The organism is Arcticibacterium sp. SM2516 (assembly GCF_057914865.1).
This window is the reverse complement of the sequence record NZ_CP195290.1, coordinates 4093695-4151365: the sequence shown is the minus strand read 5'-3', so window position 1 is coordinate 4151365 and position 57671 is coordinate 4093695. Positions and strand designations below refer to the sequence as shown.

The 57671-nt window shown below is 37.8% G+C and carries 47 protein-coding genes (2 of these 47 cut by a window edge); 16 read left to right on the top strand and 31 right to left on the bottom strand.

Annotation, left to right across the window (positions count from 1 at the left end):
• From ACSBFT_RS17085 to ACSBFT_RS17075, 3 genes are all read left to right on the top strand, one after another.
• Positions 1-438, top strand: the 3' portion of a protein-coding gene (locus tag ACSBFT_RS17085) for a DUF6702 family protein (protein WP_489601662.1). Its footprint begins 54 nt before the window's first position; only the last 438 of its 492 coding nucleotides appear in the window; its start codon lies off the left edge, out of view; the stop codon is at positions 436-438.
• Positions 439-520: 82 nt separating this feature from the next.
• Positions 521-988 carry a MarR family winged helix-turn-helix transcriptional regulator gene (locus ACSBFT_RS17080; RefSeq protein WP_463045093.1) on the top strand — a complete coding sequence of 156 codons (468 nt, stop codon included), beginning with the start codon at positions 521-523 and terminating at the stop codon, positions 986-988.
• Between the two features lie 31 nt (positions 989-1019).
• A complete protein-coding gene (locus tag ACSBFT_RS17075; protein ID WP_463045092.1) occupies positions 1020-1469 on the top strand; it encodes a hypothetical protein in 450 nt (149 codons plus the stop codon).
• 4 nt (positions 1470-1473) lie between these two features.
• Here ACSBFT_RS17075 and ACSBFT_RS17070 read toward each other — a convergent pair whose 3' ends face one another.
• The 6 genes from ACSBFT_RS17070 to ACSBFT_RS17045 all read right to left on the bottom strand — a co-directional run bounded on the left by ACSBFT_RS17070 (position 1474) and on the right by ACSBFT_RS17045 (position 6894).
• A complete protein-coding gene (locus ACSBFT_RS17070; RefSeq protein ID WP_489601660.1) occupies positions 1474-3126 on the bottom strand; it encodes a S41 family peptidase in 1653 nt (550 codons plus the stop codon).
• A 70-nt stretch (positions 3127-3196) separates the two neighbouring features.
• Positions 3197-3640 (bottom strand): hypothetical protein, encoded by a 444-nt coding sequence (locus ACSBFT_RS17065; RefSeq protein WP_489601658.1) that lies wholly within the window; start codon positions 3638-3640, stop codon positions 3197-3199.
• A gap of 3 nt (positions 3641-3643) precedes the next feature.
• Positions 3644-4612 (bottom strand): quinolinate synthase NadA, encoded by a 969-nt coding sequence (gene nadA, locus ACSBFT_RS17060; protein WP_463045089.1) that lies wholly within the window; start codon positions 4610-4612, stop codon positions 3644-3646.
• A gap of 1 nt (position 4613) precedes the next feature.
• Entirely contained in the window at positions 4614-5537 is a 924-nt protein-coding gene (locus ACSBFT_RS17055) for a hypothetical protein (RefSeq protein WP_489601657.1), read from the bottom strand.
• Between the two features lie 139 nt (positions 5538-5676).
• Positions 5677-6099 carry a DUF5606 family protein gene (locus ACSBFT_RS17050; RefSeq protein ID WP_489601656.1) on the bottom strand — a complete coding sequence of 141 codons (423 nt, stop codon included), beginning with the start codon at positions 6097-6099 and terminating at the stop codon, positions 5677-5679.
• Positions 6100-6189: 90 nt separating this feature from the next.
• Entirely contained in the window at positions 6190-6894 is a 705-nt protein-coding gene (locus tag ACSBFT_RS17045; protein ID WP_463045086.1) for an SDR family oxidoreductase, read from the bottom strand.
• Positions 6895-6976: 82 nt separating this feature from the next.
• Between ACSBFT_RS17045 and ACSBFT_RS17040 the strand changes: the two genes are divergently transcribed.
• Both ACSBFT_RS17040 and ACSBFT_RS17035 read left to right on the top strand, forming a co-directional pair.
• Positions 6977-7708, top strand: a complete 732-nt coding sequence (locus ACSBFT_RS17040) for an MlaE family ABC transporter permease (protein ID WP_463045085.1) — start codon at positions 6977-6979, stop codon at positions 7706-7708.
• A 9-nt stretch (positions 7709-7717) separates the two neighbouring features.
• Entirely contained in the window at positions 7718-8464 is a 747-nt protein-coding gene (locus ACSBFT_RS17035) for an ABC transporter ATP-binding protein (RefSeq protein WP_463045084.1), read from the top strand.
• Positions 8465-8470: 6 nt separating this feature from the next.
• Here the strand turns inward: ACSBFT_RS17035 and ACSBFT_RS17030 are convergent, their stop codons facing one another.
• Positions 8471-9865, bottom strand: coding sequence for an MBL fold metallo-hydrolase RNA specificity domain-containing protein (locus ACSBFT_RS17030; protein WP_463045083.1), 1395 nt, complete (start codon positions 9863-9865; stop codon positions 8471-8473).
• Between the two features lie 84 nt (positions 9866-9949).
• Positions 9950-11464: a bifunctional phosphoribosylaminoimidazolecarboxamide formyltransferase/IMP cyclohydrolase gene (gene purH, locus ACSBFT_RS17025; RefSeq protein ID WP_489601653.1), complete on the bottom strand. Its 1515-nt coding sequence runs from the start codon at positions 11462-11464 to the stop codon at positions 9950-9952.
• A gap of 166 nt (positions 11465-11630) precedes the next feature.
• On the opposite strand from purH, the gene ACSBFT_RS17020 reads away from it, so the two are divergent.
• From ACSBFT_RS17020 to ACSBFT_RS17010, 3 genes are all read left to right on the top strand, one after another.
• Positions 11631-12620, top strand: a complete 990-nt coding sequence (locus tag ACSBFT_RS17020) for a glycosylasparaginase (protein WP_489601652.1) — start codon at positions 11631-11633, stop codon at positions 12618-12620.
• Positions 12621-12677: 57 nt separating this feature from the next.
• Positions 12678-13952, top strand: a complete 1275-nt coding sequence (locus ACSBFT_RS17015; RefSeq protein ID WP_489601650.1) for a DEAD/DEAH box helicase — start codon at positions 12678-12680, stop codon at positions 13950-13952.
• Between the two features lie 134 nt (positions 13953-14086).
• The gene (locus tag ACSBFT_RS17010) at positions 14087-14614 is read left to right on the top strand and encodes a YceI family protein (RefSeq protein ID WP_489601648.1); all 528 of its coding nucleotides are present in this window, start codon (positions 14087-14089) and stop codon (positions 14612-14614) included.
• Between the two features lie 80 nt (positions 14615-14694).
• Here the strand turns inward: ACSBFT_RS17010 and ACSBFT_RS17005 are convergent, their stop codons facing one another.
• The 3 genes from ACSBFT_RS17005 to uxuA form a co-directional block, all read right to left on the bottom strand.
• Complete coding sequence (locus tag ACSBFT_RS17005) at positions 14695-15450, bottom strand: SDR family NAD(P)-dependent oxidoreductase (RefSeq protein ID WP_489601647.1); 756 nt, start codon at positions 15448-15450, stop codon at positions 14695-14697.
• A gap of 11 nt (positions 15451-15461) precedes the next feature.
• A complete protein-coding gene (locus ACSBFT_RS17000) occupies positions 15462-17552 on the bottom strand; it encodes an alpha-glucuronidase family glycosyl hydrolase (RefSeq protein ID WP_489601646.1) in 2091 nt (696 codons plus the stop codon).
• A gap of 173 nt (positions 17553-17725) precedes the next feature.
• On the bottom strand, positions 17726-18928 hold the full coding sequence (gene uxuA / locus ACSBFT_RS16995) for a mannonate dehydratase (RefSeq protein ID WP_463045076.1): 1203 nt from the start codon (positions 18926-18928) through the stop codon (positions 17726-17728).
• Positions 18929-19165: 237 nt separating this feature from the next.
• On the opposite strand from uxuA, the gene ACSBFT_RS16990 reads away from it, so the two are divergent.
• Positions 19166-20191 carry a LacI family DNA-binding transcriptional regulator gene (locus ACSBFT_RS16990; RefSeq protein ID WP_463045075.1) on the top strand — a complete coding sequence of 342 codons (1026 nt, stop codon included), beginning with the start codon at positions 19166-19168 and terminating at the stop codon, positions 20189-20191.
• Here ACSBFT_RS16990 and ACSBFT_RS16985 read toward each other — a convergent pair.
• Positions 20172-21389 carry an S-adenosylmethionine:tRNA ribosyltransferase-isomerase gene (locus ACSBFT_RS16985; RefSeq protein ID WP_489601644.1) on the bottom strand — a complete coding sequence of 406 codons (1218 nt, stop codon included), beginning with the start codon at positions 21387-21389 and terminating at the stop codon, positions 20172-20174. The genes ACSBFT_RS16990 and ACSBFT_RS16985 overlap by 20 nt on opposite strands.
• A complete protein-coding gene (locus ACSBFT_RS16980; protein ID WP_463045073.1) occupies positions 21386-21883 on the bottom strand; it encodes a hypothetical protein in 498 nt (165 codons plus the stop codon). The genes ACSBFT_RS16985 and ACSBFT_RS16980 overlap by 4 nt, the downstream gene beginning before the upstream one ends.
• A 76-nt stretch (positions 21884-21959) precedes the next feature.
• On the opposite strand from ACSBFT_RS16980, the gene ACSBFT_RS16975 reads away from it, so the two are divergent.
• A complete protein-coding gene (locus ACSBFT_RS16975) occupies positions 21960-22514 on the top strand; it encodes a cob(I)yrinic acid a,c-diamide adenosyltransferase (RefSeq protein ID WP_489601642.1) in 555 nt (184 codons plus the stop codon).
• On the opposite strand, the gene ACSBFT_RS16970 is transcribed toward ACSBFT_RS16975, so the two are convergent.
• The 5 genes from ACSBFT_RS16970 to ACSBFT_RS16950 all read right to left on the bottom strand — a co-directional run bounded on the left by ACSBFT_RS16970 (position 22511) and on the right by ACSBFT_RS16950 (position 29269).
• Positions 22511-24535: a ComEC/Rec2 family competence protein gene (locus tag ACSBFT_RS16970; RefSeq protein WP_489601640.1), complete on the bottom strand. Its 2025-nt coding sequence runs from the start codon at positions 24533-24535 to the stop codon at positions 22511-22513. The genes ACSBFT_RS16975 and ACSBFT_RS16970 overlap by 4 nt on opposite strands.
• A gap of 39 nt (positions 24536-24574) precedes the next feature.
• On the bottom strand, positions 24575-25393 hold the full coding sequence (gene panB, locus ACSBFT_RS16965) for a 3-methyl-2-oxobutanoate hydroxymethyltransferase (protein ID WP_463045070.1): 819 nt from the start codon (positions 25391-25393) through the stop codon (positions 24575-24577).
• A gap of 81 nt (positions 25394-25474) precedes the next feature.
• Entirely contained in the window at positions 25475-26665 is a 1191-nt protein-coding gene (locus ACSBFT_RS16960; RefSeq protein WP_463045069.1) for a murein hydrolase activator EnvC family protein, read from the bottom strand.
• A 40-nt stretch (positions 26666-26705) separates the two neighbouring features.
• Positions 26706-27524: a lipoprotein insertase outer membrane protein LolB1 gene (gene lolB1 / locus ACSBFT_RS16955; RefSeq protein WP_489601638.1), complete on the bottom strand. Its 819-nt coding sequence runs from the start codon at positions 27522-27524 to the stop codon at positions 26706-26708.
• Positions 27525-27532: 8 nt separating this feature from the next.
• Complete coding sequence (locus tag ACSBFT_RS16950; RefSeq protein WP_489601636.1) at positions 27533-29269, bottom strand: tetratricopeptide repeat protein; 1737 nt, start codon at positions 29267-29269, stop codon at positions 27533-27535.
• 172 nt (positions 29270-29441) lie between these two features.
• On the opposite strand from ACSBFT_RS16950, the gene ACSBFT_RS16945 reads away from it, so the two are divergent.
• Positions 29442-31466 carry a tetratricopeptide repeat protein gene (locus tag ACSBFT_RS16945; RefSeq protein WP_489601634.1) on the top strand — a complete coding sequence of 675 codons (2025 nt, stop codon included), beginning with the start codon at positions 29442-29444 and terminating at the stop codon, positions 31464-31466.
• A 31-nt stretch (positions 31467-31497) separates the two neighbouring features.
• Here the strand turns inward: ACSBFT_RS16945 and ACSBFT_RS16940 are convergent, their stop codons facing one another.
• Positions 31498-32910: a tetratricopeptide repeat protein gene (locus ACSBFT_RS16940; protein ID WP_463045065.1), complete on the bottom strand. Its 1413-nt coding sequence runs from the start codon at positions 32908-32910 to the stop codon at positions 31498-31500.
• A 234-nt stretch (positions 32911-33144) separates the two neighbouring features.
• Between ACSBFT_RS16940 and purU the strand changes: the two genes are divergently transcribed.
• Entirely contained in the window at positions 33145-33984 is an 840-nt protein-coding gene (gene purU, locus ACSBFT_RS16935) for a formyltetrahydrofolate deformylase (RefSeq protein ID WP_489601633.1), read from the top strand.
• Here the strand turns inward: purU and ACSBFT_RS16930 are convergent.
• From ACSBFT_RS16930 to purB, 3 genes are all read right to left on the bottom strand, one after another.
• A complete protein-coding gene (locus tag ACSBFT_RS16930; RefSeq protein WP_463045063.1) occupies positions 33981-34592 on the bottom strand; it encodes a hypothetical protein in 612 nt (203 codons plus the stop codon). The two genes, purU and ACSBFT_RS16930, sit on opposite strands and share 4 nt — an antisense overlap.
• A gap of 189 nt (positions 34593-34781) precedes the next feature.
• Complete coding sequence (gene fucP, locus ACSBFT_RS16925) at positions 34782-36050, bottom strand: L-fucose:H+ symporter permease (RefSeq protein WP_489601631.1); 1269 nt, start codon at positions 36048-36050, stop codon at positions 34782-34784.
• Between the two features lie 170 nt (positions 36051-36220).
• A complete protein-coding gene (purB, locus tag ACSBFT_RS16920) occupies positions 36221-37564 on the bottom strand; it encodes an adenylosuccinate lyase (protein WP_489601630.1) in 1344 nt (447 codons plus the stop codon).
• Positions 37565-37630: 66 nt separating this feature from the next.
• Here purB and ACSBFT_RS16915 point away from each other — a divergent pair, with 66 nt between their 5' ends.
• A complete protein-coding gene (locus tag ACSBFT_RS16915) occupies positions 37631-38344 on the top strand; it encodes an MIP/aquaporin family protein (RefSeq protein ID WP_463045060.1) in 714 nt (237 codons plus the stop codon).
• Positions 38345-38425: 81 nt separating this feature from the next.
• Positions 38426-39766, top strand: a complete 1341-nt coding sequence (xylA, locus tag ACSBFT_RS16910; RefSeq protein ID WP_489601629.1) for a xylose isomerase — start codon at positions 38426-38428, stop codon at positions 39764-39766.
• Positions 39767-39841: 75 nt separating this feature from the next.
• Here the strand turns inward: xylA and ACSBFT_RS16905 are convergent, their stop codons facing one another.
• From ACSBFT_RS16905 to recG, 4 genes are all read right to left on the bottom strand, one after another.
• Positions 39842-40204, bottom strand: coding sequence for an SxtJ family membrane protein (locus ACSBFT_RS16905; protein ID WP_489601627.1), 363 nt, complete (start codon positions 40202-40204; stop codon positions 39842-39844).
• Position 40205: 1 nt separating this feature from the next.
• A complete protein-coding gene (locus ACSBFT_RS16900) occupies positions 40206-40355 on the bottom strand; it encodes a DUF5989 family protein (protein WP_489601626.1) in 150 nt (49 codons plus the stop codon).
• A gap of 70 nt (positions 40356-40425) precedes the next feature.
• Positions 40426-42291 carry a carbamoyltransferase family protein gene (locus ACSBFT_RS16895; protein WP_489604847.1) on the bottom strand — a complete coding sequence of 622 codons (1866 nt, stop codon included), beginning with the start codon at positions 42289-42291 and terminating at the stop codon, positions 40426-40428.
• A 124-nt stretch (positions 42292-42415) separates the two neighbouring features.
• Positions 42416-44509 carry an ATP-dependent DNA helicase RecG gene (gene recG, locus ACSBFT_RS16890; RefSeq protein WP_489601625.1) on the bottom strand — a complete coding sequence of 698 codons (2094 nt, stop codon included), beginning with the start codon at positions 44507-44509 and terminating at the stop codon, positions 42416-42418.
• 52 nt (positions 44510-44561) lie between these two features.
• Here recG and ACSBFT_RS16885 point away from each other — a divergent pair, with 52 nt between their 5' ends.
• Entirely contained in the window at positions 44562-46334 is a 1773-nt protein-coding gene (locus tag ACSBFT_RS16885) for a MutS-related protein (RefSeq protein ID WP_489601623.1), read from the top strand.
• Between the two features lie 14 nt (positions 46335-46348).
• The gene (locus tag ACSBFT_RS16880; RefSeq protein ID WP_489601621.1) at positions 46349-48574 is read left to right on the top strand and encodes an FUSC family protein; all 2226 of its coding nucleotides are present in this window, start codon (positions 46349-46351) and stop codon (positions 48572-48574) included.
• Here the strand turns inward: ACSBFT_RS16880 and ACSBFT_RS16875 are convergent.
• From ACSBFT_RS16875 to ACSBFT_RS16855, 5 genes are all read right to left on the bottom strand, one after another.
• Complete coding sequence (locus ACSBFT_RS16875; protein ID WP_489601620.1) at positions 48571-50022, bottom strand: UDP-N-acetylmuramoyl-L-alanyl-D-glutamate--2,6-diaminopimelate ligase; 1452 nt, start codon at positions 50020-50022, stop codon at positions 48571-48573. The genes ACSBFT_RS16880 and ACSBFT_RS16875 overlap by 4 nt on opposite strands.
• 22 nt (positions 50023-50044) lie before the next feature.
• Positions 50045-51544, bottom strand: a complete 1500-nt coding sequence (locus ACSBFT_RS16870) for a lipopolysaccharide biosynthesis protein (RefSeq protein ID WP_489601618.1) — start codon at positions 51542-51544, stop codon at positions 50045-50047.
• 175 nt (positions 51545-51719) lie between these two features.
• On the bottom strand, positions 51720-52283 hold the full coding sequence (locus ACSBFT_RS16865; protein WP_489601616.1) for a hypothetical protein: 564 nt from the start codon (positions 52281-52283) through the stop codon (positions 51720-51722).
• Positions 52280-55558 (bottom strand): VCBS repeat-containing protein, encoded by a 3279-nt coding sequence (locus tag ACSBFT_RS16860; protein WP_489601615.1) that lies wholly within the window; start codon positions 55556-55558, stop codon positions 52280-52282. The genes ACSBFT_RS16865 and ACSBFT_RS16860 overlap by 4 nt, the downstream gene beginning before the upstream one ends.
• A protein-coding gene (locus ACSBFT_RS16855; RefSeq protein ID WP_489601614.1) for a VCBS repeat-containing protein crosses the window boundary here: on the bottom strand, positions 55551-57671 show its 3' portion. 1197 nt of this gene lie beyond the right edge of the window; the window shows 2121 of its 3318 coding nt (coding positions 1198-3318); the start codon falls outside the window, past its right edge — the gene reads right to left on this strand; the stop codon is at positions 55551-55553. The genes ACSBFT_RS16860 and ACSBFT_RS16855 overlap by 8 nt, the downstream gene beginning before the upstream one ends.

Here is a 57671-nt window from a genome sequence, read left to right as displayed (position 1 = left end):
ATCGGAAGACACGATTTTCATACGTCCCTGACGGAAATGCGACTTAACGAAGCTTCTAATTCATACGAAATTACGTTAAGGGTATTTACCGATGATTTCCAAAAGTCTGTGGAGGTAAGCAATCCAGGAGTCAAAATTGACATTTTTTCTGACAGTTCTGAACCTTTTGTGAAACAGTATATTAAAAAACATTTTGCCTTTGTCAAAGGTAAGGAGGTTAGGTTTGCCAACTATCTGGGTATGGAGGCAGAAGCAGACGCGACCTGGATATATCTAGAACTTAATAAGACTAGCGAGCTTAAAGGGTATAGTATTTTGAACAGTATTTTTATGGAAGTATTTGATGATCAAAGCAATCTTCTTAATGTTTTGAATGCTAAAGAGCGTCATACTTTGATTTTTTCTTCTGATAATAAACTGCAAAAATTTCCAATTTAAGTCATAGAACTTCTTTAAATGGTATGCTTGCATAATAATATTTCTGATCTAACTTTGTGATGTTAGTAACTTACTCTGAATCATGAAGAAAGAAGAAACAATAGATTTCCATATCAAATGGACATGGCATGCTATTTCTAGAATGTACAATGTTTATGCTGCTCAGAATGACATGACTATGTCTATTGGCTATGTTCTTCTAAACATCGACATGGATAATGGTACCCCAGCCACTAAAATAGGTCCTTCTATAGGAATGGAACCTAGAAGCCTTACCAGAATGCTTAAATCATTAGAGGAGAAGGGTTGGATCTATAGAGAGACGGATGTCAAAGATAAACGATTTGTCAATGTTTTTCTGACCAAAGAAGGCAAGGCCAAGAGGTCTTTTGCAAGAGAAGGAGTGATTGCTTTTAATAAAGCGATAGGGGATGTCATATCAGAAGATGAGTTAACCATATTTATTCAAGTATTGGACAAAATCAAGGCGACGGTAGAAAATCAAACTTCAGATCCCAAAGCAGGTCTAATGGCTTTAGAAATGATTTAATTTCTATACTTTTGAGCCATTATATTTTTCTATGCTAAAAAAAGGTGTTCTTCTTTTGTCCGTTATTTTGGCTTGTGGCTATACGGCTAATTCGCAAAGCGTGGCTTATTATCCATTTAGCTCCATTTTATCGGTATCTACCAACCCTGAGTCTAGGTTGTGGTTGGATTTAAGATTCCAAACAAACTCATTTTTCTCTTCATTGGGAACAGAGGTGGCACCAGCGATAAATTTAAATAGAAACGCTAAAGGAAGGTTTTACTTAGGTGGAGGAATGAGGTTCAATTATCTGGCTACTTTCCAAAATTCTGGAAATATATATGAAGGGTTCTTTTTTAATGCTGGCGTAAGATCAGCACCTTTTGAAAAATACCCACAGGTTCAGGTGGCGTTTGAGTTATCTCCTTATGTGGCTAGCGACTACGAGTCTGGCCTTTTAAGAACCAGACTCGGTATCGCTTATAATTTCTCCAGGAAATAAGATTTTATCTTCCTAGGTTTCGTGCTTCTTCAAAATGACCCATGGCAGCTTTTAACATTTCATCGTCTTTGCCGATGACCCTGTAAAAGGAATTACTTAAACCATTTTGGTCTTTCCATATACTCCTTGCTATAAGAGCTTTAACTTGATTTTGTACAAATCCTTTAGATTTTTTGAAATCGCTGTCTACATATTTAATGCCTATAGCTTCGCCTTTCTTTACAATTTCTTTTAACATGGCCTCAGAAACATTGAAAGACTTGATGTAAGCATCTAAAGACATCTTATTCAAGGCTTCCACATGGTCATTTGCATAGATGAGAGCATATTCCCTAACCACGTTAGTGCCATACAATTCCATTAAGTATTTACTGATATGTGTAGTATCTCTGCTTACAAACACATCTGGGGTTATTCCGCCACCACCATAAACGGTACGGCCTCCTTTAGTCTTGTATAAGTTCTTAGGATCATTTCTAATACTATCGGCATTGAAAAATTCACCGTGCTGGGCTCTTTCACCTAATTCTCCATAATAATCATTCAGATCCCCTGAAGTGTACGGTTTCTGAATACTTCTACCAGAAGGAATGTAATATCGTGAAATGGTTAATCTTAGCTCAGAACCATCCGAAAGAGAAATAGGGGCTTGAACCAAACCTTTTCCAAAAGTCCTCCTTCCTATAATTAAAGCTCTGTCGTAATCTTGAAGTGCTCCAGATACAATTTCCGAGGCAGAGGCACTGCCTTCGTCCACCAATACTACCAATGCACCCTTTTCAAAGATTCCAGCCTTTCTAGCGTACATTTTGCGGTCGTTTCGGTCATCTTTCCCATCTGTATATACCAAAACGTCATTTCCGGAAATAAACTCATCTGCTATGGCTGTGGCTCTTTCTAGATACCCTCCAGGGTTACCTCTTAAATCTAGGATAAGCTGTGTCATCCCTTGTTTCTTTAAACCCTTAAGGCCGTCCAAAAACTCGTCGTAAGTGGTTTCTGAAAATCTATTTATTTTGATATAGCCAGTTTTCTTATCATCCATGAGATAAGAGGCGTCTACAGAATAGGTAGGGATCTTGTTTCTAATAACTGTAAATTCCAAAGGCTCCTTAAAGCCTTTTCTTTTTATTTTCATCTTGACCTTGGTGCCTCTTTCGCCACGAAGTGTATTGAAAATAAGACGTGTACTGAGTTCTTCTCCGGTTAATTTGGTGCCGTTAGCCTCTAAAATAGCATCGCCACTTAAGATGCCAACTTCTTCCGAAGGGCCACCAGACAAAGGAGTAACTACGTAAACGGTGTCATTGAAAATATTGAATTCTACACCTATTCCGTCAAAACCATTTTGAAGTTCAGACATGGCCAACTCAGCTTCTTTAGCTGGAAGGTAAGCAGTATGGGGGTCTAGCTTCTCTAGCATTTTGGTAATACCATATTCCGCAAGAGAATCCGTATCTACAGGATCAACATAGCTTCTATCTATATAAGTCAGGATCTCCTTAAACTTACTAGAGGATTTAATAACATCGCCGACCATGTTTTGGTCGCTGAAGAATTTTGCTCCGATCTGTATACCCGCTGCTAAAGTAACTGCTACAATAATGGGGATTCTTATGGCGAATTTGCTATTCTTTATTTTTTTCTTCTCTTCCATTCTCTTTTCTTTTAAGCTCTATTAATAACTTCTAATGGATGTAATTTAGTTTCTCAAAGGAAAGCAATTTTTAGCTCTTTTGGTGTTTGTGCATCCTTAATATGTAAATTAGAACTATAAATACCAAAAGGCTTATGTAAAACCATAAACTGTGCATGGCTTGAAAGTCTTCCGATGATGTTTTTTTGCAAAGCAATAATGCAAGGCCTCCAATCCATAATTGAATCATGGATATAAGCTCAATGACGATAGCATGGGAATTAGCCATAGAGCCTTTTTCCTTTGGTAAGGGTGAGTTAAAAATAGAGGGGTCTGCTTTTTTTACCAGATGAAGGACAAATAAAACGAAAGCAGAAATAGATAGAAATATCAAGGGTCTGGCTTTTGCGTCATTCGTAGTATCATAAAAAAGCATTTGAGCATTTCCAGAATTCACCTCTTGATGCTGTAAATGATAATACAAAGCACTCATTAATAGGAACCAAGCCGCCCATGAAGCAATATTGCTAATCATTCATTAAAGACCGTGCTTTTCCGAAATTTCTAACATTCTGTCTATTGGAGCTCTAGCTTTTTCGAGAATTTCATCAGAAAGTAAAATCTCTGGACTTTCGTCTAATAGGCATCTGTAAAGTTTCTCCATTGTATTTAGTTTCATGTGTGGGCAGTCTGCACAAGCCACACAGGGGTGCCCGTTTTTGACTGTTGGAGCCACATGGAATATTTTATCGGGAGAGGCTTTCTTCATTTGATGAATAATACCAGATTCCGTAGCTACTATGAACTCCTTTGAAGGGCTGTTAATGGTATATTTCAATAAGCCTGTGGTAGAGCCAATGTATTCCGCGTTATCTAAAACAGGTTTTTCGCTTTCTGGGTGGGCTATAATGGTAGCCTGAGGGTGTTTCGCTTTAAGGTCGGCAATCATCTCTGCAGAGAAGGCTTCGTGAACCATGCATGCTCCATCCCAAAGAATCATGTTTCTTCCTGTTTTACGATTTAGAAAGTCCCCAAGGTTTTTATCCGGAGCGAAAATTATTTGTTTGTCCTTTGGTACGCTTTCTACTATTTTAATAGCATTGGTACTGGTACAAACAATATCCGTAAGTGTTTTGAGCTCCGCAGAGCAGTTAACGTAGGAAATTACGACAGCTTCTGGGTGTTTGGCTTTAAAAGCTGTGAATTTATCTGCGGGAGCAGATTCTTCTAAAGAGCAACCAGCGTTAATATCTGGTAGGACTACTTTCTTACTTGGAGATAATATTTTGGCAGTTTCTGCCATAAACCTCACACCTGCAAAAACAATAATATCCGCTTCTGTTTTGGCCGCTTGTTGAGAGAGACCTAGGCTGTCACCAATATAATCTGCAATATCTTGTATGTCTGAGGTTTGATAGTAATGGGCCAGAATGACAGCATTCTTTTCCTTTTTTAATCTGGCAATTTCAGCCACATAGTCAATCTTCTCTTCTACTATTGCTTCCATATCAATTAGGACAGGTGAATTCCTGAATTTTAGTTCTTAAAAGTTCGTTGTTTTTATCAAAGCGTTTTTCTTCAATCAGGTTGCCATTTGCGTCATAAGTGTTTTTTACAACGCTTAGAAGGTTGGCATTATATATAAAACGCTCTTCCGAAATTTTTCCTCGTGCATTATTGCTATAATCAATAACGTATTCCAAAATGTTATTTCTACCATACCGAGATTTTTTGGTCAAATAGCCATTGGTATAGGTATATAGCGTTTTAGCAATCAAATTATTGTTTAGAAAAGTGCTGTCTTTTCCTATCTTTCCTTCGTTATTGTAATCAGAAAAGGTCACTTCAATCATTCCACCAACTACGTCATTTCTTTTGTAGTATGTTTCTTTTGAAGAGCTGTTGTATTTATATTCTTTAGAGAGGTTTACTTCTCCCTTGGCATTATGCATTTCATATTTAACCACATCCCCCTTGTCGTTTTTTTCGGTAACTTCTTTTCCACTGATACCGTTATTAGCATCAAAGTATAGTTTAACTTCCGTGCCGTTTGAGGAGGTGAGCTTATTGATGATATTATTTAGTCCGTTAGGCTCTTTGCCTTCTGTTTCAGAAATTAGATTACCGAGCCTGTCGTAGGTTCTAAGGATTGAGGTTTTGAATTCGTCATTCACAAATTCAGAGATTTTACTTAAATACCCCTTTTCGTTATATTCAAATACCTTTTTGGTAGTATAGGAACCACCACCTTGAGAGTTGGGGATTGTTCTGGTTTCCTCAATGAGACTCCTGTTGAGGTTATATTTGTTAATGAGCTCAGATTCTTGACCCTTGGCGGTAATTGTAGCACTTCTTGTCAGTAAACAGTCGGATTGTGCCTGCACAAATTGAGCTGCCAGAAATAAAATAAACAAAATAAGAAGACGTCTCATTGGGTAGATTTTGTCGTTATGAGGTTACCAAATTACAAAGTTTTGGATTCTATTCATAAGTTGTGGTAGTCAATAAGTCCCATAATTTATTTTACATGGGTCTTATTGACTTATTAAGGATTAAAAGCAAGTGCTGCTATTACTCCTCTTCTTCGCTTTTTGCTTCCCACAACTCAGGCATTGCAGTTGAAAGAAGGTTATACCACTGAATTATTTTTTTAATATCTGAAGAGTAAACTCTGTCTTTATCGAAATCGGGCATGACTACTGCAAAAAACTTGAAAAAGTCTTCCGGTGTTGAGTTTTTTACATCAAAATCAATTTTTGCTCCGTTTTGCTCACGAATGGTTGTGAATATTTCAGACAGCGGGGTTGATTTCTCAAACTCTTCACAGTAAATAGAAATATCTTTTAAAACAGATACTTTAGCATTTACATTAACAATCTCCCTTTTTTTATTACCGTCCATGCTCTCCACTATTACACCGGAGCGTCCTGGTTTAATAATCTTAAATAATCCTGGTCTTCCAGAAATATGTGCTACATCTTGTAAAGCCTCCATTTTATTGTTTTTCTAAATTTGACTGCAAAAGTAAGAATTTTAAACTTTCGCAATTATCATGTATTCCTAAGATTTTTAAAAAGCGTCCTACTAAAGATCTCCTTCCGTCGGTCTAATGATGATTTCTTCAACGACCGCAGACGGTGAAAGATTGTAGGCAGACCATATAGATTCCGCTATATCGGTAGCTGCTATAAACCTTGATTCAGGCATATCTGAACCTTCCCAACTGCTGGTATAGGTGGCTCCAGGCATCACTGCAGTTACCTTTATCTTTTCAGGGATAAGTTCAGCCCGTAATGACTTGGTGAAGCCCAGAAGGGCAAACTTAGAAATGGTATAAGAACCAGAGCCTGGATAGGCTTGAAGGCTGGCTATAGAGCAAATATTGAAAATATGGGCGTTTTCGGTTTTTCGAATGGTGTCTATCAATCCCCTAGTGGTATGGTAGGCAGAATAGAGGTTGGTGTTTATTTGACTTTCCAAAGAACCTTCTTCTTCATCCATTAGCGTACCTTGGATAAATACGCCGGCATTATTTACGAGTATATGAATTGGTAAACCCAAGCCTTTAACATATTCCACGAAGGATGTTACCCCTTTTTTCTCACTTAAGTCGGCAGAAAAAGGGTGAACAGAAATATTATTTTCCGATTCCAACTTAATTTTGATTACTTCCAAATCCTCTTTATTTCTGGATGTGATAATAAGGTCAATGCCTTGTGAAGCGAATTTTTCAGCAATGGCTCTTCCAATTCCTTTAGAAGCACCAGTAATTACAGCAACTTTGTTCATGGTTCGGTTTTTGCACAAAACTAGTTGATATTGCATACCCAATCAATTTATTAAATTTGCGTAAGCTTAAAACATCCGCTAAATGCTTTCTATAGTTGGAAATTTTTTCCTTTTCCTCGGTAGTCTATTTATTAGACGGGAAACTTTTAAAGTTTACTGGGAGAGGTTTATTGACGAGTGTGTCAAAATTGGTATAAATTCTGTTTTTATTGTTTCTATTGTGGCCTTTTTTATAGGGGCGGTAACCTGTGTTCAGATTTATGCCAACCTTGTAAGCCCCTTTATTCCTAATTACATTGTGAGTAATGTGGTTAGAGATATGATGCTTTTAGAACTATCCTCCACCTTTATGTGTGTAGTTTTGGCAGGGAAGGTAGGATCTAATATTGCTGGTGAGCTAGGAACCATGAGGATTACTGAGCAGATAGACGCCCTTGAAGTGATGGGTATTAATGCTTCCTCTTATCTGGTACTGCCCAAAGTTTTAGCGGCTATGATTACTTTCCCTTTATTGGCCATTCTGTCGGATTTCCTTGGAATTTACGGCGGCTATTTGGCTGGTACCATGACAGGGATTTTGACACCTGAAGAATACATTTATGGTATTAGAACGTCATTTGTTCCCTATAATATTATCATTGCTTTAGTGAAATCCTTCGTTTTTGGATTTCTCATTACCACCATTTCTGCTTATAAAGGCTACCATACCAAAGGCGGTGCTTTAGAGGTGGGGCAAGCCAGCACCACCGCTGTTACAAATAGCTGTATAGCCATCTTGGTGGCAGATTATTTATTAGCAGAACTTTTAACCTGATAATTAGCCGTGATAGAAATAAAAAACATCTCTAAATCTTTTAATGGTCGTCAGATCCTTTACGGCGTAAGTGGAATCTTTGAAAAAGGAAAAACGAGTTTGGTTATAGGTGCTAGCGGAACAGGTAAAAGCGTTCTTCTTAAGTGTATGCTAGATTTAGTTAAACCGGAGGAAGGGCAAGTGCTGTATGACGGAAGAAGATTTTTGCTACAAGAAGAGGAGGATAAGAAGGATATTAGAAGAGATATGGGTGTTCTTTTTCAAGGAGGAGCCTTGTTTGACTCAAAAACCGTTTATCAGAATGTAGAATTTCCCTTAAAGATGTTAACTACAATGTCTGAGTCGGAAAAGAGGGATAGGGTAGAGTTTTGTTTGCAAAGAGTAGGATTGGAAGGTACTGGTAAATTAATGCCTTCTGAAGTTTCGGGGGGAATGAAAAAGAGGGTTGGTATAGCTAGAGCTATAGTTATGAATCCTAAATATCTTTTCTGCGATGAGCCCAATTCTGGTTTAGACCCGCTAACGGCCATAAAAATAGATGAGCTTATTAAGGAAATTACCGACGAGTATGAGATTACCACTGTGGTTATTACTCATGACATGAATTCGGTTCTTTCCATTGGTGATTATATCATGTTTCTTCACAAAGGCAAAAAACTTTGGGAAGGAAATAGCCAATCCATATTAACCACCCACATTCAAGAATTGGATGAATTTGTGTTCTCTAATCATGCTTTGAGGCAATTGAGAGGTTGATTGAGCTTAAATTTGAAAAGCTTCTTTGTGGTGAGGGATTTCAATATTCTTGAAACCTACATTTTCGAGCCTTGTTTTAAAGGCCGTTTGCTTTTCTATTTCACCATGAACAAGAAAAACCTTTTTAACTTTTGATGCATCTTGGCAGCCTAGGTAGCTTATCATTTCTTGGTAATCTGCATGAGCAGAAAATGAATCCATAACTTCCACATTGGCGTTTAGTTTAAAGGTATCGCCAAATATTCTTATCTCAGAAGCTTTAATTTTTATTTGATAGCCCAATGAGCTCGGAGAACAATATCCTACGATTAGAATGGTGTTATTAGGGTTCTCACAGTTGTTTTTGATGTGATGTTTTATCCTCCCTGCCTCTGCCATTCCAGAAGACGATATGATAATACAAGGCTCTTTAGAATTATTGATGGCGATGGAGTCTTCTACTTTGGTGATATAGTTAAGGTTTTCAAATCCAAATGCGTCTCCGTCTCTTTTTATATAATCCAAGATTTCGGGATTGAACTCCTCTTCGTGCTTACGCATTACTAGCGTAGCTTTCACAGAAAGTGGACTATCTATATAAACAGGTATTCTAGGGAGTTTCCCCTCGTTTTCTAATACATCCAATGCGTAAATCAATTCCTGTGTTCTATCTACCGAGAAAGCAGGAATAATTAGCCTCCCTTTGTTCACTACACAAGTTTCTTTCACAACCCTTAAAAGGTGAGCTCTCATGTCAGGCTCGGGTTCGTGCAATTTATCACCATAAGTAGATTCAGAGATGATGTAGTCTGCCTGGGGAAAGGCCTCTGGTTCTCTTAAGATTTTATCGTTAGGCCTTCCTATATCTCCAGTGAAGAATAAGGACTTCATACGATTATCCTCAAGGAATTCTATATATATGCCAGCACTGCCAAGGATGTGACCAGATTCATAAAAGCTAAATGTTACACCAGGTTCTATTTCAAATTTAGTATGGTAGCCCTTAGTTTCCATTAGGTCAATAGCGTCTTGGGCATCCTTTTCACTATAAAGGGATTCTAGCAGTTCGTCACCTCTTTTTCTCCGTCTTTTATTAATTCTTCTTATATCTGTTTCTTGAATTCTTGCAGAATCCATGAGCATGATTTCGCAAAGGCTTTTGGTGGCATGCGTACAATATACCGTGCCTTTAAAACCATCTTTAATTAATTTTGGTAGTAAACCCGTATGGTCAATATGTGCATGAGAAAGAATAACGAAATCTAGTTCTTCGGGATTAAATCCGAAAGAAGAGTTTAATTCTGTTGTTCCAATACCCTGAAACAGTCCACAATCTAAAAGTATCTTAGTACCTGATATTGTGGTTAAAAGGTGCTTGCTTCCCGTAACTCGTCTTGCGGCTCCAAAGAATTGAACTTTCATATTGATTAGGTTTTTTGAAGTGGAGTGTAATTATAAACTTGTAGGCAGGTAGATTTATGCTGCCCACAAGTTAGAATATAATTATCAATGCAAGAAATGTCTGACGCCAGTCATTACCATGGCTACACCGTTTTCGTTACAATAGTCTATAGACAACTGGTCGCGAATAGAGCCGCCAGGCTGAACCACTGCCGTAATTCCCGCTTTATGTCCAATTTCTACGCAGTCTGGAAAAGGGAAGAACGCTTCAGAAGCCATCACCGCTCCATTCAAGTCAAAACCAAATTGTTTCGCTTTATCAATGGCCTGATTAAGAGCGTCTACTCTAGAAGTTTGTCCTACACCACATGATAGCAATTGACCTTCTTTTGCGAGAACGACATTATTAGACTTTAAATGTTTGCAAATTTTCAATGCAAATTCTAAGGCCTTAATTTCAGCATCACTTGGTTTCTTTTCTGTAGCGGCATTGAAGTCTTTTGCCGACTCCATGGTCATGTCTTTGTCTTGCTCTAAAACACCGTTGAGTAAAGTTCTGAATTGCTTTTTAGCATTTTTAACTTCTTTTCTGATTAAAAGTCTTCTGTCTTTTTTCTTCGTCAGAATAGCTAGTGCGTCCTCATCAAATGAAGGAGCTACTAAAATCTCAAAAAACAATGGGTGCATGGATTCTGCCGTTGCTTTATCCACCGGAGCATTGGTAATGATGACACCTCCAAAAGCTGATACAGGGTCACAAGACAATGCATTCTCATAGGCTTGAAGAGCCGTAGGAGCTGTTGCCACACCACAAGCATTGTTATGCTTCATGATTACAAAGGTTAAATCTTCGAACTCGTCAATCAATCTAACCGCTGCGTCCGTATCTACTAAATTATTATACGATAATTCCTTTCCATGAATCTGGTCAAACATGGCATCTAAGTCACCATAAAAAGTAGAAGATTGGTGAGGATTTTCTCCGTATCTTAAAGTTTTGGCCTCGCCAGCTCTAAAGTTTCCTGCATCTTCCGCTCCGAAGAAATAGCCGTGGATAGCTGAGTCATAATGAGAACTAACACCAAATGCTTTCATGGCGTAAGCCTTTCTGTCTTCTAAATCTGTTCCACAACCTTTATTAGAAAGAGTATTAAAAACATCATCATATTGATTTCTGGAAGAAACGATGAGTACGTCTTGATAGTTTTTGGCTGCACCTCTTATGAGGGCAATTCCTCCAATGTCAATTTTCTCAATAATATCATCTTCTGAAGCACCAGAAGCTACCGTTTCTTCAAAAGGGTATAAATCAACTATGACTAAGTCAATGGCTGGGATTTCCATCTCTGCCGCTGTTTTTACATCGTCTTGGTTTTCTCTTCTATGAAGAATGCCGCCAAATACTTTTGGGTGTAAGGTTTTTACTCTGCCTCCAAAAATGGAAGGGTAAGAAGTAAGGTCTTCTACTGCGGTTACAGGAATTCCTAAATCTTCTATAAAACTTTGTGTTCCTCCTGTAGAGTAGATAGTGACATCGTTTTCATGCAAGAGTTTTGCAATCTTATCTAAACCGTCTTTGTAAAAAACAGAGATTAATGCCGATTGGATTTTCTTTGCCATTCTTTTAAGTAGTAAATTCTATGGGAAAATGAATTGCAAAAATAAAGGAAAAAGATAGACTATCATGTGGGTTTCTAAGAAGTTCAAGTTTTCTGACCTCAGGAAATTTTAAAATTTCAGTAATCTTACCTAAATTCCTTTTTAAATTTCCTTAAATATCTAATCAATGAAAAGAAGAAATTTTATTAAGTCTGGTGCCGCTGGTCTAACAGTAGGTGGTTTGCTGGCTTGTGAGACAGAAAAGACTGTGGTTCATAACTCGAATTCTAAGTCAGGGGTGCCCGTTTCAATTGCCACATGGGGGCCAAATGTAGACGCTGTAAATGCTGCAATGACGGCGATGGAAAATGGTGGAAGTTCATTGGATGGTGTAGAAAAAGGAGGAAATGTGCCAGAAGGAGATCCTAATGACATGAGTGTGGGATATGGTGGAAGGCCAGATAGAGACGGTAGGGTAACATTAGATGCATGTATCATGGATTACGAAATGAATGCCGGTTCGGTGGCTTTTCTTCAAGGAATAAAGCATCCGCTATCAGTTGCAAGACGTGTGATGGAAAAAACACCTCATGTGATGCTCGTTGGAGAAGGGGCTTTGAAGTTTGCGAAAGAAGAAGGCTTTGCAGAAGAAGATATTTTGACAGATGAGGCCGAGAAACAATATAAGGAATGGTTGGAGACTGCGGATTACAAACCCGTGGCTAATATTGAAAGACATGACACTATTGGCATAATGGCTTTAGATAGCAACGCCAAAATAGCGGGAGCTTGTACGACCAGTGGGATGGCTTATAAATTACATGGTAGGGTTGGAGACTCTCCAATTATAGGTGCTGGTATGTACGTGGATGATGAGATAGGCGGAGCGGTAGCCACTGGGGTAGGTGAGCTTGTGATGAAAACTTGTGGTTCCTTTTTGATTGTGGAACTCATGCGTCAGGGAAGAACTCCTCAAGAAGCCTGCGAAGAGGGCGTAAAGAGAATAGCGAATAAATTGAAAGACTTTGAACAATTCCAAGTGGGTTTTTTAGCCATAGACAAGGCAGGTCATCACGGAGCTTATGCCATTCAGAAGGGTTTTAATTATGCGATTAATCAAGGCGGAGAAACGAAGGTTTACGAAAGTGATTTTTTGGTTAAATCAGAGAATAGTTAATGTGGCTGAATTTTTGTTTAGCTTTGTTAAATCATCGTGCTTTAAAACACTAGAAATTTGACATTTAGAGAATTAGGATTAGACGAGAAACTACTGGAAGGGCTGGAAGCCATTGGCTTTGAAAATGCAACACCTATCCAAGAATTTGCCATTCCAAAAGTAATTGAGGGAAAGGATTTAATAGCTTGTGCCCAAACTGGTACAGGTAAAACAGCTGCGTTCATATTACCGGTTTTGCATAAGATAGCTCAATTGCCCGACGAGGAAAGGCATTTGAATACCTTGGTGATTACTCCTACTAGAGAATTGGCTATTCAAATAGATCAACAAGTAGAAGGTCTTTCTTATTTTACAGGAGTAAGTTCTATTCCAGTATATGGGGGAGGAGATGGAGATACATTCATTACCCAAAAGAGAGCTTTAGAGGCTGGAGCGGATTTGGTTATTGCAACACCAGGAAGGTTAATAGCCTTAATGAATTCCGACAAGGTTGATTTTGGAAAACTGCAACATTTGATTTTGGATGAGGCAGATCGTATGTTGGATATGGGTTTTTTAGGAGATATTCTTCGAATAAGTTCTCAACTACCTACGACTAGACAAACTTTGTTGTTTTCTGCAACAATGCCACCAGAGATTAGGAATTTAGCCAATAAGATTCTGAAAAAACCAGAGCAGATAAATATTGCTATCTCTAAACCTGCAAAAGGAATTAAGCAATTGGCTTATGTGGTTTACGATACTCAAAAATTGCCTTTGTTGACCCATCTTTTAAAAGATGAATCTTTCAAAAGTATTATTGTTTTCTCTTCTTCGAAAGACAATGTCAAGAATATTGAAAGGGAGTTGAATAAATTCAAGTTAGGAGCAAAAGGCTTTAGTTCTGATTTAGATCAGGCCGCTAGAGAGGATTTGATGAATCAGTTTAAAGCTGGTAAAGTCCGAGTTTTGGTGGGTACAGATATTATTTCAAGAGGTATAGATGTAACCGGAATAGATTTAGTAGTTAATTTTGATTGCCCACCAGACCCTGAGGATTATATCCATAGAATTGGTAGAACAGCAAGGGCAGGTTCGGCAGGAACAGCTGTTACTTTAATAAATCAAAAAGATCAGCGTAAGTTTTTTAGGATTGAGAGTCTTATTGGAGATGATATACCAAAGCAAGCTATCCCTGAAGAATTAGGAGCAGGTCCTGCATATGAGCCAGGGAAAAAGTCAAATGACGGTGGTTTTAAGAAAAAGAAACCTTTTAAAAAGAATTTTAAAGGGAAGTCAAATTTTAAAGATCGTGGCCCTAAAAGGGAGGGAGATTCAAAACCTCAGTCTTAGTATTCTATTCAGAACCTCTATTTTAAAGTAGAGGTTTTTTTATGCCCAATTTGTAATTTTTTGATGCGTTGAACTTTTATTCTTCTGATAAAGTTATATGCATGTAACAACATACAATGTAAAGACAATTAATTATGAATACTTGGAATATTGATAACATGCACTCAGAAGTGCAATTCAAGGTAAGGCACCTTATGATTTCTACCGTTACTGGAGATTTTAAAGATTTTAGTGCAGAAGTGAAAACGGAAGGAGATACTTTTGAGAATGCAGAGATTGGCTTTTCTGCAAAAATAGATACTATTACTACAGGAAACGAAGACAGAGATAATCACTTGAAATCTGGAGATTTTTTTGATTCAGAGCGTTTTCCGGAACTAAAATTTGCTTCTAAGTCTTTTATTAAGACAAATTCCGAAGATTCGTTTAAACTACTAGGAGATTTGACCATTAAAGACGTGACTAAATCTGTGGAGTTGGATGTGGCATATGGTGGTAAAATGTTAGATTTTTATAATATTGAAAAAGCAGGTTTTGACATTTCAGGGAAGATTAGTCGTAAAGACTTTGGCTTGAGTTGGAATGGCGTAACTGAAGCCGGTGGAGTAGTGGTAGGAGACGAAATTAAGCTCCTATTAAATATCCAGCTGGTAAAAGGATAATTAGGTTTAAATTAAATGACAAAAATCCGCTCAGACTCACAGTAGTCTGGCGGATTTCTTGGTTCTTGGGTATTGCTTTTTTAAAAGCCTTTGCTATTTCCGCCATCTACAGGTAAAGAAACGGATGTAATGTATGCACTAGCATCCGAGGCAAAGAAAACGGCAGCGTTTCCAATGTCTTCAATTTGCCCCCAACGGTTCAAATGAATTTTATCAAAAGCTTTGTCTTTTCTGGCAGGGTCTGAGTTCATGGCGGTCAGCATCATATTGGTTTCTATGAAACCTGGAGCTATGGCATTTACTCTTACATTGTCTTTCCCGAATTCCGATGAGAAAGCCATAACTAGACCCTCTACGCCGCTCTTGGAGGCGGTATATGATACCACTCGGTCTATTCCGTAATAGGCAGACATGCTCGAGATCATAATGATGGAGCCAGATTTTCTAGAAATCATTTTTTTTCCAACTTCACGTGTTAACACAAATACACCGTAAAGGTTCGTTTGTATGATACGGTCAAACTCCTCGTTCGTGACTTCTACAGCGGGTTTCTTTTGATTTACGCCTGCGTTATTGACTAAAATATCTAATGAGCCAATATTGGACTCTATGTTTTCTACTAATGTTGGCAAACTGTCTAAATCTGTGATGTCGTTGACGATGTACTTTACACTGTCTCCAAGTTTATCTGCTGTTTCTATTAGGACATCTTCTCTGCGGCCCGTTATAACCACGCGTGCACCAGCTTTTATAAAGCACTCCGTAATGGCTAAGCCTATTCCTGTACCCCCGCCCGTAACTAAAGCTAACTTTCCTTTTAATGAAAATTTATTCATGTTTTTCTCTCCTATCTTAAATGGTATACTCCTTCGATGTCTTTTACGTCTTCTAATGTTCTGTTTGGCTCTTCTAAACCCGCCGGTAATGGCTGTTGCGAAAACTGTTTGAAATACAAATAGCAGGAATCTCTCCACCAATAAGCTTCTCTCTGCTGTATGGCTAATCTACTTTTAACGTTTTCAAAAACTTCTTTATCTATCTCGTTGCTTAAGCTTTCCCATTTACGCATAAGCACTTTAACTTCTTCTGGTCCTTGGTAATACCTTAGCATTAATTCTTCCCAAACCGTATTTCCAGTACTTAATTTATAATTCCATTCTAGGTGATGAAACCACATTAAATAATTCAAATCGCAGGTTTCTGGGCTTTTCCATTTTTTCTGAACACCCTGCTGATACAGGCTTAAGGCATTACTCATTTTGCCAGTCCTGTCAAAACCAATCCCTTGTTTATCTGCTCTATGATAATAGGTAGAAGTCCAGTCTGGTCTGCCACTTTTATCTAGCCAGGGTTGGGGGCCGTAATGATGCCCTTCTCCCATCATATGGTGTAGGCCTAAGGGGTAAGTATAAGTTATGTAGATAGGTAGGGATTCCATCATGATTCCTTCTACCTCATGAATAACTTTAGGATTATTGCTTAGTGTCATGGAAGCCCATTCTTTCGCAATTTGTTCTGAGCTGAGTTCGTGGTTCCAGGCCAGTCGCCCGAATGCATACCAGTTGGCTTGATTAAAAGGATGACCCGTGAAATTGGCATCCGAGCCTGTATTGGCCACACCAGCCATAAGGGTTATTGGATGCTTATAAAGGCTTCCGTCTACTACTTTTGCTACCGTAGAACCTTCGCCTTGGGCGTAAGTATCGGAACATAGGGTCTCCTTAAACATCGGAGCCAGATAGGTTAAATGCGTAGATTGACCTAAATACTCCTGCGTAATCTGAAATTCCATAGCCAAAGGGGTCTTCGGAAAAGCACCAAACATTGGATGGAACGGCTCTCGGGGCATAAAGTCAATCGGGCCGTTTTTCACCTGAACTATGACTTTTTCGTCGAACAGTCCATCCAAAGGCTTAAACTGTTTGAAAGCTTCTTCAAATCTATCTCCGTTAATGTCGGCATTATAAACGAACGCTCTCCATATCACAATTCCGTCTCTATTTTCCAGGGCTTTGGCCAGCATATTGGCTCCATCAGCATGTGTTCGTCCGTAATCTTGTGGTCCAGGTTCTCCTTCAGAATTCGCCTTAACTAAATAGCCTCCAAAATCTGGGATATAAGAATGAATTTCATCTGTTTTCTCTTGCCACCATTCCTGAACTTTCGGGTCCAAAGGGTCTGATGTTTCTAGTCCGCCAAGTGTTTTTGGAGAACGGAAGTTTACAGAAATAAAGACTTTGATACCATAAGGACGTAAAACGTCCGCCACTCCTTTTGCTTTACGTAAATATTCTGGGGTGAGAAACTTGGAACTCGCGTTAACATTATTAATAGCGGCGGCATTTATCCCGATTGATGCGTTTGCTCGTGCATACTGAATTATTCTTGGGTCTATAACCTCTGGAAGCTCTGTCCATTTCCAAATGGAAGAGCCGGCGTAGCCTCTTTCTACGGTTCCATTGGCATTGTCCCAATGGTTAAGCATTCTAATGTTAATCTTAGGCTTTTCGGTCAAATCGAAAGTCAAAGATTCTAAAGTTTGAATTCTCCTTATTACAGCAAAGGTACCATAGAGGGCACCGAGGTCATTCTGTGCTTCCACTTTAATTCCTGAATTGTTTCCAGAAATATGAAAACCGTCTCCTAAATCTAAATTTCTATCAATAGATATGGTAATGGCGTTTTTCGAAGATTCATTTTTCCCATTAGCAATGGGTGTATCAGCTCCTAGGAGTCCTTTTAAAGCAAACTGTAATTCCTTTGCAGCCAGTTGTGTTCTTTCTGTGTCCTGGTGTAAAACTATTTTTTTATACTTTTTGAGGTAGGCTTTTCTCGCTGATGCGTCTTGAATTAAGTCGTACTTTAGCCAGAGGCGAGAGCCGTCATCGGCAAAGGAAATGTAGGAGATTAAGCAGAGTAACAGAATGAATTTTTTCATAATATGTAGGAAATGGAGCTGAATTATGATGAGATAAAGAGGCTGTTTCGGGTGTAAAATCAACCTTTATGCAGTTTTATAGGCATAGTTTATCAATTACTACCCGAGGGTAGTAATTGATGACTTTTATCTTATTTAGAAGATCGTTTTGTCTACTTTACTTTAAGTAAAGTCTATGCTTTATCGAGTTGCCTGTTAATGGCAAGCTCCATTCCTCTTAGTTCAGCGAGTCCTTTTAGCCTGCCCATATAAGAGTAACCAGGGTAGTATTTTCTATCTGAATCACTCCAAAAGTGATGTCCATGATCTGGTCGCATCGGAATTTCTGTTACTTTTTCATCCGCAGATTTTCGTCTTCTTTCCTCTTTAAGAATGGCCTCAATAACTTCATAAAAGTCAACATCACCATTTAAATGTTGTGCTTCATGAAAGTTTTTAGAACCTGCTTCTCTTTGCGTAGTTCTTAAATGAAGGAAGTGAATTCTATTACCAAATTGTTCTATGATACTCACTAGATCATTGTCTGCTCTTACGCCCAAAGAACCCGTACAGAAAGTAAGTCCATTGGCAGGATGATCATAAGCAGCCATTAACTGCTCAATATCTTTTTGACAAGAAAGAACTCGAGGTAAACCAATTAAAGGTTTTGGTGGGTCATCTGGATGAATGCATAAATTGACACCAACTTGCTCGGCAATTGGACCTACTTGCTGCATGAAATAATAAAGGTTTTCTCGTAATTCTTTATCACCAATATGCTTGTATTCGTCTAAAAGTTTTTGGAAAGACTCTACCGTAAAGGCGTCATCAGAGCCAGGAAGTCCTTGAAGAATGGCTTCTTTTAAAGTTTTGATATCCTCTGCTGACATGGCGTCAAATCTTTCTTTCGCCTGAAGCCTTGTTTCTTCGTCATAGTCTTGCTCAGCTCCTTTTCTCTTTAAAATGAAGAGATCGAATGCTGCAAAATCTACATGAACAAAACGTAAAGCATAAGAACCATCTGGCATTTGATAGGCTAACTGCGTTCTAGACCAATCTAAAACGGGCATAAAATTATAGCAAACCGTGGTAATACCGCAACTAGCCAAATTTTTAAGCGAAGCCTTATAGTTTTCTATATATTTTTCTCTGCCAGGGATACCCTTTTTGATGTCTTCATGAACAGGAAGACTTTCTACGACATCCCAAGTTAGCTTTGAAAACTTGTCATTGTCTTTCTGAATAATATCAATGCGTTCTTGGATATCTTTCTTCGTCCAAATTTCGCCTACGGCTATTTGATGTAATGAATTGACAACTCCAGTACAGCCAGCCTGTCTTAGATCCATTAAAGTGACCCCGTCGTTTGGGCCGTACCATCTCATGGTATGTTTCATTGTATTATTTTCAATTTAAATTTAGTCCCTTATATCCCTCTGCCAATCTTTCAAATGGTTTGAAAACCATTCTTCAATTATTTAAGGCTAAGAAAAAGCAAATTTATTTTAAAGGATTGAATATTTCAGCTTGAAATATACGGAATTTTATTAAATTTCAACCGATTGCATTTTCTAAATTTCCACTTTTGGGAAATATATTATCACTATTTTTGAATCTATAACAAGCATTAATATATGCAAAAAGAAGTTACTATCTACGACATCGCTGATCAATTGAACATTTCTGCTTCTACGGTGAGTAGAGCCCTGAACGATCATCCCGCTATTAACGAAAGAACCAAAAGCAAAATAAACTTAGCGGCAAAAGAAATGGGTTACAGGTCTAACCTTTTTGCTAAAAACCTGAGGGCTAAATCTACGATGACTTTAGGGGTCATGGTGCCCAAGCTAGATTCATATTTTCTGGCAACAGTACTGGCAGGAATGGAGAAGGCAGCTAATCATTCTGGATATAATTTACTGATTACACAATCGCTAGAGAACCAGCAAAAGGAGATAGCCAATGCTAAAACGATGTTTGATTCTAGGGTAGATGGTCTGCTGGTATCAACGCTACTCGGAATAGATAATATTGCTCATTTTGAGCCATTCCTAAAAAAAGGTATTCCCACTTTGTTTTTTGACCGGGTGCTGGATATAAAGAATGTACCCAAAATTGTCATTGATAATTTTCAGGCAGGATATGAAGCAACTATGCACTTAATAGAGCAAGGATGCACAAGAATCAGTCACATTACGGGAGATTTGGATTGGAACGTTTACCAGGATAGATATAAAGGTTACCTAAAGGCATTAGTGGATTCTAACTTGTCTTTTTCTGAAAAAATGCTCTTTGTAACAGATCTTAGCCTAGATGCCAGTTATGAAGTGAGTCAACATATTGCAGAATTAGATGAAAAACCAGACGGGATTTTTGTGACTAACGACACCTGTGCGGCTTCCCTTATGGTATCTTTGAAAAAGGAGGGAATAAGAGTTCCTGGAGAAATTGCTATTATAGGTTTTAATGACGACCCTATAAGTAGAATCGTAGAGCCCAAATTATCAACTATTCATTACCCTGGAGAGGAAATGGGTGAGTTGGCGGCCAACAGTTTAATAGCACATCTTAATGGTAATATGGACGTTCAGATGACCAACACTATAGTGTTAAGACATGAGCTTATAAAGCGTGGCTCCACTATGAGAGAAGCAAACTAGAGTCTCCATAGCTGAGGAATCTAAAGTCATTTTGTAAGGCAAATTCGTATATTTCTTTCCATTCTTCTCCTATAAGTGCCGAAATAAGTAGTAAGAGCGTTGATTTAGGTTGATGGAAATTCGTAATAATTCCTTTACAAATCTTAAAATGATAACCCGGAAAGATGTAAATCTCAGTATCGCCTACTAAAGTTTTAAGGTTATTGCTTTCCATATAGCTTATAATAGCCTGAATGGAAACTAGGCTTGAAGGTAATTCTTCAGGTAAGTTCTGATATGGATATAACTTTTCAATAAAGAATGGGACTTCCCCTGCTGGATTTTTATAAACTTTTACGCCGTACCAATATAGGCTCTCCAAAGAACGCATAGATGTGGTGCCCACAGGAATAACAGGACCTTCTGTTTTTAAGAGGCATTCCAAGAATGTCTTTGTGAAGACAATTTGCTCGGAGTGCATGTGATGTTCTAGTGCATTTTCAGTTTTTACAGGCTGGAAAGTTCCTGCACCCACATGAAGTGTGATAAAAGAGGTTTGTATTTCTTTTACCTTTAATTTTTCGAATATGCTTTCCGTAAAATGAAGGCCAGCTGTAGGGGCTGCCACTGCTCCGTCCCATTCAGAGTACACAGTTTGATAAGTTTCTTTATCTATCTCTTCTGTTGCTCTATTGAGGTAAGGAGGAAGGGGGATTTGACCAAAAATCTTTACCAACTCCGCAAAACTTATATTGCTCGTCCAGTCAAAAGCAACTGTGTTTTCTTCCTTATTGAATAGAGTGGCTTTGACAATAACTTGTAAAGAATCTGAAACAGGGATAGATAATTCTAAAATCTCATCTTTCCATTTCTTTTTATTGCCAATCATACATTTCCAGGTCGCTGAATCTGTTGATTCCATGACCTGAGAAATAACTCTGCTGGGTTGAACGGGTTCTAATAGAAAAATTTCAATGAGTGCTCCAGTTTTTTTTCTAAAAAATAACCGTGCAGGAATCACCTTGGTGTTATTAAACACCAGGTGTGCCTTATGTGGAAGTTCGTTTGGAAGAGACTTAAACCCTTCATCCTTCACTTTCCCTTCTTTGAAAACCAATAACTTGGATGAGTCCCGCGGACTCAAAGGATATTTCGCTATCCTATCGTCAGGAAGTGGGTAGTTATAGTCTTCTATTTTTATTTCGGACGGTACTTTCAATTTTGAACAGGCTTCGAAAAAAGGATTTTTATGGGCACAGAAAAAAGAATACCCATAAGTATAACAGCTCCAATAACTAGGAACCAGCTGTAATCTCTGTTGAGATTTTGCGAAGGATCTCTATTGATTTGCATAAGACCCATTAATACAAAAACTAAATAGGTGTTTACAAAGGCAAGAATGGCATTAAACCATGCAGAGATAAGAGTTTTTAATTCCGTCTCTTGGGCTGACCAGCTACTGTTAGGTATGATTTTTTGCAAATTTATTTTTTCAAAAGATGACTTTACAACCCCAAAAAGAAGGTTCAAGCCAACAATCAAGGCAACTGAAATATAAAAGAAACTTTGTTTATCTATAAAGCCGATAGGTCGGCCTATGTCATTATGCTTAAAAGCAATAGACTCTGGAAGGCCAACATAGCAGTAAAGTAAAAGACCTAGCAAAAAGATAAAAGCAGCTCTTTTCCAATAATTAAATATAACGTTATACATAATTTATCACCTAAATTTCTTGTGGTACCATTAATTTGAGTGCAAATTTAGTCTTGCATTACGTTTAAAAATAATTATGTCAAAGATTTATACCAAAACAGGGGATAAAGGAACCACAGGGTTAATAGGAGGGAAGAGAATTAGCAAAGGAGAATTGAAAATTGAGGCCTATGGTACGGTAGATGAGCTAAACTCTTGGATAGGATTATTACGAGATGTTTCCGAAGACACAGCAAAGAGAGAAATTTTGAAGGAAGTGCAAGACAGACTTTTTACAATTGGAGCAGAGCTGGCTTCGGAGTCTGGCGGTGGCGGAGTAAAGAAGCTTCCAGATTTAAAAGAAGAGGATATAAATCTTCTTGAAAATCAGATGGATGAAATGAACCTAGAACTACCAGACTTGAAACATTTTGTTTTACCAGGTGGAAGCATTAACGTCTCCTATGCTCATTTGGCTAGGACGGTGTGTAGAAGAGCAGAAAGGTGTGCGATAAGACTTCACGACGAGGAAGAACTCAACTTTATGATCATAAAATATTTGAACAGACTTTCAGATTATCTTTTCGTGCTGTCGAGGAAGATGGGCCAGGATGAAAAAGCCGAGGAGGTTAAATGGTTTCCAAGGGTTTAGTATTTATAAGTTAAACCTCCAGTTTCGTATAACGAGACCAATTTTATGTTCAATGAGTCCGCTTGTTTTTTGAGCGTAGCAATTCTGTATTTGGAATTGGTGTCGTCTAAAATGATTTCTTCGGGATAGGTGTCAAACTGCTTTTCAATATTGTAAACAGCGTTATTAGAAACGAGAACTCTCGAAAATGAATCTTTCACTTTGGTACGGAAAAATTGTTGTATCCATAAATGATTGGATTCGCCCAACTCGAAAGTGAAGTTCTGTTTGCCATTTTCAGGGCTGATGATTTTATAGTTTTTTACACCAAGATGGTCGTAATAGTTTTTCAAATGAAAATTATAAGCTCGAGGGTTCTTAGCTGTGACGGAGTCTGTGATAAATAAAGCAGACTTAGCATCTATGAGGCTAAAACCGGAGGAACGTGGGATAAAATGAAAAGTAAGTTCCTTTTGTCTACGCTGAATGAAATCTTCATGAAAATTCCAAGCGGAAATTATCAGGAATAAGACTAAACCAGTGAATAGATACTTAGATTCTCTTTTTAAGAAAAATAGAATAATCAGGAAAAGAAAAACATATATGGCAAAAACCTCTAGCTGAGAAATGGAAAACCCGTGAAGCTTAGATTCAGGTAGGGCAGAAACATAGAAAATGGATTTATTAAGAACAAGCAGGGTCCACTTTAAAAGCCATGCTAAAACATCCGAAAGGAAGGGTACCCAATAGAATAATAGTGAAGGGATGCCCAAAAAAAGAACCGTACTGCTCAGTACCGTAACCAAAGGATTCGTCAGTAGAAAATAACTGGGAAACTGATGGAAATAGTAAATACTTAAAGGAAATGTGAATAGTTGGGCAGAAATAGAAAGAACACTTATTTGCCAGAGTTTGGTCAACAGCCAGTTTTTAGGTTGATATAATTCGTTTAAATAAGGATAGAGGTACAATATCCCAAAAATAGCCAAGTAAGAAAGCTGAAAACCAACTTCAAACAACCAGAATGGATTGATGAGTAACAGCAAAAACGCTGATGCCGCTAATACATTAATACTGTTTTTATCTCTTTGGATTAAAGTACCTATTTGAATAATGCTAAACATGAGTGTGGCTCTAGCCACACTCGGAGAAAAACCTGTAAAAAGGGCATAGGCCCACAAGCAAGAGACAATAATAAGACCGTATAGCCATTTTGTCTTTTTGTTACGGTTTAATGGGCCAAATATAAAATTTAGCATAAGCATTAGGATTCCCACATGAAGCCCTGAAACAGCCAGAATATGAATGGCACCTGCCGTGGCGTAGGCGTCGCGTACGTCTGCGTCAAGTTCGTCTTTAGTGCCTATTAGCATGGCTTCAGCCACACCTATATTGGCTTTGTCTACCAATATTTCGTGTAGTCTTTCGCTGGAAGCCGTATTAAGAGCATAGGACAATTGGAATACGGGATTTTTAGGTTTGTAACCGACTTTCGTATAATCATCCTTTCTAAGAAAGTGATGCATTTTAATTCCCCGTCTGGCTTGAAAGAGTTTATAATCAAATTCGAGGGGGTTTTTGGGACCTTCAATTTCTCTGGGAGTAGCAGCTATCAAGTAAATGTCTCCATATTTCGGTTTTAAGGTATCTTGTGAAAAGTAAAGAAGAATATCCCCTTTTGATTCTTGCCAGACACTGTCTTTTCTAACTTTATAAATTTCACCAATGGCCTTATAGGATTTTGGTTTGGTTTCTATGGCAGAATTAACTCTTATGAGATAAGCTTCAAAATCGTTTCTTTGGTTTTGAGAATTTCTATCATGAAAACTTGAAAATAGCCAGCCTATGGTTATCAAGCAGCTATAAATAGCAATGCTAAAAACCGCATTTTTCTTAAGATATAAACCTAAAAGAAGAACTATAAGGGAAACCCCAAATACTATAAATACTTGGGAAAGGGAGAGATTGAAAAATTCAAATACCAGAATGCCTAGGATAAGAAAGAGCACCAAACGAATAATAGGATAGGCTCTTAATTCCATGCTTAAGTAGATTTAGTTTAAAAGTATTGCGACCAAATGCTAGCCATAGCTTTCCTTCTCATTCGGGAAGTCTCCAGATTTTACATCCTTAATATAACCTGTGAAGGCATTGGTCATTTCGGTATGTAGGTCGGCGTAGCGTCTTAAAAAACGAGGGCTAAAATCCTTGTTTATTCCTAACATGTCGTGAATGACCAAAATTTGTCCATCACAGCCATTTCCAGCACCAATACCCACCGTAGGGATATCAATGGAAGCGGTGACCTCTGCGGCTAATTCCTGAGGTATCTTCTCTAAAACTACACCAAAACATCCTAAATCGTTAAGAAGTTGGGCATTAGATTTAAGTAAATCTGCCTCATCTTCACTTTTTGCTCTAACCGAATATGTTCCAAATTTATAGATAGACTGCGGCGTTAAACCTAGATGACCCATTACAGGAATACCGGCACTTAAAACCCTAGAAATGGATTCTTCTATTTCTTCTCCACCTTCCATTTTTACCGCATGAGCACCTGATTCTTTCATGATCCTGATGGCCGACTTTAAAGCTTGGGTGGAGTTTCCTTGATAACTTCCAAAGGGCAAATCTACTACCACCAGAGCCCTCTTTACTCCTCTAATAACCCCTTGGGCATGATAAATCATTTGATCCAAGGTGATAGGCAAAGTGGTCTCATGACCCGCCATAACATTTGAAGCCGAATCGCCAACTAAAATTAGCTCTATACCAGCAGCATCTACAAGGGTAGCCATAGAATAGTCATAGGCGGTAAGACAAGCTATCTTGTCGCCTTGCTGTTTCATATTGCGTAAAATGTTGGTAGTAATTCGTTTTACATCAGAATGTACAGACATAATTTACTTTAAGTTTTGTTGAAGATTGACGATTTTTTGTTCGATTGCAAATTTAATTTTGCCAAGGCTATTCCGAGAAGTTTATTTTCTAGCTAACCAAATTTCAGGATCCATCTTGGTGAACTGATGCCAGACTTGAAAGTTTATTTCATACTCACCACCTTTTTCTCCGGCTATACCAATCAATTGACCGGCAATGACTTTATCCTGTAGTTTTATATTGACGGATTTCAAATTGGCGTAAACGGTGAAATATTCGCCATGCTGAATAGCTACCACATTATTCAGACCGGGAATTTGAGAAATATCAAGTACAATTCCATCAAAGACGGAACTTACACGTGCATTTGGAGAGGTTTGGATATCTATTCCGTTGTTGTCAACTTTTAGATTTGTTAAAATTGGGTGGTTTTTAACGCCAAACTTATCTGAGATAAAACCGTTTTGAACAGGCCAAGGAAGTTTTCTTTTATTGTTTTGAAAGGATGCCGACAAGGCGGTATTGACGACGGCCTCATTCGGCGTGGCATTGCTTACTTTTTCGGCAGATTTGCGAATAATGGAAGAAATAAGGTTATCGAGTCTTCTTATAGCTTGTTTTGAGCTTTCTATCTCTTTCCTGATATTTCTCTCCTCTTTGGATAATTGAGCTACCGTTTGGGATTGTTCTCTTTGAAGTACCGAAAGTTTCTGAGTTTCTCCTTGTTTTTGAGTTAGCACATTCTGTTTCTCATTTTTCTTTTGAGAAAGCTCTTGTTGTCTGCTCGCTAGCGTTTGAGAAACTTTATTTATTTGTCCAACCTGTATTTTCCTATTATCCGTGTATTGTTCTAAATATTTATACCTCATTACGAGGTCATTGAAGGAACGAGCAGAAAAAAGAAAACTCAATTTATTGAGCTTCCCACTAGACTTGGAGGCTATGTAAAGCATCTCTGCATATTCTTTCTTTAAAGCAGCTAACTTTTTTTGAAGTTCTTGGTTGGCCACTTCCAGCTCTCCTATTTCAGTATCTATTAAATTGATATCTTGGGAGAAGAGATCTATTTGCTTTTGTTGATTGAATATCTGCGTGTTGAGAGCTTTAACTTTTCCAATGGACGCCTTTTTTTGAGAACTGGTTTGATTGAGTACTCGCTCAGCTCTTTTAATATTTTCTAGATTTTCTTTTTTTTCCTTTTCTAATTGTTCTCGGGACTTCTGGCCACACACAGCCATACTCGCACATAAAATCGCGATTAAAAGGAAAGCTTTTTTGAAAGTGAAAACCATACCCAAAATTAAGTCAAATTTTTAAAGAAAGTGTTTTCCGCTAGAAGGCAATTACTCCTTTCTCATAACTTTTAGGAATGGCATAGGGGAATCTAAGCTGGTTATCTTGTAACTCAAACTTAGTATGTTTAAAATCAAGCGTAGAGGTTTTGATCTGGTCTCCTCTGAAGACATCAATTTTTGCAAAAATGGCGTGAGGGACAACGACCCCATTGATAACTTGAATAAAGTCCGAATAAGAGATACCAAGTTTGCTTTTTCCACCCAGGTCTTCTGCAAGAATGGTGGTTAATTTATGATTTACATTGTCAATTTGGTTCTCTATTTTAATGTTTTGAGTACGCTGAAACAAACTGGTATATAAACTATTTAATTGAACTAAATCATCGTCCTTTTTTTCAAAAGGAAGGTTACCAATAAGCAAAGACTGTAAAAGTTTAAAGTCAAAATCGAAGTTAAACTGGTTATTAAGATCAGAAATGCTTAGTCCGTAATATTTTCTGTTAATTCTATCCATAATTAAAATGGAATCCTGTGTGATGAGGCACCTGGCGGCTTCTATGCCTACAGAAACAGAGATCCAGATGACGCTGTCTTTCTTAATATGAACATTGGCAGGGAAAGATTGAGATAGGTTTTCGGACTGAAAGTCTATTTTACTTTTAAGTTTAAGATAATCAAAGTCAGATTCGCTTATCGTTAATGTTGCTGGCTTTCCTTGAATAGCCGTTGAGTCCATATTAGAAATATCGGATTTTGGAAGCTCAGCAATAGATTTTTGGATCTTACCTCTTTTACAGGAAAATTGAAAAATAAGAAGTGTAAGTGCAAATAAAAGACGGGTTGATTTTGATATCATGAAGGCGGTTACTCGATGTATTGCTGTTTTAATATTTTTTCGTCAATGTTTTTGCTGTTCTCTCCCAGTTCTTTTGCTTTTTTCCATTGCTCAATGGCTTGTGTAACATCACCTAGCTTAAAAAGTATGTCGCCATAATGTTCTAATACCGTTCCGTTCACATTTTTGGAATACAACACGGCACTTTCAATAACCTCTTTGGCGTGTTGATAGTTTTCATTCTTAAATAATACCCAAGCCCTAGTGTCCAAATAGTCTACGTTCCCTGGTGCTAAACTCACCAGTTTTTCGGTCATGGATGCTGCTTTATCAAGATTTCTACCTCTTAAGGCTAAATAATAACTGTAATTATTAAGAACGGGCAAGTAGCCTGCATCCATCTTCAAAACCTCTTCAAAGGCCTTCTCAGACGCAGTGTATTGCTTAGTAGCATTATAGGAGTCTCCTAAAAGCGACAAAATATGTTTTAGAAGTTCAGTATTGTCAAAAGATAAATTTCTAGCTTCTTCTAGGGCATAAATGGCGTCATCATAATTTTTGGCTAAAACATTTCCGTAGCCATTGTGATACCAAAAGAATGCCTGATTAGGAAAATATTCTGCGGCTAAACCTGCATCTCTAATCAAAGCTGGCGTATCATTTAACTTCGTATCAAGCTCCACTATGGCTAACCAAACTTCAAATACTGATTTATCAAATTCTATGGACTTTAAGTAGCTTTCACGGGCTTCTTCAAGTCTGCCTTTTTTCATCCTAAGGTCACCCATGATAACATATGATCCTGCTAGTTTAGGATCTATGTCAATAAGTTTTTGAGTCAGAGAAATGGCGTTATTGATATTCTCTGTGTCGGGCTTGGTTTCTACGAGTTTGACGAAGGAGCTTAAAACCTTAAGCTTAATATTAGATTCTAAAGACGGATTTTGAAATGCAAGCTGTAATTCCGTATTACAGGCACCTATGTCACCTTGTCGTCTGTAAATGTCAGCCAATAAAACATGGCCCTCGGCTAGGTTTGGGTCTTTTTGTAAATAATCTTTTAGTAACTTTTCTGCGTCCTCTAGTTTTTGATTACCCATCATTATTTGAGCCTGATTTAGAACATAATCAGGATCTAAAGGTTGGTTTTCAATAAGCCTGGTTCCTTCTTTTATGGCGGCTTCTACTTTATTCTGCCTAAGAAAAAGTATTTGTTTTCTATGGGAGATTTCTTCATCTGCACCAATATTTTTCTCAACTTGATTGTACAGTTTAATGGCTTGGTCATACTCCTCTTGGCTAATATAAATGTCACTAAGTAGAATATAAGATGAAATATCTAATGGGTTCTTTTTGATGACCTTCTTATAAAGGTCTATAGCGGCAGTATAATCTAATTGACGTGTAAGTATGTTGGCATAAAACTTTTGATAGTAGGTGTTTTCTTTGTCCAGTTCTAAAGTGCTTTTTGCTGCGGTAGATGCCGCGTTAAGGTTGTTTAATTGTTCATATGCCTTACTGAGCATGTGGTACATGCCAGCCGTGGGTTTAAATTTCTTAATAACAGCTTGAAACATTTCGGCAGATTTGGCATAATTCTCGGCAGTATATTCTTTCATGGCATCGATAAATAGCGACTCAGAGTTTATCTCTTGTTCATCTTTTACGCCATTGGTAGAGGCACCTTGAGCCATAGAAAATAATGGCAAAAGAAATGCAAGAAGTAAGAAATATGCTTTAGCCATTAATGGTTTTGTTTTTATCAATTTAAGAGAAGTCTATTGATAGGATACAATAGTTCTGCCAAATCAGAACGCAAAGTAGCTTATTTTGTTACAATTCGCCAAAATATCATTTAATAGACCGTTGAGGAGGAGAAATGTCGCTTTTTTATACAAATTTGTAGAAAGAAAGATTTGTTAACGACTTAAGACGAAAATGGCCAAAAGCAAACACAAAAAGACCCCTATTAAAAATCAACCTAGTCAAAAAGCAGTTCCACCATTAGACACATTTGAAATAGACAAGAAATGGGTGCTATTGATAATGTTAGCGGGTGTTTTCTTGGCTTACGCCCAAATTTGGGGCAATGGCCTTGTCTGGGACGATGACCCCTACATTACCCTTAATGATGCCGTTAAAAACTTTGATTTAAACGCTCTTTTAACGGGATTCCATGTGGGTAATTTTCACCCAATGACCATGCTTACTTTAGCCGTAGAATATGCCATAGTGGGCGAAAGCCCTTGGTTGTATCATTTTAATAACCTTGTACTGCATAGTTTAAATAGCTATTTGGTATATCTCTTAATAAGCCGATTAAATAAAAACTTTTGGGTGGCCATCTTAACCGCCGGTTTTTTCGCTCTCCATCCGTTACATGTGGAGTCTGTGGCATGGGCTGCAGAAAGAAAGGATGTACTCTACACCCTGTTTCTTTTATTGTCTTTCTTGACTTATTTAAACTATCAGACTTCCAAAAATAAAGTTCAGTATGGTCTCTCGATACTGTTTTTTATACTTTCTTGTTTTTCAAAAGGTATGGCTGTGGTGTTGCCTGCTCTATTAATAATTACTGATTGGTGGTTTTTGGATAAGAAACTGAGTGTTAAAAACCTTTTAGATAAGATTCCTTTTTTCGTGGTGACTTTGACATTTGCATACATTGCCACCACAGCCCAAAAAGATGCTGGGGCAGACGCTACTTCGGTTATTTCTGCGGCTTATACGGTATCTGAAAGAGCCAGGATTGCTTGTTACTCCTTTTTATTTTATTGGGTCAAAACCATTTTTCCAAGTACGCTACTGCCTTTTTACCCTTATCCTGGAAAACCCAATGGTGCCATTCCTGGGATATTTAATCTTGCTGCTTTTGTGTTGCCTATCTTTTTAGGAGTGGTCTATTTTTTAGGAAGGAAGAATAAGAAAATATGGTGGGCTGTCGCTTTTTTCACTATTGCCATTTCGACGGTATTACAGATTTTACCGGTGGGAAGTGCTATCGTAGCTGATAGGTATTACTACTTATCCTCTATAGGACCTTTATTTTTAATAAGTCTTTTCTTAGCCAAAGGAATACAGAAATCGCCTTCTTGGAAGTTTTTCAGTTTTGCTCTTTTGGCGGTATGTGCTTTTTTAAGTTTTGTGCAAGTGCCACATTGGAAAAATGGATATACACTCTTTAAACCTGCGGAGAAAGTATACCCACAAGATGCGATGGTTTTAAGCAATATTGGCTGGTATCATTTGAGAGAAAAGGAGTTTCCTATGGCTAAAGAATATCTTACCCGTGCCGACAATAATGGATTTAAAAATGCCGATGTATGCCGTACTATTGCTTCCATGTATATTGACGAAGAGCAGTTTGATTTAGCCATCCCTTATATTGAAAGGGCATATAATTATATGCCTATAAATAACAGGACAGACTGGCTTATGGCCTTAGCTCTAAGTAAAACAGAAAGAAATGAAGAAGCTTACCAATATGCTAAATTGGCAGCGGAAGCCGAGCCTGAAAATTTTGAATATGTCAATACCTATGGTTCAGTTTTGTCTGCGATTGGTCGTGGAAATGAGGCAAGGGCTATTTATGATAAATTGCTAAAAGAAAACCCTGACAACTTGGATTTAATTTTAAATCGTTCTTTTAGCTATAGACAAGAAGGTAATTTGGCAAAGGAAATCGAAGGCTTAAAGGCCCTAATTACTAAGGACCCTACTTATCTGGTGGCTTATAAAAATATTGGATTGAGTCTAGCGGAGTCTGGAAAGAATGACGAGGCTATTGATTATTGGGAAAAGGCCGCGGAACTAGATCCTAGTGGAGATTATGAATATAATATTGGTATAAACCACGCCAACAGAGGCTTAATTCTCGATGCTATAGCATGGTATAAAAAAGCGGCAAAAAAAGGAAAAATAGAAGCCGTTGATATTCTAAACCAAAATGGTGTGGCATTCTAGAATAACAGTATAGATAAGACCGTTAACAGTCTTATCTATACTGTTCTATTATCCTAAAAAGAGCTTTTTGTGTTTTAAGGTTTGGGAAAAATGGATAAATCTGCTCGTGGGCGTCAAAGTCTAGATTTAAACCATCTTGAAGATACTTGTAGGCCTCGTTATACGTGCCATCATAAACCAAATAAACGGTAGCTCTATAATATAAATCAGCGTCTCCCGGCACTTCTTCAATGGCATTAAAGATGATCTCAAAGGCTTTTTGATACTCTTTTTGTTCAAAATATAGTAAAGACCAATTTAGCCAAACATCTATATTCTCTGAATCCAAATTTGCGGCATGGTTATAGGCTTCTATACTAGACATCATGTTTCCTAGACGGGCTTCTATATCTGCTTGTAATAACCAATAATCACTGTTGGTTTCATTCAGCTTTGTAGCTTTTTTAGCGAAATGAATGGCCTCAATCCACTTTTTTTGTTCGTAAAGTACGGCTCCCATTCCGTACCATGCTTCGTCCCATTTTTCATCTATTTCGGTAGCTTTTTTGTAATTATTAAAAGCCGCCAAGAAATCGCCCAGTTTTTCATGACTAGACGCCAAGTAGGTCAAAACTTCAGCGGAAGGCTTTTCAAGCTCAAGGGTCTTCTGATAAGCTTCTTGAGCTTTTTCATAGTTTTCCTCGTTCATATAGTTATGACCAAGGTTAAACCAGCCGCTCGCAAAATCGTCTTTTATGACCACAGCAAAATCAAAGGCTCTTATAGCGTCAGGATATTGTTTTAGTCGGCTTTGAGCTAAACCTAAACAATACCATGCATAGTGAGAGTAAGGGTTTGTGTCTGTCAATCCCTTGAAGTAGGCAATGTTTTCTTCTAGTTTATTGAGGTATTCAAGATTATAAATAAGCTCCAAATAGGCTATTTCATTGTCGTACCCCAGAGCTATTGCTTCTTTATAGTTCACTACTGCAGTTTCAAAATCCCCAAGATTTTGGAAGGTTTGAGCCAGTTGGAAATATATGTCGTCTTTCTGGTCAGAAAGCATTAGCGTTCTTTCTAAAATCTCTAAAGCAGAATGATGCTCGCCCATAAGATTATAGATGACGCCTTTCATGTATAGAATTTCGGTGTCTGCTGGGAAAAAAGTAGCAGCCTTTTCTAGCAATTCTAAACCTTCTTCATACTCAAATTCATTCACATGAAGCTGAGTCCTATTTAATAGGAGTTCCAGAGAATAAGGATATTGGTCCAAACCCAATTGACATGCTTTTTTAGCTAAAACCCAATCTGATTTTTCAAGATAAAACTCAGATAAGGACTCATATATGTCTTCGTTCAGGTAATGCGATTCATTGTTTAGAACCATTTCCTCAAACTTCTTGGCGGTTTGGCTTATGCCTTTATCCTCGATGTCGTCAAAATTGTCGTTAAACTCAATATTCATTTAAAATGGTCTGCTGTTTTGAGAATATTACCTCGTCATGAAATTAAAATTAATTATTTTATGATGAGATTTCAACACTTAGAAACTAATTTATTTAAAGGATTTCCAGTTCGAAGTGGTCATTTCCAGCCCTTTTAAGCTTGAAAGTTCAAAATAAAGACGTTTTAATTTGCGAATAGCTACCTCAATCTATTTGTTTCGCATAATTATTAGGCCTTAGAGCTAAAAAAAGCAATGACCAAGAATATACTTTTAATGGAAGGGCCAGACTCAAAGGGCCTTGTTTATCATGTTACCAAAGTACTTTATAAAAACGAGTGTAACATTATTAATCAGGATGAATATGTTAGCCCGGCGGGTCAATTTTTCATGAGGACGGAGTTTGAAAGTGATAAAAACTTTGATGCTGAGATTGTCATTTCCGATCTTAGAAAAAGGGTTCCCGATGAGGAAATCAAATTTAGATTAAACCCTAAAAAGAAAAAGGACATTGTGATTTTGTGTACCAAAGAACATCACTGTCTTTCTGATTTACTTACCAGATATCATTTTGGAGAACTGGATGCTAATATTTTGGCGGTCATTAGCAACTATGATACTTTGGAGCCATACGTCAACAAATTTGATATACCCTTTCATTACCTTAGTTGTGAAGGCCACAGTAGGGAAAGTCATGAATTGGAGATTTTGAAAGTCGTCAATCAGTATCAACCAGAGTTTTTGGTTTTAGCCAAATACATGAGGATTTTGACCCCCTATTTTGTAGCCAAGTTTTCAAACAAAATTGTCAATATTCACCACTCCTTTTTGCCCGCATTTATTGGTGCCAATCCATATAAACAGGCTTTCGATAGGGGTGTGAAAATTATTGGTGCAACGGCACATTTTGTAAATAATAATTTGGACGAAGGGCCAATAATTGCTCAAGACGTCAAAAAAGTTGACCACAGATTCACTTCTAAAGATATGTCAAGAGAAGGGAAGGATGTAGAGAAAACGGTGCTTACCAAAGCCTTAAAACTAGTCTTCAACGACCGCGTTTTTATTTTTGGCAACAAGACCATTATTCTTTAAAAGAAAAAGCCTAACCTTAAAACAAAGGGAGAATCTCCGCCACCGAGGCCTTGGGGTGACACAAAACCCTTTCCGTAGGATTGACCTATATTATACATTACAGAAATAAAACTTCCGTATTGTTCTCTCGTGCGACCTTGGTACATGCCAAGTCCAATGAGTGGAGAGCCTTCCCATTTTTTTGGAATTTCTCCTGTAATAACTTGATCTCTATCAAAAGAATAAAATTGGGTAATAGGAGCATTTATGATTTCATATTCTGCATGAGCAAAAAAGCTTCTCCAGATCGGTTGACGAATGAAAACTCTTGGGCCAAACATGGCTACGCCTTTGCCCTGACTATAATTTCCCTGATATATAAACGTTCCGCCTAATCCAGCTACCGTACCGCTTTCGTTAAGCTCATACCCAGCCATAGGAGAAAGGTCTGCGTAAAATGCTCCGAAAAAACCTAACCAGACATTTCCTCCAAAATGAAGATTTTCTTTAAAATTAGATTTAGGTTGTTCAAAGTAAATCGGCTTTTCTTCCTCTGGCTGAGGCATTTCTTGAGAAAAAGCTTGGAAGCCTAAAAGGAAGATGAATAAGGTGATAAGTGATCTTAGCATTAATAATGGTTATAATTGATGCTAATAACGCAAAATCTAAGCGAGTTATTGATTTATTTGAGGTAGAATCTATTTGAGCTTATGACAAGATGAAGCCCAAAATAACCTATTGCTGCAAGAGCCAGTGTTATTTTGGGCTTTTCCTAATGACGTAGACCTTAAAAAATTAAGGCTACTGGAAGTTACTTTTTAAGCATATGTGGTATAGGCTCTTCGTCCGTAAAAAACCACTACTATGAAACATACCAATGGAACTATAAATGATAAGTTTACGGAAGCGTTATCAATGATAGAAGCCTGAACCAGTGGTAATAATGCCCCACCACCAATAGCGGCAACTAGTCCAGCTGCTCCTAGCTTAGCGTCGTCTCCCACTCCTTTTAATGCAATACCATAGATGGTAGGAAACATTAAAGACATACATCCAGAAACGCCAACAATGAAGTACATACCCATTTCTCCCCCTATAAATATGACTGGAAGTAAGAATAGAATGGCCAAAGTGGCTAAAACCATTAATAGAAAGCCAGGTTTCATAAATTTCATTAGGAAGGTGAAAATAAACCTACTGACCGCAAAAAGTACCAAGGCATAGATTTGCATCCCGCTGGCTTTTTCTGCCGCCTCAGCCTCTATCATGCCTGAATTCATATATACTTCTGTACCGTATTGAACAATAAATGTCCACATGGCTATTTGAGCACCTACATAAAAAGCTTGTGCTATTACACCTTCTTTATATCTGCCGTTTTTCATTAATCGCTGAAAAGTGCCTTTGATGTCCAAGCCTTTAGAGCTGTCGACTTCTTTGTATTCGGGCATTTTATAAATTAGAAACAGTACAAACATGATTATCAAGACTAAACCGATGATAACATATGGACCTTTGACAATTTCTAAATCTGCCATTTTTATCACATTAAAGTCTGTAGTAGAAAGTTCAGCACGTTCCAGCGTGCCCATTTTGTTCATTTTGCCTAAAATGAAATTTGTGGCAATGTATGCCCCAGTAATAGAGCCAATAGGATTAAAAGCTTGAGCTAGATTTAATCGTTGTGTACTGGTTTCTTCTTCTCCCATAGCCAATATATAAGGGTTTGCACTGGTTTCTAAGAAGCTTAAGCCGCAAGTCATGATAAAATAGGCGACTAAGAAAACTTGGAAAATTCCTAACTGAGCTGCAGGAATGAAAGCCAAACATCCCAGTCCATAAAGTGCCAGGCCAATCAATAGGCCCTTTTTATAAGTGTATTTTTTAATGAAAATAGCTGCGGGAATAGCCATTAAGCAGTATCCACCATAAAAAGCAACCTGCACAAAAGTGCTGATGGTTTGGCTTTGATTAAAAATGGTACCAAAGGCTTTTACCAGAGGATTGGTAATGTCATTGGCAAAACCCCACAAAGCGAAAAGGCTTGTGGTCAGAATGAAAGGGATAATAGGAGTTTTCTTTAGCATTTTAATTAGGGTTATTCATGCTAAAATAGAAATTCTATTTGAATGGAAAGCTGTTCTCTTATGAATCTGCTCAATTTGCATCAGGAAATGCAAAAGGAGTAATAGACGAAGCTAAATCTTGAAATAAATTTTTATCTCAAGATTTAGTATCTATTTAACTCAATGGCGGTTTAAACTCCAGTAAAAGTAAAAGGCGTAATAGCCTTTAGTTCGTATTTTACTTTGTCAGAAATGTCTAAAGACTCTATAAATTCTTTGATTGACTTTTCTGTAATCTTTTCGTTTTTACGCGTTAAGTCTTTCAATGCTTCGTAAGGTTTTGGGAAGCCTTCTCTTCTTAATACCGTTTGAATGGCTTCAGCCACTACTGCCCAATTGTTTTCTAAATCTCGGTCTATGGCTTCTTTGTTCAACTGTAATTTGCCAATTCCTTTTTCCAAAGATTTAAGAGCAATTATGGCATGACCTATCGGGACACCTACGTTTCTAAGAACAGTAGAGTCTGTCAAATCTCTTTGTAGTCTAGATATAGGTAGCTTGGCAGAAAAGTGTTCTAATAAGGCATTGGCTACACCTAAGTTTCCTTCTGCATTTTCAAAATCAATTGGGTTTACCTTATGAGGCATGGCAGATGAACCTATTTCACCTGCTTTGATTTTTTGCTTGAAATATTCCATCATTACATATGTCCAGATGTCTCTTGAGAAATCTATCAATATGTTGTTGATGCGTTTTAAGGCGTCAGAATATGCCGCGAAATTATCGTAATGCTCTATTTGTGTTGTTTTCTGGCTTCTGCTAATACCAAGAATGTTGTTCACAAAGTTATTTCCAAATTCAACCCAGTCGTGCTCAGGGTAGGCCACATGATGGGCGTTGAAATTTCCAGTGGCTCCGCCAAACTTTGCAGAAAAAGGAATAGCTTTTAACTGGTCAAATTGTACACATAAACGTTCTACGAAAACAGCCATTTCTTTTCCTAATCTAGTAGGGGAGGCTGGCTGGCCGTGTGTCTTTGCTAACATAGATATGTCTGCCCATTCGGTTGAAAGAGCAGAAAGGTTTTCAACAATTCCTTCAATAGCTGGGAAGAGCACTTTTTCAGAGGCGTCTTTAAGCGATAAAGGGATAGAAGTATTATTGATGTCTTGTGACGTAAGTCCAAAGTGAATAAATTCAGAAAAGGAAGCAATATCCATTTTCTCAAACCTCGCTTTAATAAAATATTCTACCGCTTTTACATCGTGGTTCGTCACCTGTTCGGTCTCCTTTATTTCTAAAGCATCGGCCTCACTAAAGTTTTCATAGATAGCTCTAAGGGCAGGGAAAAGGGCTTTGTTAAAGTCAGTTAACTGCGGTAAAGGCTTTTCGCAAAGGGCTATGAAATACTCAATCTCAACTTTGACACGATAATGAATCAGGCCAAATTCAGAAAAGAAAGGAGCAAGGCTCTCCGTATGGCGTCTATATCGACCGTCTACAGGAGAAATGGCCGTAAGGGAATTTAAATGCATGCTATTATTATTAAGTTGCGAAATTACTAAATTGCCAAGAATAACAACCCTAAACTTAAAATTGAAATGGAGACAACAAACTTTATCGGCGAGATTGTCGGGACATTTATGCTGATACTTTTTGGCGGAGGTGTAAACGCTAATACTTCTTTAGCAAAAACTTATGGAAATAATTCTGGCTGGATAGTCACCGCCACAGGTTGGGGCTTTGCCGTTGCTTTGGGTGTTTTTGTCGCACAAAAATTTGGGAGCCAAGGTGCTCACTTAAATCCTGCCGTTACGATTGGCTTGGCGGTACACAGCGGAGACTATGCTAATGTTGCATCATTTATTCTTGCTCAGTTTATTGGTGCTTTTTTAGGAGCCACTATGGTTTGGTTGATGTATTTGCCACATTGGAAAGAAACAAATGATCAAGGAACAAAACTTGGGATCTTTTGTACTGGCCCGGCGGTACCACATACCTTAGGGAATATTCTCAGTGAGGTTATTGGAACTTTTGTTTTAATTATAGGTGTGATGTCTATTTATGCGGAGGCAGATTCTGGATTGAAGCCACTTTTGGTTGGGATTTTGGTTTGGGGTATAGGTCTTTCTTTAGGAGGGACTACGGGTTATGCTATAAATCCTGCTAGAGATTTAGGACCGAGAATAGCTCATGCCGTATTGCCAATTGCAGGAAAAGGTGGTAATAACTGGTCTTACGCATGGATTCCGGTAGTTGGTCCTATTATAGGCTGTATTATTGCCGCATACTTTTTGATAGCTTTTGGCTTATAATTTGGCTGATATTTTTAGGAATAAATTATTAATTGTATATTTGACACTTATTATTGAAAATTAACTTAAGATAAATTATAAATGAGTCATTTAAATTTAACCCTTGGAGACAAAGAGTTCTTCCCTTTTGTGAAAGAACCAATAAAATTTGAAGGTAAAGAGTCGGACAACCCGATGGCCTTTAAGTTTTATGATGAAAACAGAATAGTGGCAGGTAAAACCATGCGTGACCACTTGAAGTTTGCAGTTGCTTACTGGCATACTTTCTGTGGAACTGGTGGAGACCCTTTCGGTCCTGGAACAAAGGCTTTTCCATGGGACAGCAATGCCAACGTCATGACAGCTGCTCATGAGAAAATGGATGCAGCGTTTGAGTTTTTTACAAAGCTAGGTGCGGGATGGTGGTGTTTTCACGATGTGGATATGTCTCCAGAAGGGAACTCTTTGAAAGAATATGAGAGCAACATGGCTACCATAGTAGCCTATGCAAAGCAGAAACAAGCAGCTTCTGGTGTGAAGTTACTTTGGGGTACAGCCAACCTTTTCTCTAACCCAAGATACATGAATGGTGCTTCTACTAACCCTAATTTTGAGGTTGTGGCTCATTCTGGATTGCAAGTAAAAACTTGTATTGATGCTACAATCGAACTTGGTGGTACTGGATATACTTTCTGGGGAGGTAGAGAAGGTTATATGTCACTTTTGAATACCAACACTAAAAGAGAATTGGATCACTTAGGTCAGTTTTTAAGAACGGCTTCTGAATACGGAAGAAAGCAAGGGTTTACGGGTAAGTATTATATCGAGCCTAAACCAGCAGAGCCATCTAAGCATCAGTATGATTTTGATGCTCAAACGGTAATTGGCTTTTTGAAAGCTCAAGGTCTAGATAAAGATTTTGCTATCAACGCAGAGGTTAATCACGCGACATTAGCGGGTCACACTTTCGCTCACGAATTACAAATGTCTGTGGATGCTGGCATGTTAGGTTCTATTGATGCTAACCGTGGGGATTACCAAAACGGATGGGATACAGACCAATTCCCAGTAGACCTTTATGAGGTTACGGAGTCTATGTTGGTTATCTTAGAAAATGGAGGATTTACTACTGGCGGAATAAACTTTGATGCTAAGACTAGAAGAAACTCGACAGATCTTGAGGATATCTTCATTGCTCATATTGGCGGAATGGATGTTTTTGCTCGTGCTCTTTTGATTGCGAACGATATATTGACCAAATCTCCTTACAAGAAGATGAGAACAGACAGATATGCTTCTTTTGATGCGGGTAATGGTGCCAAATTTGAAAATGGCGAGTTGAGCCTTGAAGATTTAGCTAAGATTGCTCATGAAGTAGGTGAGCCAGCTCAGATTAGCGGCAAACAAGAATTGTTTGAGATGATTATCAACCAGTATATTTAAGGTTAGATAAACTTGATTTATATGTAAAATCCCGACTTGAATTTCAAGTCGGGATTTTCTTTTTAAAAGCTTTTATTACCAAATGTTCTTTAAATCGTCGGGCTGATATTGATAATTTCTATCTTCAAAAGTGGTGTTTAATGGCTTTTTAAGTTTCAGCTCATCCGATTTTTTAAAGAGTTTCATCAGAAGTGCCACTGGAGTCAATATCACAAAAAAGATAATGGACAGTAAAATGGTGCCATTGATTTTGCCCATAAACTCGGCGAGTTTTAGCCAGAATTTTATTATCAAATCTGCAAAAAAGCCTGATAATAATCCTAAGATACCAACGGCACTAGCGGTATATAATAACCACTGGACTTTGAAGATGAAAAATAGGACTAAAAACCCTACAACTATGGACAGTATGATTTCTGATTTATTTTGTTTTTCCATTCTAGAATAATGTGTAGATGAACGGTGCTAAGGAAGAGCCACCACCAATGACAAGCAATACGCCAATCAGAAGCAGAACAATAATAACGGGGGCGAGCCACCATTTTTTTCTTTCGGAAAGAAAATGCCATAAGTCTTTAATGAATTCCATGCTATGTGTTTTGGTCTCCTTTCCCCAAAAAAGAAGCGTATTTGTTTGACCATTCGGGGTGGTTTTTATTTCAATCAAGGGCAAACTCCTCTTGCCATTTATCTTTTTCTAGCCATTCTGGCTGTTGTGTTTTATCAAAAATATAGTTACCTATCACAAGATAGTCCATTTCTGTTCTCATAAGGCACTTATAAGCATCCTGCGGAGTGCAAACAATGGGCTCGCCTCTTACATTGAAACTGGTATTAACGACAACGCCTATGCCTGTTTCTTTTTTAAAATCCGAGATAAGCTGATAATACCTTGGGTTCGTCTCTTCATGCACTGTTTGTATTCTTGCGGAGTAATCGATATGCGTTATAGAAGGTAAATCGGAACGCAGAAAATATAGCTTGTCCATTAAAGGCAAATCTGCATAATTTTCTGGGGTATTATTTCTTCTACTTTCCTGAACACCATGAACTAAAAGCATATACGGAGATATGGTTTTGCATTGAAAATACTCTTCTACATCTTCTGCCAAAACAGAAGGGGCAAATGGTCTGAATCCTTCTCGATATTTAATTTTAAGATTAAGCTTTTTCTGCATTTCAGGGTTTCTAGGGTCTCCTAAAATACTTCTTGCACCTAAAGCACGAGGACCAAATTCCATTCTTCCCTGAAACCAACCAATAACGTTGCCTACAGAAATTAATTTTGCAGTCTTTTCTGATAATTCATCAAAACTTTCAAAGAACGAATATGGTGCATCATATTTTTTTGCCATTAGTTTGATATCCAAGCCTGAGAACTCAGGCCCAAGATAAGAACCCTGCATAGCATCAATTTTAGTTTTATCTATAATTCTATCTTGGTTAAAATAGATATGATGTGCTGCTAATGCAGCACCTAATGCACCTCCAGCATCTCCAGCAGCGGGTTGAATATAAACGTTTTTAAAAATACCGGCATCTTGCAGTTTCCCGTTAGCTACACAATTTAAAGCTACACCTCCTGCCAAAACTAGGTTGTCACTTTTAGTTAATCTTTGTGCTTCTTTTGCCATCAGAATAACTATTTCTTCGGTTATTTCCTGAATGGCGAGACCAAGGTCACAGTGGTGTTGTTCCAGTTGTGCTTCAGACTCTCTTTTAGGAAAACCAAAAAGCCCTTCCCATTTGTCATCATAAACCATTTTTAAGCCAGTGGCATATCTGAAGTGTTTTTGGTTGAGCCAAATAGAACCATCCTCAAATACTTCAACGATTTCGCTCTTAATAATGGATTTGTATTTCTCAACTTCCTGTGATTTTGAGCGACCGTAGGGAGCAAGTCCCATAAGTTTGTATTCCCCAGAGTTCACTTTAAAGCCTAAGAAATAGGTGAAAGCAGAATATAAAAGCCCAATAGAATGAGGGAATTTTAACTCCTTCAAGATACTGATGTCTTTCCCTTTTCCATATCCAATAGATGCCGTGGCCCATTCGCCTACGCCGTCCAGCGTCATAATGGCTGCTTCTTCGTAAGGAGAGGGATAAAATGCACTAGCGGCATGTGAGAGATGATGTTCAGGAAAAAGCTCCTTTACTTTTTTTCTGTCATATTCACCAATATTAGAAAAACCCATTTTTAGGGTTTTCTTAAGGAACATTTTTTCCTTTAACCAAACAGGCATAGCCAGCAAAAAGGATTTTAAACCGGAAGGAGAAAAAGCGTAGTATGTTTCTAGAAGGCGTTCCATTTTAAGCAATGGTTTGTCATAAAACACGATGGCGTCTAGATCTGAAAGTTCAAGCCCTCCGTACTCCAAACAGTGTTTGATGGCCTCAGTAGGAAATCCAGCGTCTTGTTTTTTTCTGCTGAATCGCTCTTCTTGGGCAGCGGCTATTATTTTGCCGTCTTCTATTAAAGCTGCTGCGGAATCATGGTAGTACGCGGATATTCCTAAAATTTTCAACATTGGCTAAAATTAATTAGTCAGTTTAATGGGATATAAAAAAACGAAATCTGAAGCGTAGTATTAAGAAAAGTGTGAAAATATGTTACCCTAATTAACGCTTTATTAGCTAAGATAATGGATTTTAGCTAATTCTACTCCAATTTAATCTGGGAGTCTTTTTCTTATCGATGAAAGCCTTAATCATAGCATATTGTATTTTCCCGAGGTATGGATCGTCATCTAGGATTTCTAGTGCAGATTCTCTAGCAAATTTCAGAATAGCCCCGTCAGTGGCTAAATTAGCTATTTTTAGATCCATGAGACCACTTTGCTGGGTTCCAGACATATCTCCGGGTCCTCGAAGCTCTAAGTCCACCTCTGATATTTGGAAGCCGTCGTTCGTTTCTACCATAGTCTCAATTCTTTTTCTGGACTCCCTAGAGAGTTTAAAGTCGGTCATTAAGATACAGTAAGACTGTTCTGCACCACGGCCCACTCTTCCTCTTAACTGATGGAGCTGAGCTAAACCAAAACGCTCCGAATTTTCAATAACCATTAAACTGGCGTTGGGGACATTTACACCTACTTCAATCACTGTAGTGGCTACCATGATATCTGTTTCCCCTTTGACGAAACGCTGCATTTCGTATTCTTTATCCTTGGGCTTCATTTTACCATGAACGATACTTAAAGCATTTTGTGGAAAAGCTCTTGCAATGCTCTCATAGCCGTCCATCAGGTTTTTGAAATCCATCGTTTCTGATTCTTCTATAAGTGGATAAACAATATAAACCTGTCTTCCTTTTAATATTTCTTCTCTAATAAACTGAAATACTTCCAGCCTTTTAGAGTCGTATCTATGAACCGTTTTGATGGGTTTTCTGCCGGCAGGAAGTTCGTCAATAACAGAGACGTCTAAATCCCCATAAAGCGTCATGGCTAACGTTCTGGGTATGGGTGTAGCAGTCATGACTAAAATGTGCGGATGAATTTCTTTGTTTTTATTCCAAAGTTTAGCTCGTTGGGCTACACCAAAACGGTGCTGCTCATCTATAACACATAGCCCTAAATTCTGAAATTGGACTTTATCTTCTATTAAAGCATGTGTGCCAATAATGATATTCAGACTGCCATTTAGTAATTCTTCATGAATTAGAGTTCTCTCTTTTTTCTTTGTGGAGCCTGTAAGCAATGCGATTTTCAAACCTATTTTTTCGGCAAATTCGCTCAAGCCATGAAAGTGCTGGGTGGCAAGAATCTCCGTAGGTGCCATTAAACAGCACTGAGCCCCACCATCAATAGCCATAAGCATACAAATAAAGCTAACGATGGTTTTTCCGGAACCCACATCACCTTGAAGCAAACGGTTCATTTGCATTTGAGATTTGAAATCAAAGAATATCTCCTTAATAACCTTCTTTTGAGCATTGGTTAATTCAAAAGGCAAATGTTCGTTATAAAACGTGGTCAGTAATTCTGTTTTTGTGAAGAGATGACCTTCAAACTCATTTTTACGAAGTAACTTTTGATTGATCAGCGAAAGCTGATTGTAAAATAACTCTTCAAATTTAAGTCTCCTTCGGGCATGCTTGACATGATTATAGTCTTTGGGATGGTGGATTAATTGATAAGCCTGCCAACGTGGGATCATCTTGAATTTCACCAATAAACTTTCAGGCAAGTTTTCTGGAACATTATTTCCAATATCTCTTAATGCATTTTGTGTTATTTGACCAAGAACTTTACTATCGATAAATTTTTTGCGAAGTTTTTCGGTAAGGGAATATACGGGTTTTAATCCCGTTGCCTTTTCAGTTGCAGGAGTTAGGGCGTTTATTTCTGGATGACTGAAATTAAATGCGTGGCCAAAAATAGTGGGTTTGCCATAAACAATGTATTCTGCTCCTACCACTAATTTTTTTTCCACCCATCTGATACCTTGAAACCAAATGAGCTCTACGGTGCCGGTGCCGTCTGAAAAATTGACAACGAGTCTTTCTTTTCTTCCAGTGCCGGCTTTATGAATATTGGTAATCTTTCCTTTTAGTTGGGCACTGTCCAGGTCTTCTGAAAGAGCGGAAATATGATGGAATTTGCTCCTGTCTTCATATCTGAAAGGATAATACTCTAATAAATCTGCATAAGTGAAGATACCCAACTCCGTATTTAGGAGGCTGGCTCTGGAAGTGCCGACCCCTGGGAGGAAATCAATTTTTTTTTCTAAAACGGAGTACATAAGACAAAAATAGAAAGGCTTTGGTAATTTCACGCAGAATCATAATACCAGCATGACAAAATACTACAAAGAACGAATTGAAAAGGAGAAGATAAACCTTTCGGAGTTAAACGTTAAAAATAATAATACTTCTAATATAAGGCTAGCGGCTATTATTTTAGGCTGCATATTACTTTATTTCTTATTTAAGACGTCCGCTTTGATTGCCTTTTCTGCCATTTTATTGATTTTGGCTGGATTTTACTTTTTGGTCAGATATCATGAGAAGATACAAGAGGAGGTTTTGTTAAAGGAGGTTTTGATTTCCGTTTTAGAAAATGAATTAGAAGTTAGCTCTGGCGGAAAGAATAAATATGGGAATGGTATAGCGTTTAGTGATGAACGCCACGATTACAGTGCAGACTTAGATGTATTTGGTGGTTTTTCTCTATTTCATTTAACCAACAGGGCTAGAACGCAATGGGGTAAAGAGGTATTGGCAAAGTCTTTTCTTGAAGTGCCCACCTTAGAGACGATTTTAAAAAGGCAAGAAGCCGCGAAGGAGCTTGCAGAAAAGGCCATCTGGCGTCAAAATTTTCAGGCCTCACTTTTTGAACTATCCGACGCTCCTGTGGGGGAATTAGAAAACTTGGTAGAGCCGCCTAAAATAAAACTTGAAGGACTTATTAAGTACTATGCTTTCTTGAAATGGATTTTTGTGGCGGGCGTTATATTAACCTTTTATCGATATGGGGTCAATAATGGAATGCTAGCCTTAGTGGCACTCTTAGGACTTAATTTTTCCTTGGTAGGTCTAAATAAAAAAGTGACAGAGCCTTATTTCAGGATAATCAAGGGACTAAGCAGGGATATGGCAAAGTACAAAACTGGGACTCAAATGGTTTTGCAGGAAACTTGGCAGAGTGAGATATTAAAAAAAGCTCATGATTTACTCCCAATTGATGGTAAAAACCCGATAGAAGAGTTTCAGTTAATTTCTACTAAAATTGACATGAAGAATAATCAGTTTGCAGCCTTCTTTCTTTATGCTTTCTCCCCTTTTGATCTGGTTCAGTTGGTAAGGCTTAGAAAATGGGTAAAAGACAATCCGAACTTTTTTGAAAGAATATTTAGTTGTTTGGCCACTTTTGAGGAAGCATCAAGCTTAGGAACGCTGGCTTTTAATAATCCAAAATGGGTGTTTCCAGAATTGTATGAGCAGGATGGTGTGAAAGTGGAGGCCCTAAAATTAGGTCATCCCTTAATGATTGACTCCGTTGCTAACGATTTTACGTTGGACTCCAATAACAGATTAAGCCTTATTACGGGTTCTAATATGTCTGGGAAAAGCACCTTTTTAAGAACACTGGGATCCAATGTATTGCTCGCTTATGCAGGAGCTCCTGTCTTTGCGGAGCGTTTCAAGCTAAATATTGAAATCACACTTTTCGCCTACATGCGAATTAAAGATTCTTTGGAGCAAAACTCTTCCACATTTAAAGCCGAAATAGATAGGATAAAAATTCTTTTGGAAGCTATGAATAAGGAACCGAAGGCGTTGTTATTGGTGGATGAAATGCTAAGAGGAACCAATTCGGAAGATAAACTTAAAGGTTCTATGGCTTTTCTAGAAAGAGTCATAAAATCTGATTCTTACGCTTTGGTAGCTACCCATGATTTGAGAATGACAGAAATGGCGGATAAATATCCTGATAGTAGCAAGAACTACTTTTTTGAGTATGATGCTAAAGATGGGGAGTTGACGTTTGATTACAAATTAAAGCCAGGAGTCTGTCATAGTTTCAATGCTTCTGAGTTACTTAGAAGCGTTGGTTTGGATGTTTAATCTGAATTTTTAAAGTGCAAAAACTCATAAACCAAATATATCGATTCGATTTCTTGAAGGGAGCAGTTTTAACCATTGCTTTGGTGATTCCGCTATACCTCGGAATTACGTTTGACCACTTGACTTACGGGCTTGCTTTTGCTTTAGGGGTATTTTATACTTTCTTACCTAATATTGACGGAGGAACCAGACACAGGATAATTGGAATTTTAACTGCTTTGTTTCTCAGTTTAATTATAACGGCAGGCTGTTATATTACCCGGGCGGTTTCTGAACCTTTGTTTTTCGTATTTTTTGCTTTAAGCCTGTTTTGGGTAAGTATGCTTTCGGTCTATGGCTTTAGAGCTTCCATGGTTGTTTTTTCGTGTCACTTTGCCATGGTCATGAGTTTTTCCTTGTTAAAAACGAATTTGCCTTTAGGCGTACAACTGCTTTTGATTTTCTGCGGAGGTATATGGTATTTGGTTTTAGCCAGTTTGTCGCATTGGGCATTTCAGAATAAAAGTACAGCACAAAGTTTGGCGGAATGTGTGGAAACCACGGCCGATTTTTTGAAAGTTAAATACCAACTTCTCTGGAACAAAGCCGATAACCGACTTCTGCTGGAGCAAAAATTGCTCAAACTACAGATTAGCTTGAATGAGCAGCACGAGCTTTTGCGAGTGCTTTTGTATACTAAAAGACAAAACGAGGGACAGTCCAACGAAACCAGTAGGCAGCTTCTTATTTTTCTTGAAATGCTGGATGTTTATGAGTTGGGATTAGCAAAAGACACCGACTCTGCAAGCTTAGAAGATACATTAGGAGAGCAGTTTAGTAAAACGGAAACTTTTAAGTCTTTTTCGGCGAGTACCATTGTTCATTTATATGCTTTAGCAGAAGCTATACGTTCCAATAAGCCTTTGCAGCTAGACACCCATCTTAGTCCAAATAAAGGTTTTTGCGAAGAAAGTATTCATAATTATGTGACTGAAATAGGACTACCGAAAGCTCGGCAAGGGGCATTGGTTTTGAGAAATCTATTGGATTATGAAGTTCGTCAAGAAGAGAAGGTCTTTTCTGCTAAACGTGTTTATGCCAATATTCTGGAAGGCTCAGAAAGTCTGCTGAAGAGAAGCGATAGAAAGCTTTTTATTTCAACACAAGACTATAACATAAAGACGCTGAGAGCCAATTTGAATATTAAATCATCGGTTTTTAAACATGCTCTTCGGCTTACGGTGGCCATGTTTGCTGGTTTATTAATAGGAAAAACGCTTCAGCATCAGAATGCGTATTGGGTTTTATTGACTATCTCGGTTATTTTGAGGCCAAACTTTGGACTTACTAAAGCAAGGGCTCTGAATAGAATTTTTGGAACACTGATAGGTGCTTCGGTAGGTGTAGTGGTTCTTTTATTGTTTGATTCTAAGACGGTTTATGGCACACTAGCTATTCCTTCGCTTTTTGTTGGTTTTGTTTTTCTTCAAAAAAACTATAAAGTGGCAGCCACCTTCATTACCACGGCTGTTATACTTTTATACGCAATTTTGGTGGATAATGCTTTTAGTATTGTGCAGTATAGGGTTTTAGATACTTTGATTGGTGCTGGAATCTCGTTCTTAGCCATATATCTCCTTTGGCCATCTTGGGAACAGGGAGGCATAAAAATAGCTATTCAGAAAGCGATAGAAGCATCCATGTCTTATATGGAGAATATTGATAGACTTTATCATTCTAAAGAAACGCCTGATACCATTTATAGGCTTTCTAGAAAAAAGGCTTTTCTGGAAAGTGGAAATTTAATGGCGGCATTTCAGCGTCAAACCGAGGAACCTAAGTCTAGGCAAGGTCATCAAGCCCAGCTTTATGCGGTTGTGGTTTTAAATCAAACTTTTTTGACGGCTTTGGCTGCTTTAGGTATTTATATTCAAAACCATGAAACTACGCAGGCCTCTAAAGAATATGAAACCGTGATAAGGCATATTCTAGAGAATTTGAAAGCTGCTTTGGGAACGCTGGTAGGAGAGCAGGTGGAGGTTTTGGAAGATGAGTCAGAACTTACAGAAGCCACTGAGGTTTTAGACAAAAGATTTCTGCAATTGTCCGAAGAACGAGATAAGGAACTAGAAAAGGGCTTTACGCCCATGAGTTCAGACATGAGAAGTAAACTACAAGAAGGTAAGCTTGTTACAGACCACCTCAAATGGCTGCATAGCATTTCGGAAAGTATGAGGCAGACGGTAAAAGGCTTAGACTAGTTCATAAAAGCTCTAATTATTTCTTCTTTGTCGTCGAAATGGCTTTTTACCCCTTTTATGTCTTGGTAGCTTTCGTGGCCTTTGCCTGCCACCAAAATAATGTCACCTTCATTGGAGAGCATCACGGCTGTTTTTATGGCTTCTCTTCTGTCTAAGATAGATAAAACCTTTTTCCTTTTTGTAACACTTACACCTTCCTGCATATCTTTCAAGATATCTTCAGGTTCCTCGTTTCTTGGATTGTCAGATGTTAAAATGACTTTGTCGCTTAGCTCACAGGCAATTTTGGCCATTTGAGGTCTTTTACCTTTATCTCTATTACCGCCGCAGCCTATCACACAAATTACCTGCTGATTGCCATCTTTAAGGTCATTGATGGTTTCCAAAACATTCTTTAAGGCGTCTGGTGTATGAGCGTAGTCTATTATTCCCACTCTTTGATGCGTAGAGTGTACCTGTTCAAATCTTCCTGGAGGAGGTTGTAACTGAGACAACTCCGTTAAAATGGCTTCAGATTCTTCTTCTAATAGAATGGCTGTGCCATAGACCGCAAGAAGATTGTAAGCATTAAATCTACCAATAAGTTTAAACCAAACTTCACGCTCATTGATGGTCATGTTGAGCCCAAATAATCCGCAGTCTAATACTTTACCTTTATAGGTGCCAATACCTTTTAATGCATAAGAATATTTTTGAGCAATACTGTTTTGCAGCATAACCTTCCCATTTTTATCATCAGAGTTGGTTAAAGCAAAGGCTGTTTTAGTTAACCTGTCAAAGAAACCTTTTTTGGCGTCAATGTAATTTTTAAAGGTCTCGTGAAAGTCCAGATGGTCTTGGGTAATGTTAGTGAAAACCCCTCCCGTAAAAGTCAATCCTGCTATTCTTTCTAAAACTACTGCATGCGAACTCACCTCCATAAAAACGTGGGTGCAGCCTTTTTTAACCATTAATGCCAACAGTTCATTTATTTTGACAGCGTCTGGTGTAGTATGTGTAGAAGGAATAACCTCATCTTCTATTTGATTCTGTACCGTAGAAAGCAATCCGCACGTATAACCCAGTTTTCTAAATAAATCAAAAAGTAAGGTGGCTACGGAGGTTTTGCCATTGGTACCAGTGATGCCTACTAATTTAATCTTTGAAGAGGGGTTGTCATAAAAGTTAGAAGCTGCTAATCCCATGGACATCGCAGAGTTTTCTACTTTTATGAACGTAATGCCTTCCGTAAGATTCTCAGGTAACTCTTCGCACAAAACGGCTTTTGCTCCCAATTCTATGGCATCTGAAATAAATTCGTGCCCGTTTACTTGCAATCCGGGAACAGCAATAAATAAGGAACCCTCGTTTATTTTACGGCTATCAAATTCAATATTAGAAATTTCAATATCCGTTTTACCGGATACCGTCAATAGGGAAATTTTGTATAAAATGTCGCTTAAAAGCATAGTCGTTTGTATATGAAGTGTACTAGTTCATCCTTAGTTCGGAAAAGCCTTTTTTCTCTAATTTGTAAATTAGAGCTAAAAAGGCGAGACACAAAATTAAATGAACAAGGACAGAATACTGCAATCCAACATATTGAATTTGCGAGTCTATTATAATTATAAGGGCCGCAATGCCCAGATAAAATAGAATTTTGAGTAAATCGTAAGGAACAGTATAGTGTTTTTGCCCATAATAGTAACAGGCAATAACCATTAGAAGAGAACTGATGGCAAAGGTAACGGCACAGCCCATATAACCATATATCGGTATCAAAATGATATTTAACACAATGGTTAGAACCATTCCCCCAAGGGTAATCCAGGTTCCGTAATAGGTTTTATCTGTGAGTTTGTACCAAATTGAAATATTTCCGTATATGCCAATAAATAGATTTGCTAAAAGTAAAATTGGGACAACAATAAGGCCGGAACGATAGGTTTTTCCTATTAATAATCCAATCCAGTCTAAGTTTAAGGAGACCACAATCCATATTACAATACTGGCAATGGTAAACCACTTGGTACTCAATGCAATCATTCGAGGCGAGTTTTTATCACCCATTTTAGAAAAGAAAAAAGGGTCTGCAGCGTAGCGATAAGCCTGAACCACTAAGGTCATGAAAATGGATAATTTATAGACGTTGGCATAAATACTAAAGGCGTCTTCTGTACTGAAACCAGGATAGAAACCTTCTGGAATAAGATCTCTAAACATAAGCCTATCGGCCACTAGGTTGATGGCTCCGGCTAAACCTAAAATTAAAAGAGGATAAGCATAGTTTAAAACCGTCTTAAGCTTTTCCCAATTCAAGACGAACTTGAAACCAACAAACTCTTTCCATAAAAGTAACAGCGTTAGTAAACTGGCCACATAGTTAGCCCAAATAATATAATCAGGACCAATGGCTGGATTATAAAAATAGGCTGCAAAGCCTTTTAATTCTGGAAGGAATAGTCCTTGAAGAATATAATTGCAAAACATCAGATAGAAGAAGTTGAGCCCAATGTTTATGGCAATGCCTATTAGCTTAATTTTAACGAATCGTCTGGCTTTATTTTGTGCTCTAAGTTTTACAAAAGCGATAGCACATATAGCATCCACAGCGATAATTATGGCAAGCCAAATCACGAGTCTTTCTTTACCTGGATATCCTAAGGAATCTATGATGGGCGTGGCTCCGAGGATAAAAAGAGTAGAAAGCGTACCGCCTAAAAGAATAATGAAGCTTAGGATAATATTGAAGTATTCAGACTCATTTTCCTTTTTACTGGCGAATCTGAAAAATGCAGTTTCCATGCCGAATGTGTAAAGCACATTAAGGCCAACTACATAGGTGTATAATTGAGCATTGTCGGATAAAATTCTGGGTTGTTCAAAAATACGGGTATGCACCACCACCAAAAGCCAGTTGAGTAACCTTCCTACGATACTGCTTAGACCATAAAGTACAGAATCACCAGCTAATTTTTTAAGGAAAGACATTCTTAAGGTATTGCCACTGCTGGCTTTGAAAATTTTGAAACTGAGGCGGCTATATTACTTGGTTCGTCTCAGAAATAATATGCAATGTTAACATTTATCTTTCATTCTTTTTAAGTCGTATTCTGAGAATGAATGAATTGTTTCAAGTAATTACTCGAATGAATAAGCGAATGAATTAAAAATAATAGGTTTTATGAGGAGAATTAGCGTCCAGTTCTTTCGGTTTTTTCCAAACTATTAATCCATTTATCGTTTTGCTCGATGCTTCCTTGTCAGAACTATTAAGCATACCATGAATTATAATAATACAGGCTTCTTGATTCAGTTGTCTCACTTCAGCCCAACCTTCGTTGAGAATAAATGTTTCTTTTTCATTCCCTCTTTTTTTTAGGATGGAGAAAGAACCAGTATTTGCTTCTGAAACAGGAATGTTTTCTTTGAAAGTTACATTCTTAATAGGCTGTTTATACCAGCCTTCTCCATCTAGTCGAAGGCTTATTTTTTCACCATTAGAATTTTCAAATGCCAGATGACAGGAGTTTTCGCTAAGTTGGAAACTCGGTTTAAAATTTTCCCTTTTATCGAAAACTTGTTGACCATCAAATTGAATATCAGCTGCTATTTGGTTCGCTTGAAGTTTTTGAAGGTTTTCAAATATTTCCGTGTCCCAGTTTTTTTCGGCGTTATTGGAACAGGAAATTAAGAACGTAGCTATAAAAAGCAGGAGTAAATTTTTCATGAACTGACTTTAGATTTTTTAATGATTCGGATGGCGGCATTATTAGCGATTACCAGATAGTGACTTTCTCCATTAATCTCCATTGGAAGGATTTGCCTTATTTGTTCCCTCAAGGTAATTCCTGGAATGGGATTATAGGTACCATTTTTGTCTAGAATCCCGCCAATACCGGCATCGTATCTACCTAGCTGGATGTTGGAATCAAAGAAGTTTCCGGCAATTAGATACGATGAACTCCCTTGTATTTTTGCAACGGCTGATATTGGTGCCACTTGTGCTTTCCAAGGCAGGTTGTCTAATCTATACGAACCATTACCCATATTTAGAAGAATGGCACTTTTGAAGTAATTGGCTTCAAAGACCTTAGCATCCTTTATTTTATCTGGTCCGAAAACATCTCTGAAATCCGCTTTTGCAAAGTCCTTGGCTAGGTTATATTTTTTTCTAATAAAAGGCATTTGTTTTTCAAGCTCTTTTTTATCTGCGAAGATGACTTCCTCCTCCTCTAAGTAATAAGTCAGAATTTGATCTAATCGACCATTTTCGTCTAGATCATTCACATACATTCTTACAGGTTTATTTTCAGTAGCCTTTAACCTACTGTTCTCGCCTAGGTTACCGAGAATGAAATCGGTTTTACCGTCATTATTGATATCAGTAGGATAAATGATATTCCACCAACCCTTTTTATCCGTCATTGATTTTTTTATAAATTCGCCATTATTGTTCTCCAGACAAAAAACACCATCCCACTCTATAGCCACAATTAAATCTGGATCATTATCCTGGTCAATATCCATCCATAAGGCATCTTTTACCATCCCTAAATTCTCAAGTACAGGCATATTCTTTATGGTAAAATGGCCTTTACTGTCATTAAGCAATAAATAGGAAGGGGGTATTTTTCCATAGGCCCAGGGATAGGTTCTGCTTCCAATAAAAACATCTAGATCACCGTCGTTGTCAAAATCAGCAGCTTTTATACACTGAGCTGTTGTAAAGAGCAGAGGAAAGGCTTGCTGAGATTTCTTAAAAACATTTTGGCCATGATTTAAATAGAGTCGAGGTGAATTGAATTCCGATTTATTCAAGTATTCATTTCCACCAGAAAGGACGATGATATCGTTTAATCCGTCATTATTGGCATCTAATATAATAGCGTCAACATCTTCATAAAGGCTATCATTTGAAATATCTGGGAAGTCAAACTCTTTTAAGATTCCAGTGGAGGTTTGAAACAAAACTTTACTTTTTTCTTTTCTTGAGCCTCCAAAATATAGGTCATCCAAACCGTCTCCATTCAAATCTCCAACAGCTACGGCTGGTCCCTGAGTGCTCATTTTACTAGGGATTAAGGCTTCACGGTCGAATTCATTGAAAGTATTTTCTTGATGAAAAAGTGCCTTGTAAAGCATTTGGTCTGTGACGTCTATGAAAGTTTCTTCTTCTGGTATTTTTAGCCTTAGATAATCAAATTGTGGAAGTCCGGTTTGATATTGTATGGTGATAGATTTCTCCGTTGTCTTTTTTAAAGATTGAAATGAATTGTCGGGCCAGATAACCCAAATAGAGTCTATTGCAGCCTTAGTGGCAAATATTAATGGAGCTTCGGAAGAAGACTGGAAGCCCCTAACAGGAAATTTTTCTTTATAGTATTTTTGGTTGTTGGCATATGCTATAATCTTGGTTCCAATGCCATTTTTATTCTTATCGCTTCCCTTTAATTGAATTTTCAAAGGTTCGTTAGTGGCCGTGCTGCTTATCGTTTTATTTTCATATATAAAGGCTTGGGCATTGATATTGTTGGTAATGATATCCAAGTCACCGTCGTTATCAAGATCTACAGATATTGCACCATTAGAGAAGGAGTCTTTGTTATTGACTATTTGGCGTTTAGCGTCTTGGAAAGAAAGGTCGCCTTTGTTTAAATATAGTTTATTTGGGATTTTAATTTCTGGAATAAGATCTGTTAAAGCTTCGTCAGATTCATCGAATGTTTTCTCTTGAATTCTCTTTTGGATTTCGTCGTTTGAAACAATATTGATATAATCTGTATCATTCATTCTTTTTGCAATACCATTGCTGATGAACAGGTCGGTTTCTCCATCATTATCAAAATCATCAAAAAGACTACTCCAGGACCAGTCTGTTGCCGAGATGTTGCTGGACATACCTATCTCACTAAAAACGCCATTTCCGTTATTGTACTGAAGATTATTTCTAGCAAACTGATAATCGTATCCTTGTTTTAGTTTGAATTCGAAATTATAAAAGGTGTCTTCGCCTTCCGATCTTTTAAGAATTTCATGATTAAAGGGAAGCATGTCTAACGTAACTATTTCGGGAAATATGTCGTGATTGAGGTCTGCAATATCTATACCCATGCTGAAACGACTGGTATGGCTAATCCTCTGGCTTAGTTCATCTATGAAACGTCCGTTTTTTTGATTGATATAGAGGTAGTCGTTCTCATGAAAATCATTGCCTACATATATATCGGGATATCCGTCTAGGTTAACATCAGAAACAGCCAATCCGAGGCCATAACCGAGAGCATTTTGATTAATACCACTTTGGTCGCTTTTTTCAAGATATTTGCCATTAATGTTTTCAAAGAATCGGTCTCCTGCTAATGGATGCTTGGTGTTAAGGAAATTTTCTCTTTTCCCAAATGTGCCGTTCTGGTGAACGGAGTGGTTCACTTGGAAGAAATCTAAATCGCCGTCAAGGTCATAATCAAAAAAGACGGCCTGAGTGCCGAATCCAACCAAGTCAAGACCGTATTCTTTAGCTTTTTCTGAGAATATAGGGATACCATTTTGGTCTATTTTCTCACAAATGAATAATAGATTATGACCTTTTAAGACTTCAAAATCTCCAACTTGGCTCACATAGATATCCAATAAACCGTCTTGGTTAATGTCTACAACAGACACTCCCGTGCTCCAACCACCATTATTACTGATCCCCGCTTTATCCGAGATGTTTGCGAATTTAAGGTTGCCTTTATTAAGATACAGTTCATTTTCACCTTGATTGGAGGAGAAAAAGACGTCAATTAGTCCATCGTTATTAAAATCTCCGGCACCTACTCCCGCACCATTGTAGAAATACATATACCTAAATATGTTGAGGTCATTCGTTGGTACAATTTGATTGTTAAAAGTGATGCCTGTTTTTTCACTTTCTAGGAGCTCAAAAAGCACAGGCTCTTTTTTGGAATTGCAGCCAAATAAGAGAAAAGAAAGAGAAGCTAATTTAAACCACTTATTCATTCCATAAATAAAATATAGGTTTCTTATTATTCTCAACGGCAACCAAGAAATTATTCTTACCGACAGTAACAAAATTGAGGTCTTTCGCTTCTCCCGTAATATTTAGACCAGAATTAGCCACTACGGAGAAATGATTTTTACCATCATTAAATAATAAAGTGCCTCTATTAGCATCCAAAGTGTTGAACTGAGGTATCATATTCCTTGAGTTTCCTGCCATGATGATATCATCAAAGTTATCACCGTTAATATCTTTGATGCTGATGGCTTTAATGCATGAAAACTGTATCTCAGGGGGTAGTTCAAGCGTATTAAATGTTCCGTCACCATTATTAATAGCTACAATAGACTTTAGATAATTAACTTTTAAGACTTTTGAGTTCTTAAGGGCTTTATTTCCAAAGAGATCTTCAAGAGACCTAGTGGCATAATCTACATGTTTTAGATTGTTACTTTTTAAAGCAGGGAATTGATCCATCATTTCTCTTTTAAGAAAGACGGGGACATCTCTTCCATTAATGGTTTTTGTCATGACTTTATCGGTGGTTCCATTTCCATCAAAGTCATTGACAAACATTTTAATTGGCTTTTCAGGATTTACTTTTAGCGAGAAGTTTTGACCAATATTTCCTATTACCAAGTCTATATCGCCGTCATTATCAAGATCCGAACTGGTTATAGCCCCCCAGAATCCATATAACTTTTCAAGTCCATTTTCTATGCGAAAGAATTTCCCGTTTTGATAGCGATAAGTTCTGGGTTCCATCCAATCTCCTACAACGGTTAACTCATTGGCTTTGTCTCCGTTAATATCTGTCCAAGTGGCGGAGGTCACCATACCCAATGTTTGAAAATCAAGGCTTAATGATTTGGAGACATCGGTGAATTTCCCATTCCCGTTATTTTGATAGACAAAAGATGGTGGAACAGTGCCGTATTGCTTCGGAAAAGACCTACTTCCTATAAATAGATCTAAATCTCCATCTTGGTCATAATCAAAGGGTAGCACCGTAGATGTATTATAAGTGTTACCGGGAATTGCTTTTAAGTCATATTTAAAGTTTCCATTGCCGTCATTAATATAAAGACGGTCTTTTAAGTCTAGAGCATTGATTTCGACCTCATTGCCGCCAGTTCCAAAATAAATGTCGGGATGTCCATCTCCATTAGCGTCAAAAATGGCAACAGAAATGTCTTCAAAAGGTGCAAAAATGGCTAGATCTTTTTGTTCTGTCTTTCGAAAACCTTTTTCGTTTTGTAGGTAAATTTGGCTTGCCTGATTTTTGCTTCCGCAAATAACGATATCCTCTAATTGGTCTCCATTGAGATCGGCAATGGCCATTTTAGGCCCTTCTGCTGACAGTTTAAAAGGAATGTTTTTTTCGTAATAATAATCTTCATATTGGTTTTCCAAATGAGACTCTATTTCAAACGGTATAGGGGTGAAAACATTTCTGCTGGCCTTAGTCTTAGGTTTGCTTTTTGCTGTTTTTGCCGAACCGTAGTCTATCAGATAAAGGCTGTCTGATTTTACTTGATAGAAATTGCTGACGGTGTTGTTTGGCCATATTATTTCAGTGGAATCTATTGCTGTCCAGTCTCCTAAGCCAAATGTTAAGGGGTATTCTGTGCTCGATTGAAACCCTCTACTTGGCATTAATTGTTTGGTAAGTATTTCACCATTATGGTATAGATTAATTACTGCTCCAATGGCAAAGGTATTTTGACCAAATCCTTTAAGTTTATAGGTAATGTAATGATTCTGAGTAGACGAATTGTTCTGAAATATAAATGCGGGCTGATTGACATTATTGACGACTAAATCTAGATCGCCATCATTATCTAGATCGGCGTAAGCTGCACCATTTGAAAAGGAGGGTAAATCGGCTGTCCAATTCTTCTCTTCTTTAAAAACGAGATTGCCTTCATTCTTAAAGAATAGGTTATTGATAGGTTTTTGTGGCATGTGAGCCAAAATATTCTTTATGCTTTCTTTTTTGCCTGAGCTAGCCATGCTTTGAGAAACTTCGTCTGCAAAGAAATCAATAAAGTCTTGGTCAATCACGTCATGTTGAATACCATTAGAAACATAAATGTCGGGGTTGCGGTCGTT

What these genes read in the sequence shown, in the direction of transcription:
- ACSBFT_RS16865 (WP_489601616.1), bottom strand. Translation starts at nt 52,283, where the DNA reads ATGAAAAATTTACTCCTGCTTTTTATAGCTACGTTCTTAATTTCCTGT.
- ACSBFT_RS17040 (WP_463045085.1), top strand. Translation starts at nt 6,977, where the DNA reads ATGCTTTCTATAGTTGGAAATTTTTTCCTTTTCCTCGGTAGTCTATTT.
- ACSBFT_RS16945 (WP_489601634.1), top strand. Translation starts at nt 29,442, where the DNA reads ATGGCCAAAAGCAAACACAAAAAGACCCCTATTAAAAATCAACCTAGT.
- ACSBFT_RS17020 (WP_489601652.1), top strand. Translation starts at nt 11,631, where the DNA reads ATGAAAAGAAGAAATTTTATTAAGTCTGGTGCCGCTGGTCTAACAGTA.
- ACSBFT_RS17000 (WP_489601646.1), bottom strand. Translation starts at nt 17,552, where the DNA reads ATGAAAAAATTCATTCTGTTACTCTGCTTAATCTCCTACATTTCCTTT.
- ACSBFT_RS16970 (WP_489601640.1), bottom strand. Translation starts at nt 24,535, where the DNA reads ATGGAATTAAGAGCCTATCCTATTATTCGTTTGGTGCTCTTTCTTATC.
- ACSBFT_RS17030 (WP_463045083.1), bottom strand. Translation starts at nt 9,865, where the DNA reads ATGAAAGTTCAATTCTTTGGAGCCGCAAGACGAGTTACGGGAAGCAAG.
- fucP (WP_489601631.1), bottom strand. Translation starts at nt 36,050, where the DNA reads ATGCTAAAGAAAACTCCTATTATCCCTTTCATTCTGACCACAAGCCTT.
- nadA (WP_463045089.1), bottom strand. Translation starts at nt 4,612, where the DNA reads ATGGAAGCAATAGTAGAAGAGAAGATTGACTATGTGGCTGAAATTGCC.
- ACSBFT_RS17065 (WP_489601658.1), bottom strand. Translation starts at nt 3,640, where the DNA reads ATGATTAGCAATATTGCTTCATGGGCGGCTTGGTTCCTATTAATGAGT.
- ACSBFT_RS17055 (WP_489601657.1), bottom strand. Translation starts at nt 5,537, where the DNA reads ATGAGACGTCTTCTTATTTTGTTTATTTTATTTCTGGCAGCTCAATTT.
- ACSBFT_RS16975 (WP_489601642.1), top strand. Translation starts at nt 21,960, where the DNA reads ATGTCAAAGATTTATACCAAAACAGGGGATAAAGGAACCACAGGGTTA.
- ACSBFT_RS16905 (WP_489601627.1), bottom strand. Translation starts at nt 40,204, where the DNA reads ATGGAAAAACAAAATAAATCAGAAATCATACTGTCCATAGTTGTAGGG.
- lolB1 (WP_489601638.1), bottom strand. Translation starts at nt 27,524, where the DNA reads ATGATATCAAAATCAACCCGTCTTTTATTTGCACTTACACTTCTTATT.
- panB (WP_463045070.1), bottom strand. Translation starts at nt 25,393, where the DNA reads ATGTCTGTACATTCTGATGTAAAACGAATTACTACCAACATTTTACGC.
- ACSBFT_RS16990 (WP_463045075.1), top strand. Translation starts at nt 19,166, where the DNA reads ATGCAAAAAGAAGTTACTATCTACGACATCGCTGATCAATTGAACATT.
- xylA (WP_489601629.1), top strand. Translation starts at nt 38,426, where the DNA reads ATGAGTCATTTAAATTTAACCCTTGGAGACAAAGAGTTCTTCCCTTTT.
- ACSBFT_RS16930 (WP_463045063.1), bottom strand. Translation starts at nt 34,592, where the DNA reads ATGCTAAGATCACTTATCACCTTATTCATCTTCCTTTTAGGCTTCCAA.
- ACSBFT_RS17045 (WP_463045086.1), bottom strand. Translation starts at nt 6,894, where the DNA reads ATGAACAAAGTTGCTGTAATTACTGGTGCTTCTAAAGGAATTGGAAGA.
- ACSBFT_RS17075 (WP_463045092.1), top strand. Translation starts at nt 1,020, where the DNA reads ATGCTAAAAAAAGGTGTTCTTCTTTTGTCCGTTATTTTGGCTTGTGGC.
- ACSBFT_RS16885 (WP_489601623.1), top strand. Translation starts at nt 44,562, where the DNA reads ATGACAAAATACTACAAAGAACGAATTGAAAAGGAGAAGATAAACCTT.
- purB (WP_489601630.1), bottom strand. Translation starts at nt 37,564, where the DNA reads ATGCATTTAAATTCCCTTACGGCCATTTCTCCTGTAGACGGTCGATAT.
- purH (WP_489601653.1), bottom strand. Translation starts at nt 11,464, where the DNA reads ATGGCAAAGAAAATCCAATCGGCATTAATCTCTGTTTTTTACAAAGAC.
- purU (WP_489601633.1), top strand. Translation starts at nt 33,145, where the DNA reads ATGACCAAGAATATACTTTTAATGGAAGGGCCAGACTCAAAGGGCCTT.
- recG (WP_489601625.1), bottom strand. Translation starts at nt 44,509, where the DNA reads ATGTACTCCGTTTTAGAAAAAAAAATTGATTTCCTCCCAGGGGTCGGC.
- ACSBFT_RS16870 (WP_489601618.1), bottom strand. Translation starts at nt 51,544, where the DNA reads ATGTCTTTCCTTAAAAAATTAGCTGGTGATTCTGTACTTTATGGTCTA.
- ACSBFT_RS16980 (WP_463045073.1), bottom strand. Translation starts at nt 21,883, where the DNA reads ATGTATAACGTTATATTTAATTATTGGAAAAGAGCTGCTTTTATCTTT.
- ACSBFT_RS17070 (WP_489601660.1), bottom strand. Translation starts at nt 3,126, where the DNA reads ATGGAAGAGAAGAAAAAAATAAAGAATAGCAAATTCGCCATAAGAATC.
- ACSBFT_RS17010 (WP_489601648.1), top strand. Translation starts at nt 14,087, where the DNA reads ATGAATACTTGGAATATTGATAACATGCACTCAGAAGTGCAATTCAAG.
- ACSBFT_RS16940 (WP_463045065.1), bottom strand. Translation starts at nt 32,910, where the DNA reads ATGAATATTGAGTTTAACGACAATTTTGACGACATCGAGGATAAAGGC.
- ACSBFT_RS17050 (WP_489601656.1), bottom strand. Translation starts at nt 6,099, where the DNA reads ATGGAGGCTTTACAAGATGTAGCACATATTTCTGGAAGACCAGGATTA.
- uxuA (WP_463045076.1), bottom strand. Translation starts at nt 18,928, where the DNA reads ATGAAACATACCATGAGATGGTACGGCCCAAACGACGGGGTCACTTTA.
- ACSBFT_RS16860 (WP_489601615.1), bottom strand. Translation starts at nt 55,558, where the DNA reads ATGAATAAGTGGTTTAAATTAGCTTCTCTTTCTTTTCTCTTATTTGGC.
- ACSBFT_RS17080 (WP_463045093.1), top strand. Translation starts at nt 521, where the DNA reads ATGAAGAAAGAAGAAACAATAGATTTCCATATCAAATGGACATGGCAT.
- ACSBFT_RS16900 (WP_489601626.1), bottom strand. Translation starts at nt 40,355, where the DNA reads ATGGAATTCATTAAAGACTTATGGCATTTTCTTTCCGAAAGAAAAAAA.
- ACSBFT_RS17005 (WP_489601647.1), bottom strand. Translation starts at nt 15,450, where the DNA reads ATGAATAAATTTTCATTAAAAGGAAAGTTAGCTTTAGTTACGGGCGGG.
- ACSBFT_RS16960 (WP_463045069.1), bottom strand. Translation starts at nt 26,665, where the DNA reads ATGGTTTTCACTTTCAAAAAAGCTTTCCTTTTAATCGCGATTTTATGT.
- ACSBFT_RS16915 (WP_463045060.1), top strand. Translation starts at nt 37,631, where the DNA reads ATGGAGACAACAAACTTTATCGGCGAGATTGTCGGGACATTTATGCTG.
- ACSBFT_RS16875 (WP_489601620.1), bottom strand. Translation starts at nt 50,022, where the DNA reads ATGCTTTTAAGCGACATTTTATACAAAATTTCCCTATTGACGGTATCC.